Annotated in this window: 55 protein-coding genes, 1 pseudogene and 1 riboswitch (1 of these 57 running past the window's edge); of the genes and pseudogenes, 46 read left to right on the top strand and 10 right to left on the bottom strand. The window is 43.8% G+C overall.

Going from position 1 to position 57,671, the window contains the following annotated elements; all coding sequences use genetic code 11:
* The 5 genes from CARFE_RS0103240 to CARFE_RS0103220 form a co-directional block, all read left to right on the top strand.
* Positions 1-380, top strand: the final stretch of a protein-coding gene (locus CARFE_RS0103240; protein WP_028051723.1) for a cytochrome c3 family protein. Its footprint begins 973 nt before the window's first position; the window shows 380 of its 1,353 coding nt (coding positions 974-1,353); its start codon lies off the left edge, out of view; its stop codon occupies positions 378-380.
* Between the two features lie 16 nt (positions 381-396).
* Positions 397-1,053, top strand: a complete 657-nt coding sequence (locus CARFE_RS14100) for a tetratricopeptide repeat protein (RefSeq protein ID WP_051250134.1) — start codon at positions 397-399, stop codon at positions 1,051-1,053.
* A 12-nt stretch (positions 1,054-1,065) separates the two neighbouring features.
* Positions 1,066-2,073 (top strand): 6-bladed beta-propeller, encoded by a 1,008-nt coding sequence (locus CARFE_RS14095; protein WP_051250133.1) that lies wholly within the window; start codon positions 1,066-1,068, stop codon positions 2,071-2,073.
* A 182-nt stretch (positions 2,074-2,255) separates the two neighbouring features.
* A complete protein-coding gene (locus CARFE_RS0103225) occupies positions 2,256-2,642 on the top strand; it encodes a hypothetical protein (protein WP_028051722.1) in 387 nt (128 codons plus the stop codon).
* 94 nt (positions 2,643-2,736) lie between these two features.
* Positions 2,737-3,360 (top strand): hypothetical protein, encoded by a 624-nt coding sequence (locus CARFE_RS0103220; protein ID WP_028051721.1) that lies wholly within the window; start codon positions 2,737-2,739, stop codon positions 3,358-3,360.
* 77 nt (positions 3,361-3,437) lie between these two features.
* Here the strand turns inward: CARFE_RS0103220 and CARFE_RS0103215 are convergent, their stop codons facing one another.
* Both CARFE_RS0103215 and CARFE_RS0103210 read right to left on the bottom strand, forming a co-directional pair.
* On the bottom strand, positions 3,438-4,145 hold the full coding sequence (locus tag CARFE_RS0103215; RefSeq protein ID WP_028051720.1) for a class I SAM-dependent methyltransferase: 708 nt from the start codon (positions 4,143-4,145) through the stop codon (positions 3,438-3,440).
* Positions 4,146-4,158: 13 nt separating this feature from the next.
* Positions 4,159-5,133: a 4Fe-4S binding protein gene (locus CARFE_RS0103210; protein WP_028051719.1), complete on the bottom strand. Its 975-nt coding sequence runs from the start codon at positions 5,131-5,133 to the stop codon at positions 4,159-4,161.
* A 230-nt stretch (positions 5,134-5,363) separates the two neighbouring features.
* On the opposite strand from CARFE_RS0103210, the gene CARFE_RS0103200 reads away from it, so the two are divergent.
* From CARFE_RS0103200 to CARFE_RS0103180, 5 genes are all read left to right on the top strand, one after another.
* Positions 5,364-6,656: a DEAD/DEAH box helicase gene (locus CARFE_RS0103200; RefSeq protein ID WP_028051718.1), complete on the top strand. Its 1,293-nt coding sequence runs from the start codon at positions 5,364-5,366 to the stop codon at positions 6,654-6,656.
* A gap of 25 nt (positions 6,657-6,681) precedes the next feature.
* A riboswitch (TPP riboswitch) is annotated at positions 6,682-6,789 on the top strand.
* 70 nt (positions 6,790-6,859) lie between these two features.
* Positions 6,860-7,375: an energy-coupled thiamine transporter ThiT gene (gene thiT / locus CARFE_RS0103195; RefSeq protein ID WP_028051717.1), complete on the top strand. Its 516-nt coding sequence runs from the start codon at positions 6,860-6,862 to the stop codon at positions 7,373-7,375.
* Entirely contained in the window at positions 7,376-7,987 is a 612-nt protein-coding gene (locus tag CARFE_RS0103190) for a thiamine diphosphokinase (protein WP_028051716.1), read from the top strand.
* Positions 7,988-8,317: 330 nt separating this feature from the next.
* The gene (locus CARFE_RS0103185; RefSeq protein WP_028051715.1) at positions 8,318-10,030 is read left to right on the top strand and encodes an SH3 domain-containing protein; all 1,713 of its coding nucleotides are present in this window, start codon (positions 8,318-8,320) and stop codon (positions 10,028-10,030) included.
* Between the two features lie 146 nt (positions 10,031-10,176).
* Positions 10,177-11,556, top strand: coding sequence for a NapC/NirT family cytochrome c (locus CARFE_RS0103180; protein ID WP_028051714.1), 1,380 nt, complete (start codon positions 10,177-10,179; stop codon positions 11,554-11,556).
* Positions 11,557-11,596: 40 nt separating this feature from the next.
* Here the strand turns inward: CARFE_RS0103180 and CARFE_RS14090 are convergent, their stop codons facing one another.
* The 3 genes from CARFE_RS14090 to CARFE_RS14080 form a co-directional block, all read right to left on the bottom strand.
* Positions 11,597-11,866 (bottom strand): DUF3343 domain-containing protein, encoded by a 270-nt coding sequence (locus CARFE_RS14090; protein WP_034541525.1) that lies wholly within the window; start codon positions 11,864-11,866, stop codon positions 11,597-11,599.
* Between the two features lie 130 nt (positions 11,867-11,996).
* Positions 11,997-12,686: a DUF134 domain-containing protein gene (locus tag CARFE_RS16275; protein WP_051250132.1), complete on the bottom strand. Its 690-nt coding sequence runs from the start codon at positions 12,684-12,686 to the stop codon at positions 11,997-11,999.
* 103 nt (positions 12,687-12,789) lie between these two features.
* Entirely contained in the window at positions 12,790-14,010 is a 1,221-nt protein-coding gene (locus CARFE_RS14080) for an MFS transporter (RefSeq protein ID WP_034541524.1), read from the bottom strand.
* 109 nt (positions 14,011-14,119) lie between these two features.
* On the opposite strand from CARFE_RS14080, the gene CARFE_RS0103160 reads away from it, so the two are divergent.
* The gene (locus tag CARFE_RS0103160) at positions 14,120-15,514 is read left to right on the top strand and encodes a glucose-6-phosphate isomerase (RefSeq protein ID WP_028051713.1); all 1,395 of its coding nucleotides are present in this window, start codon (positions 14,120-14,122) and stop codon (positions 15,512-15,514) included.
* A gap of 184 nt (positions 15,515-15,698) precedes the next feature.
* Here the strand turns inward: CARFE_RS0103160 and CARFE_RS0103150 are convergent, their stop codons facing one another.
* Entirely contained in the window at positions 15,699-16,394 is a 696-nt protein-coding gene (locus CARFE_RS0103150; RefSeq protein WP_028051711.1) for an HAD family hydrolase, read from the bottom strand.
* 192 nt (positions 16,395-16,586) lie between these two features.
* Between CARFE_RS0103150 and nrfH the strand changes: the two genes are divergently transcribed.
* On the top strand, positions 16,587-17,000 hold the full coding sequence (gene nrfH / locus CARFE_RS14075; protein WP_051250131.1) for a cytochrome c nitrite reductase small subunit: 414 nt from the start codon (positions 16,587-16,589) through the stop codon (positions 16,998-17,000).
* A gap of 22 nt (positions 17,001-17,022) precedes the next feature.
* A complete protein-coding gene (locus CARFE_RS0103140) occupies positions 17,023-18,288 on the top strand; it encodes an ammonia-forming cytochrome c nitrite reductase subunit c552 (protein WP_051250130.1) in 1,266 nt (421 codons plus the stop codon).
* Positions 18,289-18,367: 79 nt separating this feature from the next.
* Here CARFE_RS0103140 and CARFE_RS0103135 read toward each other — a convergent pair whose 3' ends face one another.
* Positions 18,368-18,745, bottom strand: a complete 378-nt coding sequence (locus CARFE_RS0103135) for an ATP-binding protein (RefSeq protein ID WP_028051709.1) — start codon at positions 18,743-18,745, stop codon at positions 18,368-18,370.
* A gap of 220 nt (positions 18,746-18,965) precedes the next feature.
* Between CARFE_RS0103135 and CARFE_RS16675 the strand changes: the two genes are divergently transcribed.
* From CARFE_RS16675 to CARFE_RS0103100, 7 genes are all read left to right on the top strand, one after another.
* Positions 18,966-19,094, top strand: a complete 129-nt coding sequence (locus CARFE_RS16675) for a hypothetical protein (protein ID WP_011343193.1) — start codon at positions 18,966-18,968, stop codon at positions 19,092-19,094.
* A 118-nt stretch (positions 19,095-19,212) separates the two neighbouring features.
* Positions 19,213-20,607 (top strand): MurT ligase domain-containing protein, encoded by a 1,395-nt coding sequence (locus CARFE_RS0103125; protein ID WP_028051708.1) that lies wholly within the window; start codon positions 19,213-19,215, stop codon positions 20,605-20,607.
* Entirely contained in the window at positions 20,607-21,383 is a 777-nt protein-coding gene (locus CARFE_RS0103120; RefSeq protein ID WP_028051707.1) for a type 1 glutamine amidotransferase, read from the top strand. Before CARFE_RS0103125 ends, CARFE_RS0103120 begins: the two co-directional genes overlap by 1 nt.
* Positions 21,384-21,562: 179 nt before the next feature.
* Positions 21,563-23,446, top strand: coding sequence for an acetate--CoA ligase (acs, locus tag CARFE_RS0103115; protein WP_028051706.1), 1,884 nt, complete (start codon positions 21,563-21,565; stop codon positions 23,444-23,446).
* A gap of 55 nt (positions 23,447-23,501) precedes the next feature.
* The gene (locus CARFE_RS0103110) at positions 23,502-23,687 is read left to right on the top strand and encodes a hypothetical protein (RefSeq protein WP_028051705.1); all 186 of its coding nucleotides are present in this window, start codon (positions 23,502-23,504) and stop codon (positions 23,685-23,687) included.
* 100 nt (positions 23,688-23,787) lie between these two features.
* Positions 23,788-25,422, top strand: coding sequence for a tetratricopeptide repeat protein (locus CARFE_RS0103105; protein WP_028051704.1), 1,635 nt, complete (start codon positions 23,788-23,790; stop codon positions 25,420-25,422).
* 39 nt (positions 25,423-25,461) lie between these two features.
* Positions 25,462-25,920, top strand: coding sequence for a RidA family protein (locus tag CARFE_RS0103100; RefSeq protein ID WP_028051703.1), 459 nt, complete (start codon positions 25,462-25,464; stop codon positions 25,918-25,920).
* Here CARFE_RS0103100 and CARFE_RS0103095 read toward each other — a convergent pair.
* Complete coding sequence (locus CARFE_RS0103095) at positions 25,917-26,318, bottom strand: hypothetical protein (RefSeq protein WP_028051702.1); 402 nt, start codon at positions 26,316-26,318, stop codon at positions 25,917-25,919. The two genes, CARFE_RS0103100 and CARFE_RS0103095, sit on opposite strands and share 4 nt — an antisense overlap.
* A gap of 57 nt (positions 26,319-26,375) precedes the next feature.
* Between CARFE_RS0103095 and CARFE_RS0103090 the strand changes: the two genes are divergently transcribed.
* On the top strand, positions 26,376-26,882 hold the full coding sequence (locus CARFE_RS0103090; RefSeq protein ID WP_034541522.1) for a GNAT family N-acetyltransferase: 507 nt from the start codon (positions 26,376-26,378) through the stop codon (positions 26,880-26,882).
* Positions 26,883-26,915: 33 nt separating this feature from the next.
* On the opposite strand, the gene CARFE_RS0103085 is transcribed toward CARFE_RS0103090, so the two are convergent.
* Positions 26,916-27,101 carry a hypothetical protein gene (locus CARFE_RS0103085; RefSeq protein WP_028051700.1) on the bottom strand — a complete coding sequence of 62 codons (186 nt, stop codon included), beginning with the start codon at positions 27,099-27,101 and terminating at the stop codon, positions 26,916-26,918.
* A 61-nt stretch (positions 27,102-27,162) separates the two neighbouring features.
* Here CARFE_RS0103085 and CARFE_RS0103080 point away from each other — a divergent pair, with 61 nt between their 5' ends.
* From CARFE_RS0103080 to uvrA, 3 genes are read left to right on the top strand one after another with little or no spacing between them, the layout of a single operon-like run.
* Complete coding sequence (locus tag CARFE_RS0103080) at positions 27,163-27,879, top strand: NAD-dependent deacylase (RefSeq protein WP_028051699.1); 717 nt, start codon at positions 27,163-27,165, stop codon at positions 27,877-27,879.
* Between the two features lie 52 nt (positions 27,880-27,931).
* Positions 27,932-29,920: an excinuclease ABC subunit UvrB gene (gene uvrB, locus CARFE_RS0103075; protein WP_028051698.1), complete on the top strand. Its 1,989-nt coding sequence runs from the start codon at positions 27,932-27,934 to the stop codon at positions 29,918-29,920.
* 21 nt (positions 29,921-29,941) lie between these two features.
* On the top strand, positions 29,942-32,764 hold the full coding sequence (gene uvrA / locus CARFE_RS0103070; protein ID WP_028051697.1) for an excinuclease ABC subunit UvrA: 2,823 nt from the start codon (positions 29,942-29,944) through the stop codon (positions 32,762-32,764).
* Positions 32,765-32,799: 35 nt separating this feature from the next.
* On the opposite strand, the gene CARFE_RS0103065 is transcribed toward uvrA, so the two are convergent.
* Positions 32,800-34,845, bottom strand: a complete 2,046-nt coding sequence (locus CARFE_RS0103065; protein ID WP_028051696.1) for a cytochrome c3 family protein — start codon at positions 34,843-34,845, stop codon at positions 32,800-32,802.
* A 252-nt stretch (positions 34,846-35,097) separates the two neighbouring features.
* On the opposite strand from CARFE_RS0103065, the gene CARFE_RS0103060 reads away from it, so the two are divergent.
* The 22 genes and pseudogenes from CARFE_RS0103060 to CARFE_RS14060 form a co-directional block, all read left to right on the top strand.
* Entirely contained in the window at positions 35,098-36,780 is a 1,683-nt protein-coding gene (locus tag CARFE_RS0103060; protein WP_028051695.1) for a hydantoinase/oxoprolinase family protein, read from the top strand.
* On the top strand, positions 36,773-38,074 hold the full coding sequence (locus CARFE_RS0103055; RefSeq protein WP_028051694.1) for a histone deacetylase family protein: 1,302 nt from the start codon (positions 36,773-36,775) through the stop codon (positions 38,072-38,074). The genes CARFE_RS0103060 and CARFE_RS0103055 overlap by 8 nt, the downstream gene beginning before the upstream one ends.
* Before the next feature lie 135 nt (positions 38,075-38,209).
* Complete coding sequence (gene acs / locus CARFE_RS0103050; protein WP_051250129.1) at positions 38,210-40,357, top strand: acetate--CoA ligase alpha subunit; 2,148 nt, start codon at positions 38,210-38,212, stop codon at positions 40,355-40,357.
* A gap of 90 nt (positions 40,358-40,447) precedes the next feature.
* Positions 40,448-40,687: an AbrB/MazE/SpoVT family DNA-binding domain-containing protein gene (locus CARFE_RS14070; RefSeq protein ID WP_034541519.1), complete on the top strand. Its 240-nt coding sequence runs from the start codon at positions 40,448-40,450 to the stop codon at positions 40,685-40,687.
* Positions 40,684-41,067: a type II toxin-antitoxin system death-on-curing family toxin gene (locus CARFE_RS15470; RefSeq protein WP_051250128.1), complete on the top strand. Its 384-nt coding sequence runs from the start codon at positions 40,684-40,686 to the stop codon at positions 41,065-41,067. Before CARFE_RS14070 ends, CARFE_RS15470 begins: the two co-directional genes overlap by 4 nt.
* Positions 41,068-41,069: 2 nt before the next feature.
* Positions 41,070-42,893, top strand: coding sequence for an excinuclease ABC subunit UvrC (gene uvrC / locus CARFE_RS0103035; protein WP_028051692.1), 1,824 nt, complete (start codon positions 41,070-41,072; stop codon positions 42,891-42,893).
* Between the two features lie 4 nt (positions 42,894-42,897).
* Positions 42,898-43,698, top strand: coding sequence for a Cof-type HAD-IIB family hydrolase (locus CARFE_RS0103030; protein ID WP_028051691.1), 801 nt, complete (start codon positions 42,898-42,900; stop codon positions 43,696-43,698).
* Positions 43,699-43,716: 18 nt separating this feature from the next.
* The gene (locus CARFE_RS0103025) at positions 43,717-44,739 is read left to right on the top strand and encodes an alpha-hydroxy-acid oxidizing protein (RefSeq protein ID WP_028051690.1); all 1,023 of its coding nucleotides are present in this window, start codon (positions 43,717-43,719) and stop codon (positions 44,737-44,739) included.
* Between the two features lies 1 nt (position 44,740).
* Positions 44,741-45,697, top strand: a complete 957-nt coding sequence (locus tag CARFE_RS0103020) for an ROK family protein (protein ID WP_028051689.1) — start codon at positions 44,741-44,743, stop codon at positions 45,695-45,697.
* Positions 45,698-45,710: 13 nt separating this feature from the next.
* Complete coding sequence (locus CARFE_RS0103015) at positions 45,711-46,451, top strand: PHP domain-containing protein (RefSeq protein ID WP_028051688.1); 741 nt, start codon at positions 45,711-45,713, stop codon at positions 46,449-46,451.
* A gap of 20 nt (positions 46,452-46,471) precedes the next feature.
* Complete coding sequence (gene rapZ, locus CARFE_RS0103010; RefSeq protein ID WP_011343220.1) at positions 46,472-47,341, top strand: RNase adapter RapZ; 870 nt, start codon at positions 46,472-46,474, stop codon at positions 47,339-47,341.
* Between the two features lie 6 nt (positions 47,342-47,347).
* Positions 47,348-48,574: a gluconeogenesis factor YvcK family protein gene (locus tag CARFE_RS0103005; RefSeq protein WP_028051687.1), complete on the top strand. Its 1,227-nt coding sequence runs from the start codon at positions 47,348-47,350 to the stop codon at positions 48,572-48,574.
* Positions 48,575-48,592: 18 nt separating this feature from the next.
* Positions 48,593-49,417, top strand: a complete 825-nt coding sequence (locus CARFE_RS0103000) for a polysaccharide deacetylase family protein (protein ID WP_028051686.1) — start codon at positions 48,593-48,595, stop codon at positions 49,415-49,417.
* Between the two features lie 132 nt (positions 49,418-49,549).
* A complete protein-coding gene (whiA, locus tag CARFE_RS0102995; protein ID WP_028051685.1) occupies positions 49,550-50,485 on the top strand; it encodes a DNA-binding protein WhiA in 936 nt (311 codons plus the stop codon).
* Positions 50,485-51,459: an MBL fold metallo-hydrolase gene (locus tag CARFE_RS0102990; RefSeq protein ID WP_028051684.1), complete on the top strand. Its 975-nt coding sequence runs from the start codon at positions 50,485-50,487 to the stop codon at positions 51,457-51,459. The genes whiA and CARFE_RS0102990 overlap by 1 nt, the downstream gene beginning before the upstream one ends.
* Positions 51,456-51,944 (top strand): acyltransferase, encoded by a 489-nt coding sequence (locus CARFE_RS16670; protein WP_028051683.1) that lies wholly within the window; start codon positions 51,456-51,458, stop codon positions 51,942-51,944. Before CARFE_RS0102990 ends, CARFE_RS16670 begins: the two co-directional genes overlap by 4 nt.
* On the top strand, positions 51,937-52,524 hold the full coding sequence (locus tag CARFE_RS0102980) for a DUF1405 domain-containing protein (protein ID WP_028051682.1): 588 nt from the start codon (positions 51,937-51,939) through the stop codon (positions 52,522-52,524). Before CARFE_RS16670 ends, CARFE_RS0102980 begins: the two co-directional genes overlap by 8 nt.
* Positions 52,525-52,594: 70 nt before the next feature.
* The gene (gene rpoN / locus CARFE_RS0102975; RefSeq protein WP_028051681.1) at positions 52,595-53,974 is read left to right on the top strand and encodes an RNA polymerase factor sigma-54; all 1,380 of its coding nucleotides are present in this window, start codon (positions 52,595-52,597) and stop codon (positions 53,972-53,974) included.
* 356 nt (positions 53,975-54,330) lie between these two features.
* A complete protein-coding gene (locus CARFE_RS0102970; protein WP_028051680.1) occupies positions 54,331-55,338 on the top strand; it encodes an ArsJ-associated glyceraldehyde-3-phosphate dehydrogenase in 1,008 nt (335 codons plus the stop codon).
* Positions 55,339-55,390: 52 nt separating this feature from the next.
* The gene (locus CARFE_RS0102965; protein ID WP_028051679.1) at positions 55,391-56,575 is read left to right on the top strand and encodes a phosphoglycerate kinase; all 1,185 of its coding nucleotides are present in this window, start codon (positions 55,391-55,393) and stop codon (positions 56,573-56,575) included.
* Between the two features lie 16 nt (positions 56,576-56,591).
* Positions 56,592-57,347: a triose-phosphate isomerase gene (gene tpiA / locus CARFE_RS0102960; protein WP_028051678.1), complete on the top strand. Its 756-nt coding sequence runs from the start codon at positions 56,592-56,594 to the stop codon at positions 57,345-57,347.
* A 103-nt stretch (positions 57,348-57,450) separates the two neighbouring features.
* Positions 57,451-57,671: pseudogene (locus CARFE_RS14060) on the top strand (IS200/IS605 family accessory protein TnpB-related protein); the annotation flags it as partial.

Below are 57,671 nucleotides of genomic sequence, written 5' to 3'. Positions count from 1 at the left end.
CCGGTGGGCAGGTTTTGGGAGAAAAGAAAACTTACTGCATCCAATGTCACCGGGGTCAGCATAATAATTTCTTTGCATACCAGGTGCAAAATCACCCTGTAAATCTTCCGCCCGGTACAAAGCTGCAAGGATTTTGTTTTGGGTGTCATAATGTTCGCCAGTGTCAGCAGTGCCACAAAAATGCGGAAGCCCTATTTAAAGAATTCCAGGAAGGGAGAAATAAGGCTGGTACTTCTAAAAAGCTTTTAAACCCGCACCAGAAATATTTTCAAAATGGTGCGCAAAACCACCCGGTACCTTTAAATGCCGGGACCAAACGGGATAGCAGTTGCTATCGCTGTCATAATCAAAAGTATTGTACCGGTTGCCATAAAAATTAAAAAAGGGGGATTTGTCTTGAGCACGGAAGTTAGACCGGTCAAAACACCCAAACCGGTGCCTCCGCTTGTAGCGTATTTAATAATAATTGTTTTTACAGCAACAATGTTTGTCATTGGGGTGATTATTGGTAAAGCCTTTTTTTGGGAGAATTACGATACTACACCGATAGCAGACCGGATTATTGAAGTGGCCAAGCAGAAGGTGGCTCAAGACCCCAAAAACCCGAAAAACTACGTGGATTTGGGGTGGGGTTATTTTAAGAAGAAAGATTATAATAATGCCTTGTCTCAATACAAAAAAGCAATTGATTTAGACAAAAAATACTATCCGGCTTATTTAAACCTGGGGATTCTTTATATTGAGACCGGTAAATATGATTTAGCGGCAAACACCTTAAAGAAGGCTGTAGCCCTGCAGCCGAAAAGCTCCAATGCTCACCTAAATCTCGGAATAGCCTATACTAAGCTTGGAAAATACAATGAAGCATTGAAAGAGTTAAATGAAGCCTATAAACTTTCCCCGGGATCAACCAGGATAATTTACGAAATAGGGGTTACCTATGAAAAAATGGGTAAAATCGAAGAAGCAAAGTACCAGTACAAGTCGGCTTTGGAGTTTGATCCGAAATTTGAAGAAGCGAAAAAAGCTTTAGAACGGCTCAATAAAAAGTAAAGGAGGGAGGGTATGAGTAGCAATAATACCCTTGCCGTACGCTTAAAAGATATTTTTTGGCGGTGGGATCAGGAAAAGCTGAAACGAACTCTGAAATGGATTTTTATAATAGAGTTAATATTTTTTATAATCTTTTATTTCCTTAACCGTAACCCGGTACCGAAAATAGTACCGCAAATAGGGCCGCCTGGACCACCAGCTTTCTTATATGCGATTTACGGTACCGACCAGAATCCCTTTAAAAAGCCAATGGCGGTGGCGGTATCCGGAAACCGAATTTATGTAACCGACACCGGCAATCAGAGGGTCCAGGTTTTTGACTATGATGGTAATCCTCTCTTTACCTTTGGTAAACCCGGTACCGATAAAGGACAGTTCAAGTTCCCCTACGGTATTGCAGTGGACGGGGACGGAAAAGTTTATGTAGCCGACATGTACAACGGTAAAATTTCCGTCTTTAACAGTGAAGGGATTTTCCAGTACTATTTTGGTAGCCCCTCAGATATCAGTCGTCCTGCTGGCTTGTTCATTTCCGGTAACCGCCTTTATGTGGCCGATGTCGGGAAAAATAAAGTAACGGCGTTTACATTAGACGGGAAGAAGGTTTTGGAGTTTGGGAAGATGGGTACTGCCAACGGTGAATTTAGGGCTCCTAACTGTGTCTGGGTTACCAATGGTAAGATTTATGTCGCTGACTCCGGTAACGACCGGGTGCAGGTCTTTAACCTCCTTGGCGGTTATGCCTATACTTTAACCGGCGGCAACAACAATGGTGAGACCTTTTCCTTTATTAACCCCCGGGGAGTTGGAGTAGATGGCCGGGGAGTACTGTATGTGGTGGATAATTTAAATAGCCGGGTTTGTGGCTTTGATGAGCAGGGTAATTTCCTCTTTACCTTTGGCAGCAAAGGGGCTGAGCTAAACCAATTTATTTTGCCCAACGGGCTTTTCGTTGATGACCAGGGCCGGATTTACATTACCGACACCGTAAACCAGCGGGTGGTCGTATATCAAAGCTGATAATGCGACCAGTAAAAGAGCTGCTAAATTAAATGGGCAGCTTTTTTACTTTTGAAACGCATTAATTTGGTAGCTATTAGCTGGAATTTTTATCCGTGTATTCTATTTTTGAGAATACTATGTCTGAAATTAGCAGGGAATCCATCCTTGAAGTCGAATTACTTCTTAAGGAGGGATTTTTATTGGCTAAAAAGATTGGAATTTTATTTTTATTGTTATTAGTTATCCTTGGTGTCTTGGCTTATGGTTTTCGGGTCTGGGAAAAGCCGGAGGACGTGTTTGGTAAGTTTGAAGGAGCTTTGGCAAAAGGTGATAACAAAACTGCCTTTACATATTTATCACGTACCATAAAGGACGATTTATCACAAGAGAAACTAAAATCTTTAGATATTTTTGTCCATGAAATGGAGAAGCAGGGTTTTTCCTTTGAACCGACTTTTCCCGAGTTTTGCAGGAATTTTTTTTACCGGGAATTTAAACGGGGAGTGGCCCAGGGGGATGTAGTATATACGGTAGAAATTGGTTTGGTCCGCGAGTGGGGCGGATGGAAGGTGGTAAGTGTCCGGTAATTTGCAAGGGTTTTTTTAAGTAGCTTTGCAGGAAATCGGGGAGAAAGAGAGAATATAACTTTTTAGTTATAGTATACCTGCGGGAGGGAAAAGGATGCAGCGTTTTTTGGTGGCAGCGTTTTTATTACAGTTAATCCTGTTAGTGACTTTGGGAGGGGCGATTGGTGCTGGACCCGGCGCGTTTGTGGATAAAGAAACGGGGATAGTGGTGAAAACCGCGACTCCTGAGGATGCGGCGGTTTCCTTTTATGCCCTTTTGGAAAAAGGCCGCTGGCAGCCGGCGTATAAATTAATGACCAAAATGTCCCGGGACATGATTTCCGAAGCGGATATGGAAGCATCGGTCAAGCAGGTGAAGATTGTCAAGTCCCGGCTGGTTAAGGTATTTCCTGCCGACCAAAAGGGAGAGTTTGCTACTGTCGGTCACGTCCGGATAATCCAGTTAGAAAACCAGCCCAACGAGATGGCAATTGTAGGTATTGCGGTTTTACGGCAGAACCCCGAAACCCGGGGATGGGAAATTGTCCGGGTGCCCAATGAAATCGAAAGCGTTTATAAGGATATCCTGGATTTAATTTTAAAAACCGATGAAAAAATGAGCAGAGAAGATTTTGCCGGCGAAAATCTGACGAAGGAGCAGCTTACCCAGATAAAAGACCAGATCAAGGCCATGAAAGAAATGCATGAAGCCCAAAAGGAAGCGTTAAATCAGCAATAAAAGTTTTTGTTTAATCGGCAGAAGCCGGCCCTACAAAAATGCAACAAAATTCCCCGCCCGATAAGGCGGGGAATTGCCTATTTTCGCGCAGTAAACACTAAATCCCGACCTTCGGGATCATAGGGTGTAAGGGTGAAATCCCGGTAAAAGCCGATTTCCCGAAAGCCGGCATCTTCCAAAAAGGTTTTTAACTTTTCCACAGTAACCGGATATAAAAACATCTGGTCGGTGTAAATTTCTCCTTTTTGCAGGAAAACAAGTTCAAGGGAGAACCGCACCAAATCGCCAAAAAGTTCGTACCGCCGGCGGAAAATTAAATCCAGCTCCAAAAGCTTTTTTTCGGGGAAAGGGAAAACGCCGGTTTTTAAAAATAAGGCAAAGTTCACCGTTTGACCTACTAAGAGACCTCCTGGAAGTAAATGTTTAAAAAAGTTTGCCAGAGCTTTTTTTATACCATCCTCTCCTAAAACCGGTAAGGTGTTGCCGATACAAAAAATACCCTCAAAAGGTTCCTCTAAGTGGAAGGCAGTAAGGTCTGAAATTAAAAATTTAACATTGTTTTTACCCCGCGCCTTTTCCCGGGCCAGACTTACAAATTCAGGGTTTATATCTATACCCGTTACTTCAAAACCGCTTTCGGCCAAAGAGAGGGCGTAATTACCGGTACCGCAGCCCGCGTCCAAAAGTTTTTTTGCCGGGGTAAAAAGTTTTTTTAAACTATTTACTACCGTAACATTGGCCGGGAACAAGAGATCGTAATACCGGTTTAAAAGAGAGAAGCCCATCCATCCTTCCTCCTCAGTGGGTAAGCTTGTCGACCAGCGGGTAATAAGCTTGCCAGAGTTCTGGTAATACTGTGGACTGCCAGCGTCCGGTAATTTTAGCAATAATCATGTCGCCAATAAAAAAGCCCAAAAGAATTAAAGAATACTGAAAAGGGGTTAAGGTAAATTTTCCAATTCTGCTGCCAAGAAACAAGGTGTTTTTTACCGGACAGACTTCAAGGCAACTACAGCATAACGTACATTCGGGAGAGGTAACGGCATTTAGGGTCGAAACCTTTAAATTGCCGGGACAAATTTTATCGCATTTTTTACAGGAAATACAGCTTTCGTTATTTCTTTTTATAGTTAGGGGCGAGAAAAAAGCAAAAATATTTATGAAAGCTCCATAAGGACAGAGAAACCGGCACCAGAATTGAGGAAAAGTAAGGGATAAAACTATTAAGACGATAAGTACCTTTACGGTTAAAGCGGAAGGATTTAAGAAAAATTTCAGCATTTTAATATCGGCAACCGCATTGTAGGGTGATTGGACAAACTGCCAGGTAGCTTCCGGTGGCATGTCAATTAAAATTACTTTTATAAAGAACAAAGCGATAAGATACTTAATGCCGGCAAGTAAATAGCCAAACCAGGTTGGAATTAGTAAATCTCCGGGGATTATTTTTTTTCGAAAACGGTACAGAAGTTCCGATACGGTACCGATGGGGCAGATATGGCTGCAAAATCCGCGCTTAAAGAGAAAAGCACTCAAAATAATTAAAATTAAAATCGTAAGTCCTGCCGGGTGAACCGGGTCAAAAACTCCGGTAAATAAATAGCTTTTTAAAGCTACCAGGGCTGAAATAGGGAGAAAGCCTTCGATTGAAGGAAAACGGTATTTTAACGCCGAAACCCCTTCGGTGGGGAATAAAGTTACTGCCTTATAAAAGAAAAAACCGGCTACAGAAAAAAAGAGAAGATAGTAATACTGGCTAATCTTTCGGAGCAAGGCTAAGTCCCTCCTTTTACTTGCATTATAAAATAATGGTAAAAACTTTTCCGTGATACTTCTCACAAATAAAATAAACCTTGCATTACGGAAAAGAATGGTTTATAATACATGAGGCAAGAAATGGTAAGCCTTTCTGCCAAGCTGCAGAAAGGCTTTTTATGTTTTAAGCATAAATCCAGCTATTTTGCCCAAATTAAAAATGAAAAAAGGAAAAAGGAGAGTTTTTCATGGAAGAGTTTAAAAAATTGGGATTAATCACACCGCTTTTAAAAGCGGTGAACGACCTGGGGTTTGAAATGCCTACTCCCATTCAAAAGGAGGCTATTCCTCTTATTTTAGAAGGACATAACCTGGTGGGTCAGGCTCCTACCGGAACCGGAAAAACCGCCGCCTACCTTTTACCGGTGTTACAAAGAATTCAGCGGGGAAAGAAAGCTCAAGTGTTGATCGTTACTCCGACCCGGGAGCTGGCACTGCAGGTGGCCGATGAAGTGGCCAAACTCGGAAAATATCTTAAAGTCCGGGCTCTGGCGGTATACGGCGGCCAGGCTATTGAGCGGCAAATCCGGGGACTTCGCCAGGGGGTAGAAGTGATTGTGGGGACCCCGGGACGAATCTTAGACCATATCGGCCGGAAGACTTTTCCGGCGGCAGAGATCAAAACTGTTATCCTGGACGAAGCCGATGAAATGCTGGATATGGGCTTTATCGATGATATCGAGGCAATTTTAAATACCCTGACCAACCGCCAGCAAACCTTGCTTTTCTCGGCAACGCTGCCGGCTCCGATAAAAACCATAATTAAAAAGTTTTTAGGGGGGTATAAAACGGTTAAACTGGTTGGCAGGGAAAAAACCGTGCCGGCGATTCGCCAGGTATATTACGAGCTTCCGGAAACGGAAAAAATCGAGGGACTTGTCAGTATCTTAAACAGCGAGCTACCCATCCAGGCTATTGTGTTTTGTCGCACCAAAAAGCGGGTTGATGAGGTAGTAGAGCAATTAAACTTCCGGGGTTATGCAGCTAAAGGATTGCACGGGGATATGAGCCAGCGGGAACGCACTCAGACCATTAAAAGCTTTAAAGCCGGGAAAACCGAACTTTTGGTGGCTACCGATGTAGCCGCCCGGGGCCTTGACATTCCCGATGTTTCCCATGTCATCAATTTCGATATTCCCCAGAACCCGGAAAGCTATATCCACCGTATTGGACGTACCGGCCGGGCGGGCAGGGAAGGAAAGGCCATTACCCTGATTAACTACCGGGAAAGAAAGCTTTTAAAAGCCATAGAAGAGGCAATAAATAAGCGCTTAAAGCGGGAAATACTGCCGGAGCCGGTGGATTTGGAAGAAGCCAGATTCAAAAAAATTGCCAAGAAAATTCTGGATACCATTACCAAAGGGGTACCGGCTTTATATCTGGAAATGGCGGCCAGACTTTTAGAAGAGGAAGAGTCGGAGCAGCTTTTAGGGGCAACTTTGTATCTTCTGGAAAATCGGTCTTTACAGAATGGTTTTTAGCGGTTATAATTGTAAAAAAATACTAAACGGCCACTGGGGGTGCCGGTCAAAACCGGCTGAGAGGGAGAGTTCTCCCAACCCTTTGAACCTGATCCGGGTAATACCGGCGTAGGGAAAGTGGGGTAACTGGAAGATAAGCCCGTTTTCCGCTTTGCCGGAGACGGGCTTTTTTGTCTGGTGGCCGGGAAAAAGGAGGGTGGCTGATGAAAGGGTTAGACTTGCGGGTGGTGACCCGCGGGGGGCTTGCTTTAGCTCTTGCTGTGGTTTTAAGTTTCATAAAAATCTGGCAGATGCCCCAGGGGGGTTCGGTAACGCTCTTATCCATGCTGCCGGTAATTTATTTTGCTTATACCGAAGGGCTTTTACCGGGGTTACTGGTAGGGGTCTTGTATGGTTTGTTACAGTATTTAATTGAACCGTATTTCGTTCATCCCGTTCAGTTTCTTTTGGATTATCCGGTGGCTTTTGGGGCCCTTGGCCTGGCGGGACTTTTTGTCAAAAAGTCGCCGTATCCGGGAGTGGTACTGGCAATTCTTGGACGGTTTTTATCCCACCTCATATCCGGAGTGGTGTTTTTTGCGAGCTATGCGCCAAAAGGTCAAAGCCCCTGGGTGTATTCGGCAATTTATAATGGTAGTTACCTGCTGCCGGAATTAATTTTAACCCTGGGGGCAGTTTACTTGCTGAAAATCTTTGAACGCTTGCGGAAGGTGACGTAAATGCGGGTTATAATTTTTGCCGGGGGTGAGGCCCCCGGCTTTTTACCGGATTTAACACCGGAGGATTACTTAATAGTGGCCGATGGTGGGGCAAGGCATTTGCCCCCGGAGGTCATACCCGATCTTTTACTGGGGGATATGGACTCGCTTCCGAAAAACTTGCAGGAAGAGTTTAAAAGAAAAGGGGTAAAGCTTAAAATTTATCCTGCCGAAAAAGATTTTACCGATTTAGAAGCAGCTGTACAAACAGCGCAGGACCTGGATGCTTCCGAGATTGTAGTGGTAGGAGGAACCGGGGGACGGAGCGACCACTTTTTTGCAAATTTGCTACTCCTTGCTAAATGTAGCTACCCCGTTACCTGGTATGGTCACGATTTTATCGGTTATATAAATAAAAATCCCCTTACATTAAAAGGGAAACCCGGGCAGTTATTTTCGGTTATTCCCCTTACCGGAGAAGTTACCGGCCTTACTATCGAAGGAGCTAAATACCCGCTTGTTGGGGCTAATTTATCCTGGGGGACTACTTTGGGACTGTCAAATGAGTTTATAGCCGATACGGTCAGAATTTCCTGGGTGACCGGTAAATTAATACTACTGCAAGTTTTTTGATTTGGGCATTTTTTTGGGACCTTACCGGAGTAACGGTAAGGTTTAATTATATCGAGGTAGCTAATAAATTTTTTCTAAAAATATTTCTGCTAAAAATAGCGTAATGTCAAGAGAAAAAAGGTTTTAAACATTTTATGTATATAAATAAAATTTATACAACTATAAGCAGGGAAATCCATAAAAAAGTCGAAAAAAGCATATAAAAGAAAAATAGTGCAAGTTAATGACCTCTTATAACGATTAATCCCGGGAAGTGCTGGGCTATATGTAAAGTTTAACTCTTGCCCTGCCTCTCCCGGTGTTAATAAAAACAAAAGGAGAGGTGATGTGATGAGGAGGAAAAGCTTAATCTTTTTACTGCTGGCGGCGTTTGTACTTCTTTTTAGCGGTACCGCCCTGGCAGCCATGGATCACTCATTGTTTATTCAAAAGTATGAGGGGTCCAAGTCCTGTTTACCATGCCACCCCAAGCAGGTAAACGATGTTATCCACTCGGACCACTATACCTGGCAGAGCAAAGCGGTAAACCTGATTGATGCTGCCGGTAAGCCCTGGCCCGCCGATAAGCCGGTAGGGAAACTTGGGGGCTTAAACGATTTTTGCATTACCCCGGATATTAACTTTCTGGGAATTTTAGTTAATAAAAACGGGGCTAATGTCAAAGGTGGCTGTGGCCAGTGCCACGTAGGTATGGGTTCAAGGCCGGATAAAATTGATGAGGCAAAAGATAAGGAAAACGTTGACTGTTTAATTTGCCATGCCGATTATTCGGTATACAACAGGAACCTGAAAACTATTGTGCAGGATGCGTATGGTAACTTGTATTACATTCCAAATACCTCGGTAATTGATATTGCCTATGTGAAAAAAGCAAACGTTTCTGGAACGGTTGATATTACAGCAGCCCTAAAATCAATTAAGAAGACCCCCGATAATAAAAACTGCCTCCAGTGCCATGCTTTTGCTGGCGGTGGCCCCAACAACAAGCGGGGGGACTTAGAGCCCATCCACATGACCGATCCGGCTAAAGTGGATGTTCACATGGGCAAGGGAGTAAAATGCATTGACTGCCATAAGACCGAAAACCACAAAATAGCCGGCCGGGGCGTAGATTTACGAACCAACGAATTAAACTACAACGTTCGCTGTGAAAACTGCCACACTACTTCGGTCCACAAAGGTCCCCTTGGCGCAACCTTGAATAACCACATAAAGAGCATCGACTGTACCACCTGTCACGTAACCGAGTATGCAATTACCCAGTCCACCGATGTCTTCCGGGATTGGTCACAGGCTGAATATAATAGTGTCACCGCCCTTTATGAACCCAAAATTGAACGGGGACAAAACTTAAAGCCAGTATATCTCTGGTGGAATGGCCTTTCTTACGCCCAGCAAACCAATGTACCGGCGGTATTTAATAAAGATAACAAATATGCTCCTAATAAAACAACTAAACCCGATTACGTAACTTTATTTGCACCGGTTGGCTCAATAAACGATCCCAAGGCCAAGATTTATCCCTTCCGCTACCACTATGCTTATATGCCCCTCGACCCGGTCACCGGTAAGTTTTTCCCGGCTAAAGCTGGCTACGTCTTCATGACCGGTGATGTTTTGGGTGGATTTACAAAGGGTTATAAAGAATGGTTTGGCGTGGATTTGGTAAGTCCGGTTAAGTGGGTCTATGCCGAGCGGTACATGGGCTTGTATCATGAAGTGAAGCCCGCAAGCGAGGCGCTTTCCTGCACCAGCTGCCACAGCAACCGGGGCATCCTTAACTGGAAGGCATTAGGGTATAAAGGCGACCCGATTATTTATGGTGCGAGAAAAGTTGCAACCACTCCGTCGGTTAAAACCTATACGGTAACCAAGACTACTTATCTCTACCAGACCGCATCTACCAAAGCTAAGAAACTAACTACCTTGAAGGCGGGTACTAAAGTAACTTATGTAAGTGCTTCGGGCAACTACTATAAAGTCCAGGTAAAGGTAGGTACCAAGACCTATACCGGCTACGTATTAAAATCGTATCTAAAATAATATCTAAAATTTTAGATAAGAAGAGAGGGGTTAACAGCCCCTCTTTTCTTTGAAAATAAAGAACTAATAATACCATAAAAATATGCTGGTTTTAAAGGAATTATTCCAATAAATGTCGAATTAAAATAATGAAAGGGGGTGAGACAGTGCAAAAAAGGCTTCTTTGGATAATAATAATTGCAGCGGCAATTATAGCGATAGCAGCTCCTTTTGCTATTCACGAAACCAGTAAGCCGGAGTTTTGCAATACTTGTCATTCGATGAAACCGTATGTAGCGGCCTGGGAGAAATCATACCACGCTAAAACCGACTGTATGTCCTGTCACCGGGACCCGGGGTTTGTGGGTCTTATGAAAGTAAAACTTGGTGGGTTACGGCAGGTAGCTGTGGAGCTTACCCAAAAGCCCGAACCCGCAGAAATTAAAGGCAAGGGGGAAGTACCCAACCGCCGGTGTGAATCCTGCCATAAATTAAATGAGCTTTCCGGGCCTACCGCTATTACTTTCAGCCACGAGTTACACGCTGGTAAAAACAATATAGAATGTGTAACCTGTCATGGAGATTTAGTTCATGGCACTCCCAAGGTCCTGAAAATGCAGGATTGCCTTGATTGTCACAAAGAGAAAAATGGCCCGACAAAATGTGAGAGTTGCCATCAGGATAAGGCAACTATGAAGCCGCAAAACCATGATGCCAAGTGGCTGGCAGCTCATGGGACGGAAGCCAAAAAAGATTTGGCTTCTTGTACTACCTGTCATACCGGGGATTTGGGCCAGGAGAAATACTGTAATTCCTGCCATAATGGTGTGCAAATGCCGCACCCCGACGGCTGGGCAAAAAATCACAAGGTTTCCGATGTAAAAGTATGCAATACCTGCCATGAAAAGCCGGTGGAAGGAGGTAAGGCCCAGACCTGTATTAGCTGTCACCAGGTAGAAATGCCGCACCCGGCAAACTGGACCAGTACCCATGGTAAGTTTACCCTGCAGAACAAAAACGTTAACTGCTACTCCTGCCATACCAAAACCGAATGCAGCAGTTGCCACAAGATAGATATGCCCCATCCAGCGACGTGGCTTTCGACCCACGGAAAGACTGCGCTGGCAAAAGGGACAAGCAGCTGTTACGGCTCCTGTCATACAAAAGCAACCTGCGACAGCTGTCATAAGGTACCTATGCCCCACAGCAGCAGCTTTAAAATCACAACCCATGGAGCTACAGCTTTAGCCAAAGGAAGCAGTACTTGCTATACCTGCCACAGCAAAACCGAATGTAGCAGTTGCCATAATAACGTCAACCCCCATGATTCTGGATTTTTTGCCAAACACAGCAGCGAATACGCCCAAAATCCGGCAAAATGCAATACCTGTCATACTAATAAAACTACCTGCAACAGTTGCCATAGTAAGATTGGACATACAGAAAATTGGTTAACACGCCATGGGTTAGCGGTGGGTCAATATGGCTCTGAGCTGTGCGTTACCTGCCATGACCGGATTAAATTCTGTAGCAGGTGCCATCAATAAAAGCTAAAAGGGGCTTACTCCTTTGGTTGAGTAAGCCCCTTTACATTAAAGATAAAAGCTTTTGGTAAAATCGGATTTTTTTTTCGTCGGTAACCGGATAAACCCCCTCTACCGGTATCCCTTGTTTTTGGGCCAAAGTAAGTATATTTTCCGTTGCCTCTTTTTCAATCAGCAAGCAGGTTCCGCAGTCGGAACGAATTTCCCGCGGTAGAGGAATCATCTGGAATTTAAAAGATTTTTCTTTTAAAATATCTTCCAATTGCAGGAGATGATGGATGGACGGGAAAGTTAAAAAGACCAGCTCACGCATAAATACCCCTTCTTGTTCTCGGTTCTATACATTATTATATATAAAGCAACAGAAAATAGGAAATAACATTTTGGAATAATATTTCAAACTTTTGTTATATTTGCCATTCCCGCCCAACCCGAAAAACTTTTTAACAAGTCCCTTCAAAGGTCTCGAGGGTACCTTCTAAGTACTTTTCCACGGCTTTTTGGGCATCCTTTTCCGTAGTTAAAACCGGGGTTATACCGTGGGCCTTTAAGTCTTCCTGCATCCGCCAGCCCATACCTCCCGAAATTACCACCTTTACCCCGGCAAAAGCTTCAAGAATTCGGGCATGGCTTCCACCATGGCCGTGGCCGTGTTCGTGGTGGTGATGGTGATGATGGTGATGGGGGCCGTGGAAGGTGTTTTCCAAGATTTCACTTCCGACTATTTTTCCGTCTTCGACGGTAAAAATAACAAACTTGGGAGCGCTTCCAAAGTGAGCGCTGACATCCTTTCCGGTAACTGACGCCACAGCAATTTTCATATTTTTCTCCTCCCTTGGATTTTTGAAAGTAAAACTTCCTCCTTCAATTTTTAAAGCATAGCCGAGAATTAGAGCCCGGGCAATTTTTTCCCGGGCGGTTTTTAAAATCCGGTGGAAAGTCGGCCGGGAAACTCCCATCTTTTCGGCCGCTTCAATTTGTTCTAAGCCTAAAAGATCCTTTAGCCTCACCGCCTCCATCTCTTCCTGAGTCAGGGTAATTTCTGCAAGTTCATTTGCTGGAATACCTGCAGGTTTAAAATACTTAACTGGTGATAAATAACTTACATGGCGGCATTTTGGTGGCCGCGGCATGCCGCACCTCCTTTATGAACATAATTTCATTATTAACTATAACGCAATAATGAACATATGTCAATAATAAAAATATAAAAGAAACCATAATATCCCTCCGGACTTATGGTTTCCTTTTCGGGCTTAAATTAATCAGCAGGATAAGAATTAAAGCTATTATTGCGCCGGCGGCAAAAGTTCCGGAGGCGTTTAAGTAATGGCTGACACTTCCTGCAAAAAGGCTTCCTAAAGGAGCAAAGCCGGCGAAAACGGTGGTATAAATACTCATAACCCGGCCGCGGTAGGCGTCACTTACATTTTTTTGCAGATAAGAATTGCTACCGGAATTAAAGGCAATAGTAAAATAACCGGTTAAGAATAACAACACCATTGCCGGGAAAGGTTTTTTGGCTAAAGGCATTGCCAGTTGAAAGATAGCCATTAAAAAAGCACTGATTTTAATTACTTTATCTAAATTAAGCCTTTTGGAGAAAGTTGCCATCGAGAGGGCACCCATTAGAGCTCCAAAGCCAAAGGATGACATCATAAAGCCAAACATCTCTGCGGGAAGCTTTAAATCAATCCTGGCTAAAATGGGAATTAAGACGCTGAAATTCATGGCAAAAATGCTTAATGCGGAAACGGTAAGGATAGCCCGCAACAGCGGTTTTTGCTTAAAAAGATAGCTAAACCCTTCTTTTAAATCTTCTTTTATAGAAAAGGAAGAGGGTTTTCTTCTTGCCGGCAAGTTATCCATTAAAAATAGTCCGGTAAGGACAGCTAAAAAGCTTAGAGTATTGATAAAGAAACAGGTAGCTGAACCGTATTTGGCTAAGACTAAACCGGCCAATGCCGGACCCAAAAGCCGGGCCAAGTTAAAAATGGTAGAGTTTAAGGCAATGGCGTTGGTTAAGTCTTCGGGGCCGACTAAATCGATAACAAAAGCCTGCCGGGTGGGCATATCAAAGCTGTTGGCAACTCCTAAGCCAAAAGCGATAAGTAAAAGATGCCAGTAACTGACTAAATTTAAGTAAGTGAGAACGGTTAGAAGCCCGGAGAGAACCATCATAAATGATTGGGTGATTAAAAGGATGTACCTTTTTGGAAAACGGTCGGCAGCTACCCCACCAACTACCGACAAAAAAGTCATCGGAGCAAACTGCACGGCGGATAGTATCCCCAGAAGAAAGGGGGAACGGGTTAGTTCCAGAGTAAGCCAGGATAAAGCTACCGACTGCATCCAGGTACCAATTAAGGATAAAGCCTGACCGAAAAAAAACAAGCGGTAATTTTTGTGGGAGAGAGCGGAAAAAGTTCCAAGTTTAATTGATAAATCTTTGGCCATTTAAATCCCTCTTTTCCTATCACTATTTTAGCATATACTTTCTTTAAAATACCAAAAATTTGGGGTAAAATAATCCTGATATACAAATTTTAAGCACTGGAGGGGTATAATGGCGTTAAAAATTGACTTTAATAATGTCTTTCACCCATATCTACAAAAGGAGAGGTTAGGGGAAGCGGATATTGATGGTTATAAAGAAAAATTTACCTCTGCCCTTATAAGCTTACGGGAGAAAAAAGAAAAAGGGGAATTGGGCTTCTTTCACCTGCCGTATCTTCCGGAAGAAGAAATAGCTGAAATTGAAAAAACCGCCCGGGAGGTCCGGGAAAAATTTAAGTATTTTGTAGTTTTGGGGATTGGCGGTTCTGCTTTAGGGCCTTTGGCGGTTCATACGGCATTAAACAATTTACGGTACAACGAGCTTTCCGAGGAGCTTAGGGGTGGACCGAAATTTTATGTAGAAGATAACATTGACCCGGAGCGGATGGCTTCGCTTTTAAAGGTAATTGAACCGGAAAAGACCGTTTTTAACGTTATTACCAAATCGGGGGCGACGGCCGAAACCTTATCCCAGTTATTAATAGTTACGGAGGTACTAAAGAAAAAGGTCGGAAAGCGGTTTACTGAACACTTGATTTTTACTACCGATCCGGAAAAAGGAAGTTTAAGGGCGCTTGCCCGGGAACTCGGGGTAAAAACCTTTGCCATTCCTCCTAACGTAGGCGGCCGTTTTTCCGAGTTGACACCTGTGGGGCTATTACCGGCAGCGGTTACCGGTATTAACATCCGGGAGCTTTTAGCAGGAGCCCGGGAAATGGCGGAAAGGTGCGAACGGGAAAACCTTTGGGAAAATCCGGCGGGTTTAGCGGCTGCCATTCACGTTTTGCTCTTGGAGCGGGGAAAAAATATGGCGGTTATGATGCCGTATGCCGACAGCTTAAAATATATGGCCGATTGGTACGCTCAATTACTCGGGGAAAGTATCGGTAAAAGGTTAAACCGCCGGGGAGAAGAGGTTTTTGTAGGACAAACTCCGGTTAAAGCCCTGGGGGTCACCGATCAGCATTCTCAGGTCCAGCTTTATACCGAAGGACCCTTTGATAAACTCCTGATTTTCTTGGAAGTAGAACGTTACCGGAATAGGGTGGTGATTCCTCCGGATTTTCCGCAGTATGCTGAACTAAAGTTCTTGGGCGGGCATACTTTAAACGAGCTTATTATAGCGGAGAAAAAAGCTACCGAATTTGCTCTTTTGAAAGCGAGAAGACCAAACTATACCGTAATTTTCCCGGAAGTAAATCCCTATACGGTGGGCGAGCTTCTCTATTTCTTAGAGGCGAAAATTGCTTTTATGGGAGAATATCTTGATATTAATGCTTTTGACCAGCCCGGGGTGGAGGAAGGAAAAAAGGCCACCTATGCGCTCCTGGGTCGGGAAGGGTTTGAAGAGAAACGGCAGGAAGTTTTAAAGGTAAAAAAAGAACCGCGGTTTATTTTGGAATAAGAGGAGTGATCGACACAATCGCATTTAATCGAGGGGCACTTTTGGGCGCATATAATGTCTTATTTGTGGGGGCCGCTCAATTCTTATTTCAAACTTTCGATTTAGCAGTTCTTCTTGAGCTGGCCCCACAAATATTTCCAACCTCCAACCTCCAGCATCCCGCCTCCAGAAGAGTTGGCCCGCTTTAAAAATTCTCCCTTATAAACCGATACAACTCATAAAAATCCCCGGCGTAATCGGGCGTGCGGGGATTTTCTCTTTTTACCTCGTAATCTTTCACAAGGAAAGTTTTAATCCCCAGCTCTTTTGCTACCAGATCTTCGGCTGGATCGTTACCAATCATCAGGCAGTCAGAAGGCCTGGCTTTAATTTTTTCCAAAATTTCTTTATAGTAGTTAGGATTGGGCTTACAGTAGTGCATATTGTCGTAATGGGTAATAAAACGAAAATATTTAGGGGATAAATTTGCCCAATAAAGCCTTTCTATGATGGCGCTTCTGGGGAAAAGGGCGTTGGTAGCCAGGATTAACGTATGGCCTTTTTTATGAAGATAGCGAATCATGGGTCTTGCCAGGGGATGGGGTTTAAAGTAGTTACCGATATTTTTAAAAGAAGTGTGGTAAAAATCTTCGAAAACATTGTGGAGGTTGGCGGTACCCGGGTAAACCCGGTCAAAGGCTTGCCAGAAAACTTCGCTGTTTAGCTTTTCTCCGGTGTTTTTTACCATTTCTTCGGTAGCTTTTAAAATAGCCTTCACGATAAGATCGGGGTCAAACTTACCCTTAACGTAGCTTTTTACTTCCTGAATATAAAGCTTTAAAAAGTAGTCAAGATTTAACGGAAGCAAGGTGCCGTCCAGGTCAAAAAGAATGTAAGCCACATCTCTCCCTCCCTAATGGGTATTTTATCACAAAAAGTAATTTCTTAGCTTATCTCTTAATTCATTTGTGATTTGAAAAGCGCGGGTTACCAGGGTTTTGGCATCGAGGCCAGGCTCATCAGGAATAGCTCTCAAGAGTAGGTATTCTCTACAAAAAATAAAGGAATAATAAAAGAAAGAAAGGGGGATAAGATGAAGGGATTATTTTACCTGAGTGTTGCAGTATTACTAATTTATGGCCTAATGTTTTTGGTAGGCTTGAAGACGGTTCATGCTTATTTTGATAGCCCTGAGTTTTGTTCTACCTGCCACGTAATGAAAAAGGAGTACCAGGGATATTTAAAAAAACCACATGCTGGAAAAGTAAGCTGTGGGGGATGTCATTTACCGGCGGGATTTCCCCGTTACGGGATTGAAAAAACTTATTCGGGAATCAGAGATTTTCTTTCTTTTTCCTTCCGTACCTATCCCGATGTAATAAAAATTTCCTCCCGCTCGCAAAAAATTGTGGAGGAAAACTGTCTTCGCTGTCATCGGGGGGTTACGGAAAAGCTTTTGGGGGTGTCCCAGCGGTGTACCTTTTGTCACCGGCAGGTATTTCACTGAAAACTGTTAGGAGGGGATAATTTTGACCCGCGGTATAACTATTGGAATTATTATAGTTGCTCTAATTTTGCTTGCGGGAACTTTTGTGGCCTACTTTACTGCCAAAAACGATGTTCCCTATAAAACTTTGACAACCGGTTTTAAAAAAGATGAGATTAAACCCGAAAAGTACGGCCAAAAATTTCCTGTTGAATATAAATATTACTTAAAAAATAAAGAAATGGCTCTGGCTCCCAGTAAGTACGGAGGCTCGGTAAAAAGAGACCACCTCAAGGAATTTCCTTATATGAAAACCTTATGGGCTGGCTTTGCCTTCAGTAAAGACTATACTGAAGATCGGGGTCATGTTTATGCCCTGGAAGATGTGAAGGAAACCAAAAGGATTTCCGAAAAAACCGCCTTAGCCTGTATGACCTGTAAATCTTCCCAGGTACCGGTTTATATGGACAAATGGGGAGTAGATAATTTTTATAAAGCCAGATTTAGAGAAAAGCAGAATCTTTTTACGATACCGATTGGCTGTTATGACTGTCATGATGCTCAGACCATGAAGTTACGCATTACCCGGCCAGCGTTAAAAGATGCGTTAAAACGAATTGGCCGGGATCCGGAGAAATTTACGGAAAAAGAACTACGAAATTACATCTGCGCCCAGTGTCATGTAACTTATTATATTGACAAGGCAACAAACCGGGTAATCTTTCCCTGGGATGGGGGAGTAGATCCGGAAGATATGTACCGGCATTATGAAAAAAGAAATTTTTATGAATGGGTACATCCTTTAAGCGGCACTAAAATGCTGAAATCCCGCCATCCGGAGTTTGAAATGTTTTCGGGAAGCGTGCACAGTGCGGTGGGGCTTACCTGCGTTGATTGTCATATGCCGTACGTCTATGAAGGCGGCAAAAAATATTCCAGCCACTGGTGGACTTCTCCGTTAAGAACTTTAGAGCAGTCCTGCCGCAAGTGCCACCGGGAAGAGGAGGCTAAGCTTAGAGAGCGGGTCTTTTACATCCAGGACCGAACCTATGACTTATTAAACCGGGCGGGGAAAGCCAATGAAGAAGCAATTAAAGCTATAAATGAAGCAGTATATTCTCCGGGGACAGATAAAGCTTTAATTGAAAAGGCGCGGAAGCTTCACCGGGAGGCCCAGTGGTACTGGGATTATGTCAGCAGCGAAAACTCCATGGGTTTTCATAACCCGGAAAAAGCCCTGACTACGCTGGGTAAATCCATCGACCTTGCCCTTAGAGCCAAAGCTACCGCCCTCCAGGCCAAAAAGTAACAGAAGGGACGGTTCTGAGAATGACCATTTTCCCGAAAAGAAGCAGGAAAAATGGTGGCTGACAGAACCGTCCCTCCAGTTAACCGTGGATGAGGCGGGGGAGGCACTGGGCGCAGGCCCAGACGCTGTCGCCTTTATAGCGGATGGGGAAAAGAGCTTTATCGTATTCGGAGTTTCCGCAGAAGTGGCAGAAGATTTCTTCTACCTCCCGGTGAGCTCTGACTTTTTCCACCGCTTCGTGGGAGAAGGGGACCGTTTCCCGTTCTTCAATGGTTAAAGCACCGGTAGGACAAACAGCCAGGCAAAAGCCGGCGCCGTCGCAAAGCTCTTCTCTTAACACTTTGGCTTTACCGTTTACTATTTCAATAGCCCCTTCCACACAGGGAGTAACGCATTTACCGCACCCGGTGCAGAGCTCTTCATTTATTTTGACAATTTTTCTTACCACTTTTTCCATTAAAAAACACCCTTTCTTTTTTATTTTTATTTTGCTCAATTTTATTATAGCGGGATTTTAATTAAATATTTGTATAATAGCGCAAAAATCTCTGTGAGATTGGTCACAGCAAGTTGCTTGAAAATTTTTTAAAAAAGTCTTGTCAGAGAGAAAAAGGAGTGCTAAAATAAAAGCACAAAGTATAATGTATACATGAATACAACTCTTGGGGGTTGTTAAAATGTTTTATTTGGTTAGCTGGTCCTATGGGGAAGAAGAGGTTTTTTATAAATTTGTAAGGGAAGAAGAGCTTGATAAGATTTTAGAAGATGATAAGAATTATATTATTACCCCCGTTTATGTAGCATAACTTAAGTTGAGGAACAAGACCCTCTGATTCAGGTCAGAGGGTTTTATTTTTTTTTGCAACTTTTTTTCGGGTTTTTACATCTTTTACAGGTGTAAGAATTTTTTTGTGGGGGAAAATGATGAAATTAAAGCGTTTTTTAGGGCTTATAATAGCAAAAATCTTACTTAAGTTTCTGGTTATTTTAAAAAGGGGAACCGGAGCTACTTCTTTACCTGGGAAATTTCTTACCTTTTTTGATAAGAATTTTTTAAAAGATATAGCATTAAAGTTTAAAGTAATCGTGGTTACCGGTTCCAATGGGAAAACCACTACTACCCGGATGATCGGGCAGATTTTAAAAGAAAACGGGATTACTTTTGTTACCAATTATGCCGGGGCAAATCTTTTAAGTGGCATTGCCACTGCTTTGTTGCAGGGAGTGGATGTTTTCGGGTGTCCACTGGTGCCGGTATTATTACTTGAAATTGATGAAGCTACCCTGAAAAAAGTAAGCACCGAGATAAGTCCCGAGGTTCTGGTAGTAACCAACTTTTTTCGAGACCAACTGGACAGGTATGGGGAGGTTTACCAGACTTTAAATTATGTAAAAGATGGTGTGGCTAATTTTAAAAATACCAAACTTGTGCTTAATGCGGATGACTCTCTGGTGGCTTCTCTGGCCAAAGTAAAGCCCTTTGAGGTATTTTATTTCGGACTTGATAGTGAAGGCTTCCAGGATTCACAGCAAAATACCGATGCCCGTTATTGCCTTTTCTGCAAAACAAAGTATAGCTACGAAAAGCACTACTACGGCCATTTAGGACATTTTAAATGTCCTGCCTGTGGCTACCGGCGACCCGAACCTAATTTAAGCTGTCTTAAAATTGTAGAAATGGGAGAAGAACATTCCCGGTATTTGCTTGGGATAAAAGGAGAAGATTTTCCGACATACCATGAAGTTAATTTATCTTTGCCGGGTATTTACAACATTTATAATAGTTTAGCTGCGCTTACCTGCAGCCAGGCTTTAGGTTTAAACCTGAAAAAATCTATAGAAGCTCTTAGTACCTTTTCCGGAGCCTTTGGACGGACGGAAAATCTTTTCCTTGCTGGCAAAAAGTTAAAAATAATTCTGGTAAAAAACCCTGCTGGTTTTAATCAGGCTTTAAATCTCCTTACTCAGGAAAAAAGTAAAGTAGGTCTTGCTTTTTTAATTAATGATTTACCGGCGGATGGGGAGGATGTTTCCTGGCTCTGGGACGTGAATTTTGAGATATTAAATTTAATTACCGATAAAATTAAATTTATTTTAGCCGGAGGGAGAAGAGCTGAGGATCTGGCTCTTAGGTTAAAATATGAAGGATTAGCCAAAGAAAAAATAAAAATTATGGAGGGTTACCGGGAAGTAATTAATTTTGGGTTAAAAGAAATTGACCCGCAGGATGTTTTTTATATTTTTCCTACCTATACGGCGCTCATCGGGTTTCGTAAAACTTTAAACGAAAAATTTAAGTTAAAGGAGTTTTGGAAGTAATGTATGAGTTAACAATTGGCCATTTTTATCCTGACCTGTTAAATACCTATGGAGATATGGGAAATATCATTGCTTTAAAAAGGCGTTCAGAATGGCGTGGAATTAAGGTTACGGTTAAACCTATTGGACTTGGTGATGAGTTTAAAAGCGAGGAGTATGACTTAGTGTTTTTGGGTGGTGGACAGGATTTTGAACAGGAGATTATTCAGGAAGATTTTCTTGAAAATAAAGGTAAAGAGTTAAGAAAGGCTATCGAAAACAACCTGGTGGTTTTAGCAGTATGTGGCGGTTATCAACTTCTGGGAAAATTCTATCGTACTGCTAATGGTAAAGAAATTGCAGGCCTGGGGGCTTTAGATGTGTGGACGATAGCCGGAAGGAAAAGAATGGTCGGCAATATTTTAATTGAAAGTGAACTATTAGAAAAGGTCGGCTATGATGGTAAGATTGTTGGTTTTGAAAACCACTCGGGAAAAACTTATTTGGGGCCTGAAGTAAAACCTTTGGGCCGGGTTATCTATGGTTATGGTAATAACGGGGAAGATAATTTTGAAGGAGCAGTATACAAAAATGTCATAGGAACCTATCTTCACGGCAGTGTTTTACCTAAAAACCCTGGATTGGCTGATTATCTGCTCACATTAGCCTTAAAGAAAAAATATCCAGGGTTTTTAGGATTACAAAAATTAAACGATGATTATGAAACCATGGTAAGACGCAAACTTATCAGTCGGTTAAGTGGTAAGAGACACTGGTTACTAAAACGTTTTTTCTAAAAAGGAGAATAGTGGAGAAAATGCTATCTTTGATGGGAAATGACCTGATTTTTGATCGATTGCATTTCCCCCCTGACTTTATGCATTTCAAGGTAAAAATATTTGCATTGGGATAAAAGCAATGTTCTAAAAGGAAGAGATTTCCTAAAATAAAGAAAAAAGCGGCAGGAGGGGGTAAGATGAGCGAACTAAATAATTTACTTCAGATGGAGGAGAAAATTTTTCCGCCTCCAAGGGTACAGGAGGCAGCCAATTTAAAGGATTTTGACCGGGAATACAGGGAGTCGGTAGAAGATAGTGAGAAGTTCTGGGGAAGAGTGGCTGAGGAGCTTTTCTGGTATGAAAAATGGGAGCGGGTTTTGGAGTTTAATTATCCCTGGCATCGCTGGTTTATCGGCGGAAAAACCAACATAACCTATAATGCTTTGGATGCCAAGGTGGCAAAGGGCCGGGGGAATAAAGCGGCGTTTATTTTTTTAACCGAAGACGGGCGGGAAGAAGTTTATACCTACCGGATGCTTAAAGATCGGGTGGAGCGCTTGAGCCGGGGACTAAAAAATCTGGGGATTCAAAAAGGCGACCGGGTGGTAATTTATATGCCGTTGACCCCGGAAGGGGTTATGGCCATGCTGGCGGTGGCCCGGATTGGAGCGGTGCACAGCGTGGTTTATGCTGGCCTTGGGTTTAAAGCTTTAAGGGAACGGATTTTAGATTCCGGAGCTAAATTGGTGATTACTGCCGATTACGGTTATCGCCGGGGCAAAAAGGTTGCGTTAAAGCCCATAGTGGATGAAGCGTTAGAAGGGGTTTCTTGCGTGGAAAAGGTTGCGGTGTGGTTTCGGGAAGAGCGCCAACCTTTAGGGCCGCGGGAAGTGGATTTTCTGACGTTATTTAAAAATCCACCGGGGGAACCTGCGGAAATAATGGAAGCTGAAGATCCTCTCTTTATTTTATATACCTCCGGTACCACCGGCAAACCCAAAGGGGTACTGCACGTCCATGGAGGCTACATGGTGGGAACCTACTACCATGCTAAGACCTTTTTTGATTTAAAAGATGATGATGTGTTCTGGTGTACCTCGGATATTGGCTGGATTGTGGGCCACAGCTATATTGTTTATGCGCCTTTGGTGGCGGGGGCAACGACATTATTTAGGGAAGGGGCGCTGGATTATCCTACCCCCGATACTCCCTGGCAGATTATCGAGAAATATCAGGTATCGGTCGTTTTTACCGCTCCTACGGCAATCCGGCTTTTAATGAAATACGGGGAAAAGTGGACGGAAAATTATGACCTGTCATCCTTGAGACTGATTACCTGTGCGGGAGAGCCTTTAAATCCCGAAGCCTGGCGCTGGGCTTACGAAAATCTTTTAAAAGCCCAGGGAGGTTTTATTGTTGACAACTGGTGGCAAACGGAGCTGGGAGGGCCTACCCTGGGGACGCCGCCGGTAAAAGCGGCAAAGCCGGGCAAGGTGGGATTTGCATTACCGGGAGTGGTAGCGGATGTTTTAGACCGGGAAGGAAAACCGGTGCCGGCGGGACAGGGTGGACTTTTATGCCTGAAAAATCCTTTTCCCCATATGCTGAGAACTGTTTACGGGGATGATGCCCGCTACGAAAAAGCCTGGCGGGAAATTCCCGGGTGGTATTTTACCGGTGATGTGGCGGTGAAGGATGAGGAAGGGTATTTTGCCGTCCTGGGACGGGCGGACGATGTGCTAAATATTGCCGGTCACCGGATTGGGACGGCGGAAGTGGAGAGCGCTCTGGTTTCCCATCCGGCGGTGGCGGAAGCAGCGGCTGTTGGGGTTCCGGACCCGTTAAAGGGAGAGATTTTAAAAGCTTTTGTGATTTTGAAAATAGGAGCGGCGCCTTCGGAGGAACTGGCGAAAGAGTTAATAGAGCATGTGAAAAAGGAGTTGGGGCCAATAGTGGTGATTGGGGAACTGAAATTTGTGGATAAACTTCCCAAAACCCGCTCCGGCAAAATTATGCGCCGGGTGTTAAAAGCCCAGGAGATGGGAGTGGATCCGGGGGATTTAACTACTCTGGAGGAATAAAAAAGGAAAAAAGCCCTTTCTGTCGAAATAATTGTTTAGACAGGAGGGGATTTCTTTGCCAAAACAGGAAAGAGACCTGGGTACCGGAAAGCTTATCCTGGATTTTATTGATAACCGCTGGTGTGTTATTTATTACACCGAATTTTACAGTGAAAAGGGGCGGGAACTAAAGGAAGAAAATCGCTGGTATTTTGCAAGCTTAGAGGAAGCGGAGAGATACTTTAAAGATTTTGTTTGCTAAGAGCAAAGATTTCGGGCTTTGCTCTTTTTCTTTTGCCTCTTTATTTCTTTTGGTTTAGAAGCTAAAATAAAAGTAATTCCAAAAAGAAAAGGGGATGGCAATGCGGGATATTAATAAAATTTACGCCCAGGCAGTAACGGAAAGCTTGCTGCAACCTGACTGGCAGTGGTATTTACTGGAAGAAAAAATTAAAAATATTTTAAAAACCAGAAAGTTGCCGGAGTTTTCCGGACAAACTTTACCGGAGTACCTGGCTAACGTTACTCCCGCCGAGTTTGCCCGCTGGGTAGATATCTTGAACCGAATAACCGGTCCTGCTTTAAAGGAAATAATAGTGGAGGCTTTTCGGGAAAAGGATTTGAGGTATAAAATTGAGGTGTTAAAAAATCTCGAAAACATTGAAGGAGAGCATCTTGTGGATTTAATGGAGGAAGTGGACTGGGAACAGGTGGATTTAGATTCAATTATCGCTCTAACCAAAAAGCTAAATCAAAATACTCTTGATTTTCATTTTTTACATAAAGTGAAAAATCGGGTCCGGGAACTACCTTTAGAAAATCTTCTGCAGGATAGTCAAGGAGAATATAGAAATGCCCTTCTCTGGCTTTATGCCCAGACTAAAAGTGAGAAAGCTTATAACGAAATTATCAAGCTCAGGGGAGAATTACCGGAGGAATATTTTAATTATCTTTTATTAATTGCCGGCGGGGAAAGAGCTTTAGAAGAAATTAAAAATAAAGATCCCGAGAAATTCTTCGAAAATCCCCAGGAAATATTTATGCTCTTAGAAGGATTGGATGAAGCCGGAATTTTATCCAGGATAACCGAAATTATTAACCCCGAAGATTTAGCGGATGGTCTTAAGTTTATAATGGCTACAATTTTAGAAAGCGGTGGCTTTTATCCTGAAGCGGAAAAATACTTTACAGGGGTTCCTGAGCTAAATTTTCCCCAGAGCTTATATTTAAAAGCCAAGCTTACTCTCCACAGAGGAAGGCGAGAGGAAGCCCGGGAACTCTTTTTAAAGGCTTTAACAGCTTTCAGGGAGCAACTTTTAAATCAACCCGATTTTAACGGCGGGGAAATCGAGGAGCTTTATTACCTGGGATATAAAGATGGGCTTTTAACTTTGGAAGAAACGGCGAGCTTTTATGCCGACCTTTTGGAAGGAGTGCTCTGGTTTTACGGAGCGGTAACCAGGGAAGAAGTAGAGCCGATTTTTCGAGAAATTCTCGGGGTAATCTTGCCGATTCCGGGAGAAGAAGTGATAAAGGAGCTTGCCAAACGGGAAGGAATTATCGTAACGGATATTATTGCTTTAAAGCGGGTTTCTGACCCTCAGGGACTTATTTCCCGGAGAGTTTCCCGGAAAATTCTGCCCTCTCCCCTGTCGGTGGATACCGTGTTACGGGTTTTTTACGGGGAAAGTTACCGGCTAATATCCAATTATCAGGAGATTGAGAAATACCTGCAGAATTTAAAACAAAGCCAGGGCTTACTTTTGGTAAATCCCAAGCTTTTTGACTTAAATACATTAATTGAACGCTTTCAGGTGGAGGAACCGGAAGCAATCGTACACAGTTATTCGCCCCTGGTTAATGAAAATAATCCCGAGGAGTACCAAAAGCTTTTAAACTACCTGGAAACGGTTTGGAACGATACTCCTAACTGGGAACTATTTGGTATGAGCGTTTCCGAGCTTAAAGAATTATCCGGAGAAAAACTGATAAACTAAATTAAGGGAATTCTTTCTAAAAGTAAAGGAGGTAGTTGGATGAAAATCGAGCAAAAGTTAAATGAGATGGGTATGTCGCTTCCGCCGGCGCCAGCACCGGTTGCTGCTTACGTGCCGGGGGTATTAATTGATAACTATATTTATGTTTCCGGACAGCTTCCCTTTGAAGGAGGGGAATTAAAAACTAGAGGTAAGATAGGAGCGGAAGTTACGGTAGAAGAGGGGATGCGCCTTGCTAAAGTGGCAGCTCTTAACTGCCTGGCGGTGGTCAAGGGGCTTATAGGGGACCTCGACCGGATTGAAAAAATCATTAAGGTTACCGGTTATGTAGCAAGTAGCCCGGGCTTTAACGACCAGCCCAAAGTAATAAATGGCGCTTCGGAGTTTTTGGCAGAATTACTGGGGGAAGCAGGAAAACACGCCCGGGCGGCGGTAGGGGTCAACGAACTACCCCTCAATTCTCCGGTAGAAGTGGAGATGATTGTTAAGGTACGTTAAAAATCTATGGTAAAATAAGCATAGGGTTTAGGGGAGTTTTGGGTTAATAATTTTAAACCCGAAAGCTCCCCTAAAGCTATATATGGAACTGTTTTCCTGATAGGTTTATAATAAAAGAAAAGAGAAATTTCCCGGTATCCTTTTAAAAGGTAAGGCCAAAGTCTGCGGCTTTCGGGAGTTAAATAAAAATAAACCGGTTGGCCAAAAATTTTTAGGTACGATTCAATTAAAAAGTCCAGACTGTCAAGGATCCGAATTTCTTCTGGGAGAATTAGTAAAGGCTTTGGCAATTTTGTGGAGTCTGGATAAAAAATATACCACAGGTGGTTAGCTTTTAAGAAAAGTAGAATTTTATTGCTATCGGGAAATTGACCGAGAAAACAGCGGGGGTAGTTCATAACTTACCTCCGGGATATAAAGTAGGTATATTATCTTATTTAAAACGGGTGGTATAGGTGACAGAAACTAAAGATGTTATAATTAGGGAAGCAAAGGTAGAAGATTTAAAAGAGATTTTTGCCATTTATAATGAGGAAGTTTTGCACGGAATTGCCACTTTTGATACCGAACCGGTGGAAGGAGAAGATCAGCTTATCTGGCTTTTAAAACGGGGAGCAAGACACCCGGTTTTGGTGGGTGAAGTAGAAGGAAGAATTGCTGTCTGGGGTAGTTTAAATCCCTATTCTCCCCGCAAAGCCTATGATTTAACCGCTACCGAATCGGTATATGTTCATAAGGATTTTCGGGGGAGGGGCTATGGAGAAAAAATGCTTATGGCACTTTTAGAGGAAGCCCGGAACCGGGGGCTCCGGGCCCTTTTAGCTTTAATTGCGGCCGAAAATGAAGCAAGTTTGAGGCTGCACGCGAAATGCGGTTTTCAGAAGGTAGGGGAGCTTAAAAAAGTTGGCTTTAAGTTTGGTCGCTGGTTGGATGTGGTTATTTTAGAGTACCTATTGTTTTAATTGCCCACCGCCGGCGGGTTATTAATTCTTGCCTCAACCGCCGCAAAGTTTACGGGAAAGAACGTTTAAACTTTTAATATTACCTTCAATTTGGGGAATGGTTCTGGCAATGTATGCCGAGAGGTCTTTGTTTTTGGTATACGCTAAATAATTTTGGTAATTTCTAAGGTTAGCTTGCTCGTAGCGTAAAAGCCGAAAAACAATTTCCCGATCCGTCATAATTTCACCTCCAATATTGGTTCTAATTTATCATATGAAAATTATTAACGGAGGGGATTTTGTGGAAGAAGCGGTTAAGATGCTACTTACGGCCCGCCACGCTATTGCCTTTACCGGAGCGGGAGTTAGCACCGAAAGCGGGATTCCGGATTTTCGTGGAAATTCTGGATTGTGGGAACAGTATCCGGTGGAGAAAGTGGCCTCAAGAAGAGCCCTTATGGAGAATCCGGCGTTTTTTTTAAATTTTTACCGGGAGCGGTTTAAAAGCTATGCCAATGTTAAGCCCAATCGGGCCCATGAAGCCCTGGCGCGGATGGAAAAAGCGGGAATAATAAAAGGCATTGTGACCCAAAACATTGATGGTTTGCACCAGAAAGCAGGCAGTAAAAACGTTATAGAAATCCATGGCACCTTAAAACGGGTACGGTGCGACCGGTGCGGAAAATATTACTTGCCGGAGAAGTTAGACGAAGAAGAAGTACCCCGGTGTAATTGCGGCGGTGTTATCCGTCCCGATGTAGTTTTATTTGGGGAAGCTTTACCCCGGCGGGAGTGGCAAATGGCCCTGGAACTGGCTGAGCGTTCGGATCTTGTCCTGGTGGTGGGGTCGTCTCTGGTAGTTACGCCGGCCAATCAAATTCCCGGGTTGGTTCTCTTAGAAGGAGGAAAGGCAATAATTGTCAATAAAGACCCGACGCCCCTGGATGACCAGGCGCTGGTTCTTAGAGGATATGCCGGGGAAATTCTTTCCAAGCTGGCGGATATGTTAGGTGTTTAAGCAGGCCCGAAGGAACCCTTCGGGTTTTATAATATAGTTTGGGGTGTTTTGTATGGAACGTTTTCTGTTAAAAGCAAATTATACGCCCAAGGGAGATCAACCCAAAGCCATAAAGGAACTTACCGAAGGGATTGAGAAGGGGCTAAAAATGCAGACCCTTCTGGGGGTAACCGGTTCCGGGAAAACTTTTACCATGGCCAATGTGATTGCCAATGTAAACAAGCCCACTTTAGTAATTGCACCCAATAAAACGCTGGCGGCCCAGCTTTGTGCGGAGTTCAGGGAGTTTTTTCCCGAAAACGCGGTGGAGTATTTTGTAAGCTACTACGATTACTATCAACCGGAAGCTTACTTACCGGCCACCGATACGTATATTGAAAAAGACTCGGCTATAAACGATGAAATTGATAAACTCCGCCATTCAGCAACGGCGGCGCTTTTTGAACGGCGGGATGTTATTATCGTGGCATCGGTCTCCTGCATTTACGGTTTAGGGGATCCCCAGGAATATCGGGAACTTCTGCTCTCCGTTAGAAAAGGGCAGATTTACGAGCGGGAAGCGATATTACGCAAACTTGTAGATATTCAGTATGAGCGGAATGAGTACGACTTAACCCGGGGGAAATTTCGGGTAAGAGGGGATGTAATTGAAGTTTTTCCGGCGTCGTATACCGACCGGGCGGTGCGCATCGAGCTTTTTGGCGATGAGGTGGAAAGGATTTTAGAGTTTGATACTTTAACGGGCGAGATTATCGGTGAGCTAAAACACGTGGCTATTTTTCCGGCAAGCCACTTTGCTACTTCCAAAGAAAAGTTAGAACGGGCGATAAAAAGCATTGAAGAAGAGCTTGAAGAACGGCTTCGCTATTTTGAAGAGCGGGGCAAACTCCTTGAAGCCCAGCGTTTAAAGCAGAGGACCTTATACGATATTGAAATGCTGCGGGAAGTGGGTTACACTAAAGGAATTGAAAACTATTCCCGGCATTTAACCGGAAGAAAACCCGGCGAGCCTCCCTATACGTTAATTGATTATTTTCCCAAAGATTTTCTTATGATTATTGATGAGAGCCATATCACCATTCCCCAGATTCGGGGGATGTATGAAGGGGACCGCTCCCGGAAGGAGGCGCTGGTGGAGTACGGTTTTCGCCTGCCTTCGGCCTTTGACAACCGGCCACTGAAATTTCATGAGTTTGAAGCAAGAATTAACCAGGTAGTGTTTGTTTCGGCTACTCCCGGACCCTATGAGTTAAAGCATTCTCAAAAGATTGTGGAGCAGATTATCCGGCCGACGGGATTGGTTGACCCCGAGGTAGAAGTTCGACCCACCCGGGGGCAGGTGGATGACCTGTACGGGGAAATTAAAGAGCGGGTAGCCCGAAACGAGCGGGTGCTGGTAACCACCCTCACCAAGAAGATGGCCGAGGACCTGACCGAGTATTTCCGGGAGATGGGGGTAAAGGTAAGATATCTTCATTCGGATATTGATACCCTGGAACGGGTTGAAATCCTGCGAGATTTAAGGCTGGGAGTTTTTGATGTTTTGGTGGGAATAAACCTCCTCAGGGAAGGTCTGGATTTACCCGAAGTTAGCCTGGTGGCCATTTTGGATGCCGACAAGGAAGGGTATTTACGTTCGGAACGCTCTTTAATCCAAACCATCGGACGGGCGGCTAGAAACGTTAACGGTAAAGTAATCATGTATGCCGATACCGTTACCGCTTCCATGCAAAAAGCCATTGATGAAACCAACCGGCGCCGTAAACTTCAGATGGAATACAACCGGAAGCACGGAATAACGCCGCAAACGGTGCAAAAGGCGGTAAGGGATGTTATTGAGGCGACCAGGGCGGTGACTGCAGAACTACCGGAAGTAAAGCGGGATTTCATCCAGAAAATGAGTGCGAAAGAGTTTAAGCAGTATGTGGAAAAACTTACCCGGGAAATGAGAGAAGCGGCTAAAGCTTTGGAGTTTGAAAAGGCGGCGATGCTGCGCGACTTAATAATTGAGCTTCGGGCGCAAAAGGCGGTCAAAAAGTAATAATGGAGGTTTTACACACTGATGGATAAGATTGTCATTAAAGGGGCCAGGGTCCATAATCTAAAAAATATTGATTTAACCCTGCCGCGCAATAAATTTATCGTTATTACCGGTCTTTCCGGTTCCGGCAAATCGTCGTTGGCCTTTGACACCATTTATGCCGAAGGACAGCGGCGGTATGTGGAAAGTTTATCGGCTTATGCCCGCCAGTTTTTGGGGCAAATGGATAAGCCCGATGTGGATTTCATCGAAGGGTTGTCACCGGCAATTTCCATTGACCAGAAGACCACGTCCAAAAACCCCCGGTCAACGGTGGGTACGGTTACGGAGATTCACGATTATTTAAGGCTTTTATATGCCCGCATAGGAATACCCCACTGCCCGGTTTGCGGGCGGGTGGTAGAAAAGCAAACCATTGACCAGATGGTCGATAGATTATTAGCTTTACCCGAACGGACCAAATTGGTAATTATGGCGCCTATTGTGCGAGGAAGGAAGGGAGAGTTTGTCAAAACTTTGGAAGATATCCGGCGTCAGGGTTTTGCCCGGGTCCGGGTGGATGGTATTCTTTATGACTTAGCTGAGGATATTAAGTTAGAAAAAAATAAAAAACACAATATAGATGTTGTTGTTGACCGGCTGGTAGTAAAAGACGGAATAAAAACCAGGCTTTACGATTCCTTAGAAACGGCGCTTAAGCTTACCGAAGGCCTGGCCGTGGTGGAAGTAGTGGACGGGGAGGAGATTACTTTTTCCGAAAACTTTGCCTGTCCCCACTGTGAAATAAGCCTTCCGGAGATAAGCCCCCGGCTTTTTTCCTTTAATAATCCTTTTGGTGCTTGTCCCGAGTGTACCGGCCTTGGTTACAAATTGGAAGTGGATCCGGATCTGGTAATACCAGATAAAGATTTGACGTTACGGCAGGGGGCAATAGCCGCCTGGAACGCGGGTAATATCCAGGCATATTATTTTCAGGTGTTAGAGGCTTTAGCGAAAAAATACCGGTTTAGTTTGGACGTGCCGGTAAAAGAGCTTGAGCCGGAAATTTTAAGAATAATCCTCTATGGTCTTCCCGGGGAGAAAGTGCGGGTCAGGTATTACAACTATACCAACGGCAATTCTTACACCTTTGATGCCAACTGGGAGGGGGTTATTCCCAATTTAGAGCGGCGGTACCGGGAAACCCAGTCGGAGGCGGTGCGGGAAGAAATTGAAAAATTTATGACCCAGAGAAAATGTCCCTCCTGCCAGGGAGCCCGGCTGAAAAAAGAAGCCCTGGCGGTAACGGTGGGCGGAAAAAACATTCATGAACTTGGCGAAATGACCGTGGAAAAGCTTCTGGCTTTCCTGGAAAATCTTGAGTTAACGGAACGAGAGTTTTTAATTGCCCGCCAGGTTTTGAAAGAAATTAAGGAACGCCTGGGGTTTTTAAACAACGTGGGCTTGGATTACCTGACCTTAAATCGCTCCGCTACTACCTTGTCCGGCGGGGAAGCTCAGCGTATCCGTCTTGCTACGCAAATTGGTTCCGGCCTTACCGGGGTGCTGTATGTTTTGGATGAACCATCAATAGGCTTGCATCCCCGGGATACCAAGCGGCTTTTGGATACCCTAAAGCGGCTGCGGGATCTGGGCAATACCTTAATAGTGGTGGAACACGATGAAGAGACCATTAGGGAAGCGGATTTTATTGTGGACATGGGACCGGGAGCTGGCGAAAAAGGAGGGCAGGTAGTAGCTGCAGGTACCCTGGAAGAAGTGCTAAAGCATCCCGGTTCAATTACTGCAAAATATCTCAGGGGGGAAGAAAAAATCCCCGTGCCGCTTTTTCGCCGGAGCGGTAATGGTAAAACTATTACCATTGTGGGGGCCCGGGAAAACAATTTAAAAAATATTACCGTCGAAATTCCACTGGGGAAATTGGTAGCGGTAACCGGGGTGTCCGGTTCCGGTAAAAGTACGTTAATTAATGAAATTTTGTATAAGGCTGTGGCCGGAAAGTTTTATAAGCTAAAAGAAAAGCCCGGAGCTCATGATGAGATTTTAGGTCTTACTTACATTGATAAGATAATCAATATCGACCAGTCGCCCATCGGCCGAACACCGCGCTCAAATCCGGCAACCTACACCGGAGTGTTTAACGATATCCGCGAGCTTTTTGCGGCAACTCCCGAAGCCCGGATGCGGGGCTATAAACCGGGACGGTTTTCGTTTAACGTGAAGGGAGGACGGTGTGAAGCATGTGAAGGGGACGGGATAATCAAGATTGAAATGCATTTTCTCCCCGATGTTTACGTACCCTGCGAGGTGTGTAAGGGGGCCAGGTATAACCGGGAAACGTTGGAGGTGCGGTATAAAGGAAAAAATATTGCCGAGGTACTGGATATGACGGTAGAGGAGGCTCTGGAGTTTTTCTCCGCGATACCCAGAATCCAGCGCAAACTTCAGACCCTTTATGATGTGGGTCTGGGTTATATCCGCCTGGGGCAGCCGGCTACTACCCTGTCCGGCGGCGAAGCTCAGCGGGTAAAGTTGGCCACCGAACTTTCCCGGCGTTCCACAGGGAAAACTTTATACATTTTAGATGAACCGACTACGGGCCTGCACATTGCCGATGTTCACAGGCTTTTAGATGTTTTAAATCGTCTGGTGGAGGCAGGCAATACGGTGGTGGTAATAGAGCATAACTTAGATGTGATTAAGACTGCCGACTGGATTATCGATTTAGGGCCGGAAGGTGGCGATAAAGGCGGTCAGGTGATTGCCGAAGGAACTCCTGAGGAAGTGGCCCGGAATCCAGCCTCTTATACCGGAAAGTTTTTAAGGCCGTATCTTAATTTATAAAAAAGCCCCTGGTTTTTACCAGGGGCTTTTCTGTGTTATTGTTTGGGAATTTGAGTGAGGTAGTATTCTGCTTTGTCCAAAAGGAGTTCAGTTAGAGCGGTGTTGTGGATACCGTGAGAGGCGTCGGCGGCTACAATGCCTGCTAAAGTATCAGCATATTTGTAATTTGGATCGTTGTAAGCTGCTGCGTAGGTGGTTTTGAGCTGGTTAAGAATGTTGTTAACACGAGTATCGACTTTATCGGTCCAGGCTTTTACGGCGTTTGCATCAAAGCCAACAGCATCGTGACAGACACTGCAGCTGTTGTAGGACGCTTTATATCTGGACTGATAGCTACCTAAAGAAGAGTCGTTCTTAATAGTAAGGTTGTCAATTGAGATGGTTGGTTTTCCTACTTTGAAGTAGTGATAGCCATTGGGCATGTGGCAGGTTACGCATTCGGCACTGCCCATGGGGTTATAAACTTTTTCCGGTATACCTAAAGCAGTGAAGGAAGCACCGAGCTGTCCGGTAAATACTTCTTTTTGTGGATGATGTACTCCTTTGCTGCCAGAGGTAGCGGTGAAGCCTTCACCGGTGTGGCACTCCATGCAAAGTTCGTTGGGTTCCTTTCTTAATTGCTTGCCGTAGCCTTTTTCACTGTGCGGACTGTGGCAGGTGACGCAGGTAATGCCTAACTTAAAGTCACTGAGTTTTACAGTTGCATTAAAGTCAGCTGCAGTTTTACCCGGGTTAGCTTTTAAGTAATCTTCCAAAGCAGTGCGGTAATCCTGGGAGTGGCACTCCAGACAGCTGACGCTGCCGTGGGAATTTTTCTGAATTGTTTGTAAGGAAATGCCATGCTTACCATAAACAGTTCCACTTACGCCGGCAATTGCGTATTCATCGTTGTATTCGCCGCCACGGTGGTGCGCACCTTCGTGGCATTTTTCGCAGGTAGCGCTGGCAGCAATACCGTCTTTTTCACCAAGAATCTTGGTAGGATCACCGGTTGCAGCGTGGAGAGCACCAGGACCATGGCAAGCTTCACAGCCGATACCCGGTTCGGTAAATAATTCTTTATAGGTATTTCCAACTACAGAGTAGGGAGTACCGGTAATACCATTCGGTCCAGGATAACCGGTGACGTGGCACTTAGCACAGCTTACCAGCCAATTCTGGGTGTGGGAATCAGCTACCCACTGATTTTCGGCCTTATCAAAAGCATACGGCATGTATTTGTAATCCTTGCCTACAAATAGCAATTCTGTAGGCGAGTTAATTACATACCGAACATCGCTGGCCTGGAACTTATCGTTCAAGGACCAGAGCAGCATGGAACCAAAGAAATCGGGTGTTTTTACCATATTGGGGTGCCAGGTTGCCGAAAACTTGGAGAAGCCATGGCAGCTCTGACATTTCTTGGTACCAGCATATGCAGTTGGAGCCGGTAATACTCTTGGATATTTTGCTTGAACTGCGTTAAATGCTTTGACTACTTCGGTGCGGCTTGCAGCAGCTGTTGGATCAAGGTAAAGCTTGCTTCCAGCTTTCCGGGCGCTTAAATAGCCTTTCTTTACGGCCCAGACTAAGGCTTTTTGGTTGGCAGAAGCTGCTTTGGTGTAGTCGGCATATTTTTTAAGGTCGTTAGCGGTAACTTTAGCAACTTCACCTTGAGCTTTTAAAGCTACCATCAAGAAGTAAGCGAGTCTTTGCTTGGTGATGTTTCCGGAAACCTTGCCAAAGGCTGACTCGGAAAGTCCGGAAACTCTGGCAAATTCCTTGACCACGTTGGCTTCGGTGAGCGGGTCATAATTTAAGTCTACGGCTAATTTCTTGCCGTTTTGCATGAACAGGACGCCCCGCTCGGTCAAGGGAATTTGGGCAGTGCTGGTTAGCGGCATAAAAGCTTTGTGGCAGGCCATACAATCCATCTGGTCCCTGCCCTGCTGGCCCGGCTGACTCTTATGGGAAGCCGGTACCTGGTGGCAGTAACTGCAGTTCTTTCCAGTATCTTTGGCGTACTGCTCAGTAGCCAATACCGGACTGGCTACTAACAGGAGAAGAACTGCAGCAACCAGTGCCCATAGACCTTTACGCATAAAACCCCTCCTTTTAATTTTTTTGGATATAAAATCCATCTATAGCTATAAATACGACATTCACAAGCAAACTCCTTCTTAAAACCGCAAAAATTGATAAATTTATCCAGCAATAGAAATACTATAAAAAATAAAAAATATTTTCGAAAATCTTTAAGCAAAAAATTAAAAACATTCATACAAAATTTTCTTAAATCAAAGAAATTTCAGTGATAAAATAAAGAAAAAAGTTTTGTTACGGGGGAGAAAGGAATGATTGTAGGCATTGATGTAGGGGGGACGTATACCGACGGAGTTGCTTTAGATCAGGGCAGGGTTGTGGCTAAGGCTAAAGTGGTTACGAAAAAAAACCTGCCGGAAACCTTTGCTGAAGTATTAGCGAAGCTTATAGCCCAGCACAATCAGCCTATTAAAAGGGTGGTTTTGAGCACTACCCTAATTACCAATTTGGTGGCGGAGCGAAAATACGACCGGGCGGCGGCCTTGTTGCTTCCGGGGGCGGGGATGGATTATGAAAAAATAAACTTTCCTTTTCCGGTGAAGGTAGTTTCCGGAATGGTCGATTTTCGCGGTCGGGTTTTAGAAGAAATTAACGAAAAGGAAGTGGAACAAGCTTTACAGGAATTTTTGGCTCAGGGGTTTAGGAAAGTAGCGCTGGTGGGGAAGTTTTCGGTAAGAAATCCCGAACTTGAACGAAAGCTTTACCGGATTGTCAAAAAAATCAACCCGCAAATAAAAACCGCTCTTGGGCATAAGACCGGGGGGCGTTTGAATTATCTCCGGCGGATTTATACTTCGGTTTTATACCTGATGATAAAAGATGAGTTTACCCGCTTTGTTGAGGAATTAAAGGTAATCTTTTATGCTTTAAAAATCCCCTTAAACGTAGTTTTTATCATGAAAGGAGATGGGGGGATTGTACCACTTCTTGAAGTTGAGCGTTACCCGCTGGCTACTCTTTATTCCGGCCCGGCGGCAAGCGCATTAGGGGCTTATGCCCTTTGCAACTGCCAAAACATAGTCGTTTTAGATATTGGAGGTACCACTACCGATATTGCTTTAGTTTTAAACCAGCGTCCGCTTCTTTCCCATAAAGGGGCGGATATCGGGGAATTTTTAACTTCGGTACCGAGTTTAGCAGTTACGTCAGTTCCTTTTGGTGGTGATACGGCGGTTACCGTTTTAGACGGAGAAATTACCTTTACCGGACAGCGCCAGGGTCCGGCCTACTGTCTGGGCGGTCCGGCGGTTACCGTTACCGATGCTTTAAGGTTTTTAAATTTAATAGATTACGGGGATTTCCAGCGGGCCAAGCGGGGAATCCACAAGCTTGCCCAGGAAACCGGGTTAACTTCCCTTGATGTGGCCCAAAAAATTGTTGATATATTTACCGATACCGTGGTCCAGGAAGTAAAAAATACTTTTAAGCGCTGGGAAAACGAACCTCGTTACCGGATTTATGAAATTATGACGGGGAAGAAATTTGAACCTGAATTGCTAAGTGGAGTAGGGGGAGGAGCTTACCCGCTCACCTTGCTGATAGCTAAAAAACTTGGAATGAAAGGGGTAATTTATGAAAATTATGAAGTGGCCAATGCTTTAGGAGCAGCGCTTGCCCGGGATAATCTTTCCATTACCGTTTATATCGATACCGAGCAAAAATATGTGGCCATACCGGAATGGGGTTACAAAGAGGCCATTCCCAAACTAAAAAATTACAGCGAAGATGAGGTTAAAGAATTTGCTCTGTTTGTTTTTCGCATTGGGGCTAAAAGGATGAACCTGCGTTATCCTCCCGGCAGTGAAGAACTAATCTACTTTGAGCAGTTTAATGTGGTGCGGGATATGGTGACGGAAAACAAAATATTTATTCTGGAAATAGCGGTGCCGGCCGGGATTTTACGGCCGGTAGAAGGGAGGATTTTGTATGAATAAAACCGGGCTTTTGTTTTTCCCCGCCTTTGATTGGGCCATATCCCCTACCCACCCGGAAAGGGAAGAACGGCTGTTATATACCCGGGACCAGATAATGGAGGAAGGGATTTTAGAACTCCCGGGGTTTGTGGAATACAGTGCCCGGCCGGGAAAAGTAGAAGATGTGGAGAGGGTTCACCTAACAATACCCTATACCCAAAAGGTCGTTACCGATGCCCATTTAATTGCGGCGGGAAGCTGCATTGAACTGGCGGAACGGATTTTAGCCGGGGAGGTAAAAAACGGTTTTGCTCTGGTGCGACCGCCGGGACACCATGCTACCCGAACGGTTTACGGCAATCGGGGCTTTTGCAATATAAACAATGTCGCTATTACTGTGGATTATCTTCGCTGGGTAAAAGGGGTTAGAAAGATTGCCATCATCGATACCGATGTCCACCACGGCGATGGGACCCAAGATATTTTTTACCATGATCCCGATGTTTTGTTTATTTCTTTGCATCAGGATGGGCGGACCCTGTATCCCGGAACGGGCTTTATAGATGAGGCCGGAACTCCCAATGCTTACGGTACTACCATAAACTTACCCCTTCCTCCGGGTAGCGGTGATGAGGAAATATTGTATCTTTTGGAAGAAGCGGTTTTACCCATTTTGGAAGAATTCCAGCCGGAGTTCATTATTAACTCGGCAGGACAGGATAATCATTACTCCGACCCTTTAGCCCGGATGGCGGTTACCGCCCGGGGTTACGGGCGGATTACCGAGTTAATCAAGCCGGACCTGGCGGTATTGGAGGGCGGGTATTCCATTGAAGGGGCTTTACCGTATGTAAATTTAGCTATTTTGCTTGCCCTTTACGGGGAAAGTTACGAAAAGGTTGTAGAACCAAAGGGGCTACCTTTAGAATACCGGGCAAGGCACAAAGATTATGCTAAGAAGCTTGCTGCTGTCACGCTGGAGCGCTGGCGGATGCGGGAAGAATTGGCGGAAGAAGAAAAAAGGAAACATAACGGTTACTACTCTTATAACAGGTCAATATTTTACGATACCGAGGGCTTTCACGAACACCGGGTTACAACCGTAAAGCTTTGCGACCGGTGCCCGGGCTACGTTGGGTTGAGCAGTTATGCTTACGTTGGTAACCGGGTGGTTTCCGGATTTGCTACAATTGTTATGCCGGGAAGCTGTAAAGATTGCTGGGAAGAAGCAGAGGCGGTGGCTCTTGAAGCCCTGGCGAAAAAAAATTACGATAAGGTGGCTGTTATTCCCGGAAAGCAGGTTGTGAAAATTTGAAAAATGTTTCCGGAAAAATATTTCCAAAAAGTGTGAAAAAATTTTCTTTTTTTTGCTTCCTTCTGGTTTAATACCCTATGGAATAATTATTGCTATAAATAATGTGTTGAGGCAATTGACCAGGAGGGAGTAACAATGGAAGCTTTAAAAATAGCGCCGACAGAGAAGTTTAAGGAAAGAGTTGCAAAGCTTTTAAATCTCCGGAGCATCGCTGTAATTGGTGCTTCGGAAAAACCGGAGAAGCTTGGCAACGCTATTTTACGAAATATTGTTTCCGGGTATAAAGGAGAAGTTTTTGGAGTTAATCCCAAGAAAAAGAAAATTCAGGAAATCGAAGTTTACCCGGATGTTTTTTCCTTACCGTATTCGGTAGATTTAGCGGTTATAGTTTTGCCGGCGGAAAAAGCTGTAGTTGCTTTAAAAGAGGCGGCTGAAGCTGGAGTTAAGTCGGCGGTGGTGATTTCAGGAGGATTTAAAGAAACGGGTAAGGAAGGGGCTTTACTGGAAGAAGAGATAAAAAAAATAGCCCTTGACTTTGAGATGCCGGTTTTAGGTCCGAACTGTGTGGGGATTGTGAATAATAATTTGCAATTAAATGCTACTTTTTTACGCACAGCTCCCCTTAAGGGGGAAATTGCCTTTGTTTCGCAATCGGGAGCAATATTGTCTACCGTTTTGGAATGGAGCTTAAAAGAGGATTTGGGCTTTTCCTACATGATTAGTATGGGAAACAAAGCGGTCTTAAATGAAGCGGATTTTCTTCCGGCAATTGCCAATGATCCCGGTACCGCTGTTATTTTGCTTTATATTATTGAGGATGTGGTGGAGGGCAGTAGTTTTTTAAAAAAAGCTTACGAAGCGAGTTTATTAAAACCGGTGGTGGTATTTAAAGCGGGAATCAGCACAGCTGGTGCTAAAGCTGCCAGTTCACATACCGGAGCTTTGGCGGGAAGCATAGAAGGCTATAAATTGGCTTTTGCCAAAACCGGTTTAATCCGGGCTAAAACTTTAGAAGAAATGTTTATTTATGCCAGGGTTTTTGCTTCCGGACAGAAAGTTACCGGTAAAAACATCGGGATTGTTACCAATTCAGGAGGTCCAGGAGTTATTACTGCTGACCGACTGGAATTAAATGGTTTAAATATTGCCAGGCTAACGGCCAAAACCATTAATGAACTAAAGACCTTTTTACCCCGGGCTGCGAGCTTTGGCAATCCCGTTGATATCCTGGGAGATGCCGACGAGGAAAAGTACGCGATGACGCTTAAGACAGTACTGGACGATGAGAAAGTGGACGGCGTGGTAGCGGTTTATGGTAAAACGGCGGTTATAGATATAGAAAAAATGGTGCGGGCGGTAATTAATGGTCGAAGGAAAAATCCAGATAAACCGGTGGTTGCTTGTTTTTTAGGCGGGGTTGATAGCAGAAGAGCAAAAGAGCTTTTAAATAAAAATAAGATTCCTTTTTATTCTTTTCCTGAAGCAGCGGTAGATGCTCTGGCAGTACTTTATCGTTATTATAGCTGGCGGGAAAAGCAAAAGGAAGGAAAAACAGAGTTTAGTTTTGATGATATCGACCGGAAATTAGCCCGGGAAATTATCAAAAACGCCCTGGTTGAAGGAAGAAAAAATCTTACAGGTTTTGAAACGGCAGAAGTTTTAAAAGCTTTTGGTTTTCCGGTACTGCCGGTAAAAATTGTACGAAATGTCCAGGAACTGCGCAAAGCAATTGAAGAAATAAGTTTTCCATTAGCGTTGAAAATTGTCTCTCCTGATATTCTGCACAAATCGGATGTGGGGGGCGTTGCCTTAAACATTAGAAACGAACAGGAGGCAATCAGGGCTTATCAAAAAATGCTCCTGGAAGTTCCCAAAAAAGTACCGGAGGCGAAAATTCTTGGGGTTGAGGTACAAAAACAAATAGCACCTGGTTTAGAAATATTCATAGGAGCAAATCGGGACCCGGTTTTTGGTCCAATCTTAGCCTTTGGCCTGGGAGGAATATACGTAAATCTTTTAAACGATATAGCATTAAGATTAAATTATAAATTTACCAGGGAAGAAGCTTTAGAAATGATCAAAGAAACAAAGGTATCCGAAATTATAAAAGGCTATCGCGGGCAAAAAGCTTATGATCTTAAAATTATTCAGGAAATTTTGGGAAGGCTTTCGCTTCTCTTGGAGGAAATTCCGGAAATTAAAGAGATTGATTTTAATCCGGTATTCTTATACGAAAAAGGTGCATTAATCATCGATGCCAAGGTAGTACTTGCCGGGCATTAGGAGTATTTAAAGTAGGTTTTGGGAATTGTTCTCCAAAGCCTATTTTTTTGTGCTATAATATATACAGTATATACACAGGAGGTTTTAGGGGTGAACGTGCGCAAAACCTTTAAGGTGGGCAACAGTTTGGTAGTTTCCATTCCCCAGGAGTACGTTAAAAGCCTGGGGATTAAAGAAGGAGATCCGCTGATTATTGAACCATGGGAACATGGTTTTATCGTTAAAACCTTTGGGGCTGTTGGAAAGGAAAGCAAGATACCTTCCGGAAAGAGTCCGGTAGAGAGATTACTGGAAAAATACGGGTTTGTGGTGGAGGAGTTTTCTTCATGATGAATTTAAAAGAATGCTTGAATGCTTATTACCGCTATTACGGGGAAGAAAAGTTGATGGCGGTAAATGTGGATGCTTTAGATAAAGCTTTAGCGGAGCCTTACGCCAAAACGTTTATTGGAGGAAGGGAAATTTATCCGGAAATGACCGATAAAGCTGCTGCTCTTTTTGAGGCAATTATCAGGCTTAAACCTTTTCCTGTGGGCAATCTTGCTTTTGCCTTTATCTTAACGGTACTATTTATCCATAAAAACGGCTGGCGGCTTAATGCGTCGGACGATGAAGTCAGGCAGTTTTTAAAGAATTTTTCGGAAGGAGTCCGAAGTTCTGTAGATGTGAAAGGCTGGTTTTTAAAGCGAATGGAGCAAGTGAGGGATTAAAGTTGACATTATGGGAAAAAGTCCAAAATTTACCCGACAGTCCCGGAATTTATCTTTATAAAGACGAAAAGGGCGAGGTTATTTACGTTGGCAAGGCTAAAAACCTGAAAAATCGGGTGCGTTCGTACTTTCAACCTCCGGAAAAACTTTTGCCTAAAACCCGGGTAATGATAGAAAAAGCAAGGGACATCGAAGTGATTATTACTTCTACGGAAGTAGAAGCTTTAATTTTAGAACAAAACCTCATAAAAAGATACCGGCCCCGGTATAATATTTTGCTGAAAGACGATAAGTCTTATCCTTACCTGAAAATTACCGGCGAAGAGTTTCCCCGGCTTTTAATTACCCGCAGGGTAGTTAATGACGGAGGACGCTACTTTGGTCCGTACCCCGATGCGGGAGCGTTAAACGAAACGTACAAGCTTTTACGGTCAATATTTAAATTTCGCACCTGTACCCCAACGATTTTTGCCCAGAAGAAGCGTCCCTGCTTAAACTTTCATATAAAAAAATGTTCCGCCCCCTGTGCCGGGGAAATTAGCCGGGAAGAATATTTTAAAGAAATCGAAATGGTAATAGATTTTTTGGAAGGCAGGGGCGAAAATTTAATTAAAAAATTAAAAAAAGAAATGGCCATAGCTTCTGATAATCTCGAATTTGAACGAGCGGCAAAATTAAGGGACCAGATCTTAGCTTTGGAAAAAATTTTGGCGAAACAAAAAATTTCCCGTGGCCAGAGAAATGCCGATGTAGTGGTTGTTGCTAACAGGGAAAACCTGGGGGTAGGATTGATTTTTGTTATTCGCCAGGGGAATTTATTAGGGCAGAAAGTTTATACCTTTACTGGCGAGATGGAAACCGGGGAGCTTTTAAATCAAGTTTTAGTAACCCACTATGAAGAGGCCAAAGAAGTTCCTGTTGAAATTATCCTGTCAACCAGGGAAAATTTAGATGAAGAATTTCTCAATTCCTGGTTTGAACTTAAATTTGGGAAAAAGCCCAAATTTACCGTCCCGAAGCGGGGAGAAAAATTTGAACTTTTAAAAATGGCTTTAGAAAATGTAAACTTTACTCTGGATGAAAAAATTAAATTAAATGAAAAGAAACAATTGTTAAACGAAAAGGCTTTAATGGACTTAAAAGAAGCCTTAAACCTTCCGGCGGTTCCAAGAAGAATTGAAGGATACGACATCTCCCACCTGGCTGGAACGGGAACGGTAGCATCAATGGTGGTATTTATTGACGGTGAGCCGGTAAAGGGAAAATACCGGCGTTTTGCCATCCGCAGTGCGGCCAATGATGACTATACTGCGATGTTTGAAGCGGTTTTGCGGCGCTTTAAAAAGTACCTTGCTTTACAGGAAGAGGGAGGAGCCGATGGCTCTTTTGAGGAACTGCCGGATTTAGTGTTGATCGATGGCGGAAAAGGACAGTTGAACGCGGCTATGGATGCTTTAAAAGAAACTAATCTTCTGGGAAAGTTTACGGTAATTGCCCTTGCCAAGGAGCAGGAGGAAATTTTTCTTCCCGGGAAAAAGGACTCTCTTTTATTGACACAGGACCGGGAAGGTTTAAAATTGTTACAAAGGGTAAGAGATGAGGCCCACCGTTTTGCCAGAGGTTACCAGGAAAAAAAGCGGGTTAAAACCCTTGCTTCTCTTTTAGAGCAAGTAGAAGGAATTGGTCCCAAAAGGCGAAAACAACTTCTTAATAAATTTGGCAGCATTAAAAACCTTAGAGAAGCAACGGTTGAAGAGATTACAGCTGTTCCCGGAATTACCCGGGAAATAGCAGAAAGATTAAAAGAGCTTTTGGAAATGGAGTGATTTTTTGCGGTACCGATTATTAGCTGTGGACCTGGATGATACTTTTTTAAACAAGGAATTGCAGGTTTCGCCCCGGGTACAACAAGCGGTGATAGAGGCTTTAAAGAAAGGGATTATCGTGACCCTGGCTACCGGACGAATGTACCGTTCGGCCAAAAAATATGCTTTTTCTTTTTTAGGAGACATTCCTCTGATCACCTATAACGGGGCATTGATTAAATATTCCCGGTCGGAACGGGAAATATACCACCAGCCGGTGCCCGGGGAGCTGGCTCTTACTATTTACCGCAGGGTAAAAGGACATTTTCACCTTAATGTTTACCAGGACGATGAACTTTTTGTCGAGGAAGATAATCAATATATCAGAGATTACAGCAAGATTGCGGGCGTTCCTTTTCGGGTAGTAAACAATATAGAGGAACTTTTAGGGAAAAAAGCTCCTACTAAACTTTTAGCTATTGGGGATCCAGAAGAATTAGACCAGCTCTGGGAAGAAACTAACGGTGAGTTTCGGGGAGTTCTTCACATTACCAAATCGAAACCCCATTATTTAGAGTTTTTAGCTGCCGGCGTTAATAAAGGAGAGGCTCTAAAAATCTTAGCTCAACATTTAAGGATTTCATTAAAGGAAACGGTGGCGGTTGGAGATAGTTATAACGACCTGGAAATGTTAGAGGCGGCCGGTTTGGGAGTTGCCATGGGCAACGCTCTACCGGAGGTTAAACGCCGGGCTGACTTGGTGGTACCGGCTAATGATGAGGATGGAATTGCTTATTTAATAAATGAAATTATTTTAAAAAATTAAAAGAAGGGAGAGGTTTTTATGGACTTAAAAGAAATTAGGGCAACAGCCAGAGAAAAGCTCAAAGGATTTTGCCGGGTTTGCCCGGTGTGTGACGGTCGGGCATGCGCCGGAGAAGTACCGGGAATGGGAGGAGTAGGTACCGGAAAAGCTTTTCAGGAAAATTTACGGGCTCTTTCCCGGTATAAGTTAAATTTAAGAACGATTCACGGAGTAAAAGAACCGGATTTAAGCTTTGAACTTTTTTGGGTTAGGGTAAGCATGCCGGTTTTTGCTGCTCCGATTACCGGAACCACTTACAACATGGGCGGAGCGTTAACCGAAGAAGAGTATACTTTAGCGGTGGCCGAAGGTAGCCTTTTAGCTGGGACCTTAGCTTTTACCGGAGATGGAGCCGATCCCACCATGTACGGTTCGGGGTTAAAAGCGATTAAAAAAGTGGAGGGTAAAGGTATTCCCATTATTAAACCAAGAGCGCAAGAGGAGATAATTAAAAGGATTAGAGAAGCGGAAGAAACGGGAGCTATTGCTGTAGGGGTGGATATTGATGGAGCCGGATTACTAACGATGGCTTTAAAGGGACAGCCGGTCAGTCCGAAAACCCTGGAAGAAGTAATGGAAATTGTTAATTCCACCAGGCTTCCGTTTATTTTAAAGGGTATCATGACCCCTGATGAGGCCGAATTAGCGGTTCAGGCCGGGGCGAAAGCCATTGTGGTTTCCAACCACGGAGGAAGGGTGCTGGATGAAACTCCCGGGGCTGCCGATGTCCTGCCGGAAATTGCTGCCAGAGTAAAAGGGAAAATCACCATCCTGGCCGATGGAGGAGTAAGATCCGGTGTCGATGTTTTAAAACTTTTGGCGCTGGGAGCGGATGGAGTATTAATAGGGCGGCCGATAATTGTGGCAGCTTTTGGCGGTGGTGCCGAAGGAGTTAAAATTTACCTTGAGAAAATTAAAAAGGAACTAAGGGAAGCGATGCTTTTAACCGGAGTTGCGCGGGTGACCGAAGTCCCGGGAACAATTATCCGGAAGGAGCAGTAAGATGGGAAATTATGTTGTGGGGATAGACCTGGGAGGTACGAAAATTTATACTGCCTTGGCTAACTTAAATGGTGAAATAGTGGCGGAAGAAATTGAGCCGACTACCAAAGACGAAACAAAACTTTTACACCAGCTTGGGAATATGGTTAAAGGAGTTATTGCCAAAAGCGCAGTACCGAAGGAAAAAGTGCTGGGAATCGGGATTGGGGCGCCGGGAACGGTGGACCACCGTACCGGCACGCTTATTACCGCTCCCAATCTTCCCTGGCAAAATTACCCGCTTAAAATAAATTTGCAAGCGTTGCTCCGTTTACCGGTGGAAGTTGATAACGATGCCAATTTAGCAGCTTTGGGTGAGTACAGGTACGGTGCTGGCCGGGGCCATAAAGACCTGGTTTATGTCACCGTAAGTACCGGGATTGGTGCGGGTATAATAATAGATGGACAGCTCTATCGGGGAAGCTCCGGCAGTGCCGGTGAGTTAGGCCATACCATTGTTGAACCGGCAGGTCCCCGGTGCAATTGTGGCCGACGGGGCTGTTTGGAAGTAATGGCCTCGGGTACGGCAATAGGAGAAAGGGCACGGCAATTGGTGGCCGAGGGTTTTGGCCAGGAAATTTTAAAATTGGCTCAGGGGAATATTGAGGCTATCAACGCTAAAACGGTGGGGGAAGCGTTTTTAGCGGGCGACCCGGAAGCAAAAGGAATATTAAACGAAGCGGCTTTTTATCTGGGGATAGGTCTGGCCAATGTAGTGAACCTCTTAAACCCATCTCTAATCGTCCTTGGAGGCGGGGTTATAAATATTGGCGAACCCTTTTTAGAGTTAATTCGAGAAGAGCTGGCAGAGAAGGCTTTACCCCAGCCCTATAAAGATTTAACGGTAAAAAAAGCTGTTTTAGGGAGTAAAACCGGAGTCATGGGAGCGATAGCTTTAGCCTTGGAGCGGTTTTCTTAAAGGATGGGATCGAATGTTTTCCGGTGATTTTCATACCCATACCCGCTATAGCGATGGCCGGGGAAGTTTACGGGAAAATGTCTGGGCAGCTTTAAAGAAAGGTTTACTTTTTTACGGAGTTTCCGACCACGGTCCGGCCAATATTGGTACCGGAGTACGGCAGGAAAAGGTCTATTTAACCATCAAAGAAGAAGCGCGGAATTTAGAAAAAGAATTTTCCAAAATTAAAATACTGGTGGGGGCGGAAGCAAATGTTATTTCATTAGAGGGGGATATTGATATCAGCAGGGAAATTGTTTCCGCCCTTGACTTTTTAATTATTGGTCTTCACCCGTATGTTTTACCCAAAACTTTAAAAGATGGCTTTTTGTTTGTCCTTCCTAACCTGTTAGGCCGGCTTTTTTCCGGTATAAAAAAGTATCTTGTCCGGGTAAATACCCGGGCGTTAATCCGGGCAATAGAAAAATACCGCCCCCTGGTAATAAGTCACCCTAACCTTTTTCTACCCGTGGATTTAGAGGAACTGGCGCAGGTTTGTGCTAAATACGGGGTGGCGTTGGAAATAAATACCGGACATAACTATCCCAAGGATGAGATAGTTCTGGCAGCTTTAAAAACGGGAGCAAAACTGATGGTTAATAGTGACGCCCACTATCCCCAAACGGTGGGCGAACTAAAAAGCGGGGAAGAGCTTTTAAAGCGGTATAATTTTCCTCTTGCGCAAGTGTTGAACGGTAAAAATGGTTTGAATTAAATTAAACGGTGGGTGGAATAATGCGCTTTTTAATTGTAACGGGACTATCCGGAGCTGGTAAAACGCAGGCAATGCGGGCTTTAGAAGATCTTGGCTATTTTTGCGTGGATAACTTGCCTCCGGTTTTGATGCCCAAGTTTGCGGAACTGGTAGCTCATGCAGAAAATAAAATAGAGAAGGTAGCTCTGGTGGTGGATGTCCGGGGGCAGAAGTTTTTTCAGGACTTAGACTGGGCTTTAGGAGAGTTAACGAAGCTTGGAATCAAGTATGAGATCTTATTTTTAGAAGCCCGGGACGAAGTATTATTAAAACGGTTTAAAGCTAATCGCCGGGGGCATCCGCTGGGAGTACGGGGCAGTCAAATTTTAGATAACATCAAAAAGGAAAGAAAATTTTTAGAGAATTTACGGGCAAGAGCCGATAAAGTAATAGATACTTCCGATTTGCAGCCGGCAGATTTACGAAACGAGATTTTAAACTATTACGGAGAAGAGCAAAAGCGCAGCAAAATTTCCATAAATATCGTAACCTTTGGTTACAAGTACGGTCTACCCTTAGATGCCGACCTTATTATGGATGTTCGTTTTTTGCCCAATCCTTTTTACGTAAAGGAACTAAGACCCCTTTCCGGAAGCGATAAGCCGGTTTATGATTACGTTTTTAATTATGAGGTTACCAAAAAATTTACCGAAAAATTTTTGGATCTTATTGAATTTTTAATGCCCTTTTACCAAAAAGAAGGAAAAAGCAATCTTGTTATTGCCATTGGTTGTACCGGTGGCCGGCACCGGTCGGTAGCTATTGCTAATTTTCTGGCCAGGACTTTAGAAGAAAAAAATTACGAAGTGTACCTGCGGCACCGGGATCTGGAAAAACACCGGGAGGAATAAGGTAAAATGAAAAAATATTTATTATGGTTGTACCCCGGTTTAAAAATTAAGAGGTACATTCTGCTTATTATTGCGGGAATACTATCCTTTGCCTGGGGTTTTCACCTTTTAATAGTTGAAAACCTAAGGCTTTATTTGTTGATTGTTTTATGTATAAGTATTTTTTTAATTGCATATGGTTTTAAAAAGCTCTTAAATTCCGTTTTAAAGAGTTTGTATCCGGACGAACGGGGAAATGTCATTGAAGAACTTTATCTTAGAAAAAAGCTTTTAAGGGGCCCCAAAATTGCGGTTATTGGTGGTGGAACCGGACTTGCCACCTTACTTCGGGGATTAAAACATTACACAAGTAACATTACCGCTATTGTAACGGTAGCCGATGACGGAGGAAGCTCTGGCCGACTCCGGGAAGAAATGGGTATGCTGCCACCGGGGGATTTAAGAAACTGTTTGGTGGCTCTGGCGGATAAAGAAAGTCTCATGGAAAGTTTATTGCAGTTTCGTTTTACCGAAGGTGATTTGGCCGGTCACAGCATGGGAAATTTGCTTTTAGCTGCCCTCTGGAAAATTAACGGAAATTTTTCCCAGGCGGTTTTTTCCCTGGGACAGATCTTAAAAGTAAGGGGTGTTGTTTACCCCTCGACGGAAGATAAGGTGGTTTTGCGGGGTATTCTTGTAAACGGCGATGAAGTGGTGGGAGAGAGCCGTTTTCGGGAAGTAGCGGTGCCGATTAAAAGGGTTTATCTCCATCCACCGGGAGCTAAGACTTTGCCAGAAGTGGAGAAAGCGTTACTGGAAGCGGATTTGATAATTTTAGGACCGGGTAGCCTTTTTACCAGCATTATCCCGAACTTGCTGGTAAAAGGGGTGGTGGAGAGCATCAGGAAAAGCCGGGCGCCGGTTCTTTATGTTATGAATATAATGACCGAAAAGGGAGAAACCGCTGGCTTTGCAGCGCACGACCACTTGCAGGCTATTATAGAGCACGCGGGACCGATTGTGGATTATGTTTTGGTAAATAACGAAAGCTTTGCCGAACAATTGTTAGCTAAATATCAGCGGGAAGGACAGCAGCCGGTGGCGGTAAACGAAAAGCTTTTAAAAAAGCTTGGTGTTAAAAAGGTGATAAAAGCACCGTTATTAGACCAGAAGCAGTATTTACGCCATGATTCGGAGAAACTGGCCCGGGTAATTATAAATTTTTACCGGAAGGAAATTGCGGAAAAAATTTAAGCAAATGGGGGAAAAAAGATGAAGCGGATATTACTTGCCTTTTTACTGGCGTTAATTGCTGTGGCAAGTATTGTTACCGTCGGATGGCTTTCTTTTCCCAGGGAAGCCTTTGCCGATTACCGGGAGCGAGGGGTACCGATTTTAATGTATCATAAGGTAAACCCCGACCCTAAAACCGGCGGCCTTGGGCTTAGAGTTTTGCCCCGGGAGTTTGACTGGCAGATGCACTATTTAAAGGAGCATGGTTTTCACACGGTATCTTTGGATGAAGCGGTGGATTATCTTGAATTCGGTAAGCCCTTACCGGAAAAACCAATTGTGATAACTTTTGATGATGGTTACCGGGATAATTACGTTTATGCCTTTCCCATTTTAAAAAAATACGGGTTTCGGGCTACAATTTTTATAATTACCGGAATTGTTGGGAAAACTAACGAGTGGGATGAGCGGGAAGGAAAGCCTACCAATTACATGTTAACCTGGAAACAGATAGATGAAATGGCCAATTACGGGATTGAATTTGGCGCTCATACCGTTAACCATCCACGGCTAACAAAAGTACCGCTGGAAGTAGCGGAAAAGGAAATTTTTAATTCCAAAAAAATGTTAGAAGCGCATTTTAAGCGCCCGGTAAAATATTTTTGTTATCCCTATGGTCTTTACAATGACCAAATTGTAGAAATTGTAAAAAAAGCCGGTTTTCGAGCTGCCACTACTACCCAGTTGGGAATTAATGCCCGGGGTTGTGATTTGTACCGCTTAAAACGCTTACGGGTTACCGGCCACATGAGTCGGAGGCAATTTGTGGAGCAGTTAGAAAAATATTTAAGGGAAATGACGTAGAAAAGGGAGCATAAAAAATTTTTACCGGGTTATGTTAAAGATACAATCCTTCCTTTATTCCCGGGGCGCTCCGGAAGTACCACTCCTGGCCGGTCAGGTGGTTGTATGGTATAATTTTTTTGAGGTGGTAACATGTCTTTTGCCCGGGAAACGAAAGAAGAGCTGGCCCACATTATCCCCCAGAAAAGCTGCTGCCAGCGGGCGGAACTGGGAGCATACATCAAGATGCTGGGGGATTTGGGTATTTCCAATAAAAAGTTAAAACTTTCCCTTAAAACCCCCCTTTCTTTTTTGGCGCGAAAAATTTTAATTCTTCTAAAAAATAATGGTTTTAAAACTAAAACCCTGGTGCAGGACCACGGGAGACTTTCCCAAAAAAATTTTTATTATATTGAAGTTGAAGAACATGTTGACGAACTTCTTAAAGAGTATGGCTTTATAGATGAAAAAGGGAATTTATCTAACCGAATTAACGAAAATTATATAAAAAACGATTGTTGCCGGCGAAGTTTTCTAAGGGGCGTTTTTTTAGCCGGTGGCTCTTTAAACGATCCGGCAGGAGACTATCATTTGGAATTAAACCTGCCCGATGAGGCTTTTGCCCGGCAGGTTTCAAAGGTTTTGCAAAAGTACCATTTCACTTTTCGGCTCTTAAAACGGAAAACTGCTCCTTTTTTATATTTAAAGGATGCGGAACAGATTTTATCCTTTTTAAGTTTGATAGGGGCTCACCAGTCGCTTTTAAAATTTGAAAACGTTCGGGTGGTGAAAGAAGTTAGAAACCAGGTAAACCGCCTGGTTAACTGCGAAACGGCCAATATCAAAAAAGCGGTAAAAACGGCGGTAAAGCAAATTAAAGATATTGAATATATAGCGGAAAAAATAGGCCTTGATAACTTAGAACCGGCTTTAAAGGAAATTGCTCTTTTAAGACTGGACAATCCGGATTTAAGTTTAAAAGAACTGGGTAGTCTTTTAAACCCTCCCCTGACTAAATCCGGAGTTAATCACCGCTTTCGCAAATTAGAACTTATAGCTGAAAAAATAAGAAACGGGGCGCTTGGGTAATGGATTTAGAAGGGCTTGATCGGGAACTTAGAGAAAAAACAATTTATGGAATTGAACTGGCCCGGGAAAGATTCAGGAAAAGGAAGGAACCGAACAATAACAAAGAAAGCTTTATTTTGTTTGCCGGCACCGGTGGCAATCCCGAAGCGGTTTTAACCCAGAACCCTTATACCGCGGGTTTTATTATTAAACTTGAACAATTTATAATGTGGGTTGATCCGGGACCGTCGGCAATAGTGCGGGCCCGGGAGTTAAACATCGATTTAGGTAGTATCTCTGCTGTTTATATCTCCCATGGCCATCAGGACCACTACGGTGGTGCGGAACCAATTATTGAAGGTATGTGCTGGGGAATGTTTGCCCGTAGAGGTTTTCTCCTGGCTCCCGGCAAGGTTTTAGATGACCGCATGATAAGTCCCTTTCATCAGGGAATTAATACCGGCTTTTATTCCGGGGGACCGGAAGTGGTGGTTTTAAAAGCGCTCACTCCAGTGGAGATGGGAAAAGTAACGGTAATACCGGTGGCTGCGTATCACGGGGAAGAAAATTACGGATTTATTTTAAAATACAAAAATTTGGCCATCGGTTATACCAGCGATACCAACTACATTTTAAGCTACCAGAGTTTAACGGGAATTAAAAAGGTAGAACGAATGGGGCCGGTTAACGATTTTCTTGAGATTGTGGATTATCGCGAAGATCTTAAAAAATTTTTTTCCGAAGTGGATATTTTGATTGCCAATGTAACCGCTCACAATTCCTGGATGCACCGGCACTTAACCACTTTAGGTCTTGCCCATCTTTTAAAGGACAGTAAAGTTAAATTAGCGGTGCTTACCCACTTTAACTACTGTTGTCTTTATCCCGAAGATTTGCGGGATAAGATGGCCCGGTATGTAAGGGAGAAATCCGGAATTAAAACTATTGCCGGTAAGGATGGTTTAAAACTTGAACTGAATCCGGAGGGAGTATGAGGAGGTTAAAGGAATATCCCAAGCCGGGACCGGAGAACTCGATGTACTACTGGCGCAGTTATGTAAGCTTTTTTAAAGTGGCTAAAAATTTTATATTTATCAGCATAGGCAGATATTTGCCATTTCTCGGATTAAAGCGGTGGCTTTACCGGTACGGTGTTGGTATGAAAATTGGTAAAAATGTGAGCCTTGGCTTAATGATGATGCCCGATGTGCTTTTTCCCGAATTAATTGAAATTGGGGACAACACCATTATTGGTTACAATGCTACGATTTTAACCCACGAGTTTCGTGTGGAGAGCTTTAAAACCGGGCCAGTTAAAATTGGCCGGGATGTTTTAATTGGTGCAAACGCTACAATTTTGGCGGGAGTGGAAATTGGGGATGGAGCAATGATTGGAGCGGGAGCGGTGGTGACGAAAGATATTCCTCCCGGGGTGTTAGCGGTGGGAGTGCCCGCCCGGGTGGTGAAAAAAATTGAGTAAAATTACCGGGGTAATCGCTGACTACTGGCAAAACCCCCGCAAAAAGCTTTATGTTTTTTTGCTGCTGCTGGTAAATTTATTTGGCAGTATCTGGGGATACCTCTGGTACCGGGGACAACTACTGAAAGAACCGCTTATTTTCTGGCCGTTAATCCCCGACAGTCCCGTGTCGACAACACTGTTAACTTTGGCCTTTTTTTTGATGCTTTTTGGACGGGAAATTACCGGTCTTACCCTCTGGGCGGGGATGATGTGTTTTAAATACGGCTTCTGGGCCTTGGGAATCTTAATGCAGTTTTGGTATCTTTCCGGAAGAATCGAGCCGGTTGAGGTAATGCTTTTTTTAAGTCACCTGGGTATGGTTGCGGAAAGTATCATTTACGTGAAGGGTCTACCGGTGACCAAAAAAGCCTATTTTTACAGTGTAATTTGGCTTATCCTGGAAGATGTTGTTGACTGGGGGTTTGGCTTACATCCCTATCTTTTCTTAGAGGAACAGTTTTCTTTTGCAGTTGTTTTAGCCGTAGTTTTAAGCGGTTTTATTTTGGTTTACTTTAAAAAGTTGGTTCATATAAATTAACAAGAAGGATAATCTTAAGCTTTGGGCGAATTATTTACATAAAGGTTTTCTCCTTAGGAGTGAATGACGAATGCCGATGGATTTTGGACTGAATTTAGAACAGACGCAAAAGCTTGTTTTAACGCCCGAGCTAAAACAGGCCATTACCATTTTACAATTGAATACTTTAGAATTGGTAAGTTTTATTGAACAGCAGGTGGAAACCAATCCGCTTTTAGAAATTGAAATTTGTGAAGATAAAGAGGAAAATGAATTGGGCGAAAATGAAGAATATCAGGAATTGCGGGAAATTGCTGAATATTTTGCTGACTCCAGTGATTTAGGGATGGGCTTGAGGCAAGAGGATGAAGAACGGAAAGGTTTTGAACCGGCAAGTTCCGAAAGCAGCCTGTGGGAACATCTTTATTTACAACTTCATTTATTGAATTTACCCCAGCTTGATAATAAAATCGGAGAGTTTATTATTGGCAATATTGACGAAAATGGCTATCTGACCTGTCCGGTGGAGGAAATTTCTGAAAGGCTGAAAGTGGAAGAAGAAGAAGTGGTACGGGTTTTAAAAATTATCCAAACCTTTGATCCTCCCGGAGTTGGCGCCCGGGGGCTTTTAGAATGTCTTTTAATTCAGGCGGAGCAAAAAAATATTTTAACTCCTTTGTTAAAAGAGATAATTTCCAGTTATTTACCTGATTTAGCCCAGAGCAAGTACTTGAAAGTGGCCAATCGTTTGGGAGTAACGGTAGAGGAAGTTTACCAGGCGATGGATATAATAAAGAGTTTAGACCCGAAGCCGGGGAGAAATTTTGCTACGCTAAAAGAAGTAAGGTACGTGGTACCGGATATCACTGTGGAAAAAGTGGAAAGTGAATATATAATCCTGGTTAACGACAGCCTTTTACCCCGTTTAAATATTAATAAAATTTACCAAAACATTTTAAAACAAAAGGATTACGATGAAAAAACGAAAAAATATGTGGAGAAAAAATTAAATCAAGCCCTCTGGCTTATCAAAAGTATCGAACAGAGGCGTTTTACCCTGTACCGGGTGGCTCGTTTCATTGTGGACTATCAACGGGAATTTTTAGAGTACGGTTTAAAATATTTAAAGCCGTTAACCCTAAAACAGGTGGCAAAGGCGTTGAATTTACACGAATCGACCATCTCCCGGGCCTGCGCCAATAAATATATGGCTACTCCCCGGGGGACTTTTGAAATGAAGTACTTCTTTGCTTCGGCGTTGGAAAGCGGTCAAGGAGGTTTTTCCTCTTCCACCAGTATCAAAGCGCAAATTAAAGAACTTATTGCCCGGGAAAATCCCCAGGAACCTTTGTCGGACCAAAAAATTGCCGATATTTTATCCCAGCGGGGTGTAAAAATATCCCGACGGACCGTTGCTAAATACCGGGAAGAAATGGGGATTTTAGCGGCAGCAAAACGGAGAAAAGTGTAGAAATTCCGGCGGGCGCAAGCCCGTCTTAGTACGGGGAATTTTTAGCGCCCAAGTTTGCCAAATGGTGGCTACCGGACTACTTCGTTTTTGTTGACCAAATTCCCAAAACTTCTACCGGAAAGATTGCCAAAGTGCAGTTAAGAGAAATGTTTAAAGACTGGAAGCCGGAAAAAAATTAAGTTTAAAAGGCGGTGCAACCCGCCTTTTCGTATGTTTAATATTCAAAAAATAAAAACATTTTGGAAGGATAGCTGGGATTACTTTAAAACTTGACTACCTTAGAAATATCGTTTTATAATACAAGAGAAGCATAGTTATTTTTTTCTAATTTAATTTAATATAAAGGAGGAATTGGGATGCCTGTAAAAGTAGGGATTAATGGTTTTGGCCGGATTGGCCGGAATATGTTTCGGGCAGCCTTAAACAATCCGGAAATTGAAATTGTTGCGGTAAATGACTTAACCGATGCCGCGACGCTGGCCCACCTCTTGAAATACGACTCGGTCCACGGGATTTTTGCTGCTGACGTGGAGGCTAAAGATGATGCTATCGTGGTAAATGGTAAAGAAGTTAAAGTTTATGCGGAAAAAGACCCGGCTAACTTACCCTGGAAGGAGTTGGGGGTAGAAATTGTTATTGAATCTACCGGAAAGTTTACGAAAAAAGCTGATGCGGTAAAACACCTGGAAGCTGGAGCTAAAAAAGTAATCATTTCTGCGCCTGCTACCGATGAAGATATTACTATCGTTATGGGAGTAAATGAGGATAAGTACGATCCGGCGAACCACCATGTAATTTCCAATGCTTCCTGTACAACTAACTGCCTGGCGCCGGTGGCCAAAGTTCTGCACGAAAAGTTTGGGATTGTTAAAGGCTTGATGACTACCGTCCACTCTTACACTAACGACCAGCGGATTTTAGACCTTCCTCACAAAGATTTACGTCGGGCTCGGGCTGCAGCTACTTCCATAATTCCCACCACAACCGGAGCGGCAAAAGCGGTGGCCTTAGTTCTTCCCGAATTAAAAGGAAAATTAAATGGCTTTGCCATGCGGGTACCTACACCCAATGTTTCGGTAGTTGACTTAGTGGTGGAGTTAGAAAAACCCGCAACCAAGGAAGAAATTAACGCTGCTTTAAAAGAAGCTGCCGAAGGAGAATTAAAGGGCATCCTTGGTTATACCGAGCTACCCTTGGTTTCGGTGGACTTTAACGGTAATCCTTTGAGCTCTATTGTTGATGGACTTTCTACCATGGTAATTGAAGGCAATATGGCCAAAGTTATTGCCTGGTACGATAATGAATGGGGTTATTCCAACCGTCTGGTGGACTTAGCGACTTACATTGCCAAAAAAGGTTTATAATAGTGGGGGCCAAGTCCCCCGTTTCCCATTTTAAGAAGGGAAGGGGAGTGTTATGAACAAAAAGTCTATAAGAGATGTGGAGGTAAAAGGCAAAAAAGTTTTTGTGCGGGTTGATTTTAACGTACCTTTAAATGAAAACCGGGAGATAACCGATGATACTCGCATCCGGGCAGCCCTTCCTACCATCCAGTACTTGAGAGAACAAGGGGCTAAACTTATCGTCGCCTCTCACCTGGGCCGACCCAAGGGCCAGTTTAACGAAAAATACAGCTTAAAGCCGGTGGCTAAAAGATTGGCCGAGCTTCTTGGTATAGAGGTTAAAATGGCTCCCGATGTAGTGGGGCCTGAGGTGGAAAAAATGGCCGGGGAATTACGGCCGGGAGAAGTACTTCTTTTAGAAAACGTACGCTTTTATCCCGAAGAAGAAAAAAATGATCCGGAATTTGCCCGAAAACTGGCGCGGCTTGCCGAAATTTTTGTCAACGATGCCTTTGGGGCTGCTCACCGGGCTCATGCTTCTACCGCCGGTATAGCATCGTATTTACCGGCTGTAGCCGGATTTTTAATGGAAAAAGAAATTAACTTCCTTTCCCGGGCATTAAATAACCCGGAACGGCCCTTTGTGGCTATTATTGGTGGAGCAAAGGTTTCCGATAAAATCGGGGTGATTGAAAATCTTCTCGGCAAAGTTGACGCTCTTTTAATTGGCGGTGGCATGGCCAACACCTTTTTAAAAGCAATGGGCTATGAAACCGGAAAATCTTTGGTGGAAGAGGATAAAGTAAATTTAGCCGGGGAGTTAATGAATAAAGCAAAAGAAGTAGGAGTTAAACTTTTACTGCCGAGTGACGTGGTGGTGGCTCCCAGGATTGAAGCGGGCGTACCCAGCAAAATTGTAGCGGTAGACAGCATTCCAGCTGAAGAAATGGCTTTGGATATTGGCGAAAAGACCGCAAAGCTTTTCCGGGAAGAGATTTTAAAAGCTAAGACCGTTGTCTGGAACGGGCCGATGGGGGTTTTTGAAGTGGAACCCTTTGACCGGGGTACTGTTGCGGTAGCCGAAGCGGTAGCCGAAAGCGGCGCTCTTTCCGTGGTCGGCGGTGGAGACTCGGTTGCGGCGGTAGAAAAGGCCGGAGTTGCGGACAAAATAACCCATATTTCCACCGGCGGGGGAGCATCCCTGGAATTTTTAGAAGGGAAAAAACTTCCCGGAGTCGAAGTTTTAAACGATAAGTAATTACGGGGGGCGGGGTATGAGAAAACCTTTTATTGCTGGCAACTGGAAAATGTATAAAACCCCTGTCGAGGCGGCCGGATTTGTCCGTGAGCTCATCGATAGCTTAAAAGATGTTAACGGTGTGGACGTAGCGGTCTGTCCGCCTTTTCCTGCCCTGTGGCCGGTTAAGGAAGCATTAGAGGGGAGCAATATTGCTCTGGGAGCCCAGAACATGCATTTTGAAAAGGAAGGGGCTTTTACCGGTGAAGTATCTCCGGCCATGCTTCAAGATATAGGGGTTAAGTACGTAATCTTGGGACACTCCGAGCGGAGAGCTTACTTTGGGGAAACGGACGAACTTATTAACCAGAAAATAAAGGCAGCTTTTACCTGGGGACTAAATCCTATCTTTTGCGTTGGCGAAACTTTGGAAGAGCGGGAACGGGGAATTACCAAGGCAGTAGTGGAAATTCAGGTGTTAAAGGGCCTGGCTGGAGTTACGGCAGAGCAGGCCGAAAACCTGACCATTGCTTACGAGCCGGTATGGGCAATTGGTACCGGAAAAACCGCAACTCCCGATGATGCTCAGGAAGTGTGCCGGTTTATCCGGGAACTTTTGGTAAAGCTTTTCGGGCGGGAGATAGCGGATAAAGTTCGCATTCAGTACGGCGGTAGTGTTAAGCCGGAAAATATTAAAGAGCTTATTGCCAAACCGGATATCGACGGTGCCTTAGTAGGCGGTGCCAGCTTAAAAGTAGAAAGCTTTACCGCAATAGTTAAAGGCAGTATTTAAGGAGACAGCAACAGTTAAGCCAAACAATGCAGAATAGTGCAATAATACTTACTCGGCAAGGGATAAAGTTTAATTGTACAAAATCGTAAATGTGGTGAAAGCCGTGAAGCAAGTCATCACAATTCAGGCACGGTTATTTCCAAAGGCAGAGGAGAACGAGGTAGTAGATAACTTAATGCGAAAGTGGAACTCCTGCAAGAGATATGCCTATAACCGCCTGCTTGAAGGAAAAGCCCGAAAAGAACTCAAGAAAGAACTGCAAAGCCTCTTTGGATTGAATTCCAGATATGTAGACGACGCTATTCTTGAAGCTAACGAAATTTT

It is taken from the genome of Carboxydothermus ferrireducens DSM 11255 (genome assembly GCF_000427565.1).
Taxonomy (GTDB): Bacteria; Bacillota; Z-2901; order Carboxydothermales; family Carboxydothermaceae; genus Carboxydothermus; species Carboxydothermus hydrogenoformans.
This window is presented reverse-complemented; position numbering and strand designations above follow the sequence as displayed.

Bases quoted from the DNA above. Each gene is read 5' to 3' on its own strand.
- rapZ (WP_011343220.1), top strand. From the start codon at position 46,472: ATGCGCTTTTTAATTGTAACGGGACTATCCGGAGCTGGTAAAACGCAG.
- CARFE_RS0102970 (WP_028051680.1), top strand. From the start codon at position 54,331: ATGCCTGTAAAAGTAGGGATTAATGGTTTTGGCCGGATTGGCCGGAAT.
- uvrA (WP_028051697.1), top strand. From the start codon at position 29,942: ATGGATAAGATTGTCATTAAAGGGGCCAGGGTCCATAATCTAAAAAAT.
- acs (WP_051250129.1), top strand. From the start codon at position 38,210: ATGGAAGCTTTAAAAATAGCGCCGACAGAGAAGTTTAAGGAAAGAGTT.
- CARFE_RS0103200 (WP_028051718.1), top strand. From the start codon at position 5,364: ATGGAAGAGTTTAAAAAATTGGGATTAATCACACCGCTTTTAAAAGCG.
- CARFE_RS0103120 (WP_028051707.1), top strand. From the start codon at position 20,607: ATGTATGAGTTAACAATTGGCCATTTTTATCCTGACCTGTTAAATACC.
- nrfH (WP_051250131.1), top strand. From the start codon at position 16,587: ATGAAGGGATTATTTTACCTGAGTGTTGCAGTATTACTAATTTATGGC.
- CARFE_RS0103190 (WP_028051716.1), top strand. From the start codon at position 7,376: ATGCGGGTTATAATTTTTGCCGGGGGTGAGGCCCCCGGCTTTTTACCG.
- CARFE_RS16675 (WP_011343193.1), top strand. From the start codon at position 18,966: ATGTTTTATTTGGTTAGCTGGTCCTATGGGGAAGAAGAGGTTTTTTAT.
- uvrB (WP_028051698.1), top strand. From the start codon at position 27,932: ATGGAACGTTTTCTGTTAAAAGCAAATTATACGCCCAAGGGAGATCAA.
- CARFE_RS15470 (WP_051250128.1), top strand. From the start codon at position 40,684: ATGATGAATTTAAAAGAATGCTTGAATGCTTATTACCGCTATTACGGG.
- CARFE_RS0103160 (WP_028051713.1), top strand. From the start codon at position 14,120: ATGGCGTTAAAAATTGACTTTAATAATGTCTTTCACCCATATCTACAA.
- acs (WP_028051706.1), top strand. From the start codon at position 21,563: ATGAGCGAACTAAATAATTTACTTCAGATGGAGGAGAAAATTTTTCCG.
- CARFE_RS0103005 (WP_028051687.1), top strand. From the start codon at position 47,348: ATGAAAAAATATTTATTATGGTTGTACCCCGGTTTAAAAATTAAGAGG.
- rpoN (WP_028051681.1), top strand. From the start codon at position 52,595: ATGCCGATGGATTTTGGACTGAATTTAGAACAGACGCAAAAGCTTGTT.
- CARFE_RS0102990 (WP_028051684.1), top strand. From the start codon at position 50,485: ATGGATTTAGAAGGGCTTGATCGGGAACTTAGAGAAAAAACAATTTAT.
- CARFE_RS0103020 (WP_028051689.1), top strand. From the start codon at position 44,741: ATGGGAAATTATGTTGTGGGGATAGACCTGGGAGGTACGAAAATTTAT.
- CARFE_RS0103060 (WP_028051695.1), top strand. From the start codon at position 35,098: ATGATTGTAGGCATTGATGTAGGGGGGACGTATACCGACGGAGTTGCT.
- CARFE_RS0103215 (WP_028051720.1), bottom strand. From the start codon at position 4,145: ATGGGCTTCTCTCTTTTAAACCGGTATTACGATCTCTTGTTCCCGGCC.
- CARFE_RS14095 (WP_051250133.1), top strand. From the start codon at position 1,066: ATGAGTAGCAATAATACCCTTGCCGTACGCTTAAAAGATATTTTTTGG.
- CARFE_RS0103105 (WP_028051704.1), top strand. From the start codon at position 23,788: ATGCGGGATATTAATAAAATTTACGCCCAGGCAGTAACGGAAAGCTTG.
- CARFE_RS16670 (WP_028051683.1), top strand. From the start codon at position 51,456: ATGAGGAGGTTAAAGGAATATCCCAAGCCGGGACCGGAGAACTCGATG.
- CARFE_RS0103085 (WP_028051700.1), bottom strand. From the start codon at position 27,101: ATGACGGATCGGGAAATTGTTTTTCGGCTTTTACGCTACGAGCAAGCT.
- CARFE_RS0102965 (WP_028051679.1), top strand. From the start codon at position 55,391: ATGAACAAAAAGTCTATAAGAGATGTGGAGGTAAAAGGCAAAAAAGTT.
- CARFE_RS0103125 (WP_028051708.1), top strand. From the start codon at position 19,213: ATGAAATTAAAGCGTTTTTTAGGGCTTATAATAGCAAAAATCTTACTT.
- CARFE_RS0103000 (WP_028051686.1), top strand. From the start codon at position 48,593: ATGAAGCGGATATTACTTGCCTTTTTACTGGCGTTAATTGCTGTGGCA.
- CARFE_RS0103055 (WP_028051694.1), top strand. From the start codon at position 36,773: ATGAATAAAACCGGGCTTTTGTTTTTCCCCGCCTTTGATTGGGCCATA.
- CARFE_RS14090 (WP_034541525.1), bottom strand. From the start codon at position 11,866: ATGCGTGAGCTGGTCTTTTTAACTTTCCCGTCCATCCATCATCTCCTG.
- whiA (WP_028051685.1), top strand. From the start codon at position 49,550: ATGTCTTTTGCCCGGGAAACGAAAGAAGAGCTGGCCCACATTATCCCC.
- CARFE_RS16275 (WP_051250132.1), bottom strand. From the start codon at position 12,686: ATGCCGCGGCCACCAAAATGCCGCCATGTAAGTTATTTATCACCAGTT.
- thiT (WP_028051717.1), top strand. From the start codon at position 6,860: ATGAAAGGGTTAGACTTGCGGGTGGTGACCCGCGGGGGGCTTGCTTTA.
- CARFE_RS0103065 (WP_028051696.1), bottom strand. From the start codon at position 34,845: ATGCGTAAAGGTCTATGGGCACTGGTTGCTGCAGTTCTTCTCCTGTTA.
- CARFE_RS0103185 (WP_028051715.1), top strand. From the start codon at position 8,318: ATGAGGAGGAAAAGCTTAATCTTTTTACTGCTGGCGGCGTTTGTACTT.
- CARFE_RS0103220 (WP_028051721.1), top strand. From the start codon at position 2,737: ATGCAGCGTTTTTTGGTGGCAGCGTTTTTATTACAGTTAATCCTGTTA.
- CARFE_RS0103100 (WP_028051703.1), top strand. From the start codon at position 25,462: ATGAAAATCGAGCAAAAGTTAAATGAGATGGGTATGTCGCTTCCGCCG.
- tpiA (WP_028051678.1), top strand. From the start codon at position 56,592: ATGAGAAAACCTTTTATTGCTGGCAACTGGAAAATGTATAAAACCCCT.
- CARFE_RS0103025 (WP_028051690.1), top strand. From the start codon at position 43,717: ATGGACTTAAAAGAAATTAGGGCAACAGCCAGAGAAAAGCTCAAAGGA.
- CARFE_RS14080 (WP_034541524.1), bottom strand. From the start codon at position 14,010: ATGGCCAAAGATTTATCAATTAAACTTGGAACTTTTTCCGCTCTCTCC.
- CARFE_RS0103095 (WP_028051702.1), bottom strand. From the start codon at position 26,318: ATGAACTACCCCCGCTGTTTTCTCGGTCAATTTCCCGATAGCAATAAA.
- CARFE_RS0103135 (WP_028051709.1), bottom strand. From the start codon at position 18,745: ATGGAAAAAGTGGTAAGAAAAATTGTCAAAATAAATGAAGAGCTCTGC.
- CARFE_RS0103015 (WP_028051688.1), top strand. From the start codon at position 45,711: ATGTTTTCCGGTGATTTTCATACCCATACCCGCTATAGCGATGGCCGG.